The sequence below is a fragment of the Dermabacter hominis NBRC 106157 genome (assembly GCF_001570785.1).
Taxonomy (GTDB): domain Bacteria; phylum Actinomycetota; class Actinomycetes; order Actinomycetales; family Dermabacteraceae; genus Dermabacter; species Dermabacter hominis.
This window is the reverse complement of sequence record NZ_BCSI01000002.1, coordinates 230,317-287,987: the sequence shown is the minus strand read 5'-3', so window position 1 is coordinate 287,987 and position 57,671 is coordinate 230,317. Positions and strand designations below refer to the sequence as shown.

The 57,671-nt window shown below is 64.3% G+C and carries 43 protein-coding genes, 5 tRNA genes and 1 pseudogene (2 of these 49 only partly in view); 19 read left to right on the top strand and 30 right to left on the bottom strand.

The features are described from left to right. Positions 1-2,940: the 3' portion of a glycoside hydrolase family 2 TIM barrel-domain containing protein gene (locus DEHOM01_RS04010; RefSeq protein ID WP_061211606.1), read on the top strand. 243 nt of this gene lie to the left of the window's left edge; the window shows 2,940 of its 3,183 coding nt (coding positions 244-3,183); its start codon lies off the left edge, out of view; the stop codon is at positions 2,938-2,940. Positions 2,941-2,998: 58 nt separating this feature from the next. Here DEHOM01_RS04010 and nrdE read toward each other — a convergent pair whose 3' ends face one another. From nrdE to DEHOM01_RS03990, 4 genes are all read right to left on the bottom strand, one after another. Further along, positions 2,999-5,134 (bottom strand): class 1b ribonucleoside-diphosphate reductase subunit alpha, encoded by a 2,136-nt coding sequence (gene nrdE / locus DEHOM01_RS04005; protein WP_061211605.1) that lies wholly within the window; start codon positions 5,132-5,134, stop codon positions 2,999-3,001. A 5-nt stretch (positions 5,135-5,139) separates the two neighbouring features. After that, positions 5,140-5,547 (bottom strand): class Ib ribonucleoside-diphosphate reductase assembly flavoprotein NrdI, encoded by a 408-nt coding sequence (nrdI, locus tag DEHOM01_RS04000; RefSeq protein WP_016663139.1) that lies wholly within the window; start codon positions 5,545-5,547, stop codon positions 5,140-5,142. Between the two features lie 26 nt (positions 5,548-5,573). Beyond that, a complete protein-coding gene (nrdH, locus tag DEHOM01_RS03995; RefSeq protein ID WP_061211604.1) occupies positions 5,574-5,831 on the bottom strand; it encodes a glutaredoxin-like protein NrdH in 258 nt (85 codons plus the stop codon). A 393-nt stretch (positions 5,832-6,224) separates the two neighbouring features. Then, on the bottom strand, positions 6,225-7,622 hold the full coding sequence (locus tag DEHOM01_RS03990; protein ID WP_061211603.1) for a Gfo/Idh/MocA family protein: 1,398 nt from the start codon (positions 7,620-7,622) through the stop codon (positions 6,225-6,227). Between the two features lie 186 nt (positions 7,623-7,808). Between DEHOM01_RS03990 and DEHOM01_RS03985 the strand changes: the two genes are divergently transcribed. Next, positions 7,809-8,477, top strand: a complete 669-nt coding sequence (locus DEHOM01_RS03985; protein ID WP_061211602.1) for a lysophospholipid acyltransferase family protein — start codon at positions 7,809-7,811, stop codon at positions 8,475-8,477. A gap of 12 nt (positions 8,478-8,489) precedes the next feature. Further along, the gene (locus DEHOM01_RS03980) at positions 8,490-8,882 is read left to right on the top strand and encodes a universal stress protein (RefSeq protein ID WP_061211601.1); all 393 of its coding nucleotides are present in this window, start codon (positions 8,490-8,492) and stop codon (positions 8,880-8,882) included. Here the strand turns inward: DEHOM01_RS03980 and DEHOM01_RS03975 are convergent. The 3 genes from DEHOM01_RS03975 to DEHOM01_RS03965 all read right to left on the bottom strand — a co-directional run bounded on the left by DEHOM01_RS03975 (position 8,879) and on the right by DEHOM01_RS03965 (position 11,093). Further along, entirely contained in the window at positions 8,879-9,232 is a 354-nt protein-coding gene (locus DEHOM01_RS03975; RefSeq protein WP_061211600.1) for a metallopeptidase family protein, read from the bottom strand. The genes DEHOM01_RS03980 and DEHOM01_RS03975 overlap by 4 nt on opposite strands. Positions 9,233-9,326: 94 nt before the next feature. Beyond that, a complete protein-coding gene (locus tag DEHOM01_RS03970; RefSeq protein WP_061211599.1) occupies positions 9,327-10,814 on the bottom strand; it encodes a catalase in 1,488 nt (495 codons plus the stop codon). Between the two features lie 206 nt (positions 10,815-11,020). Next, positions 11,021-11,093, bottom strand: a tRNA-Glu gene (locus tag DEHOM01_RS03965). Between the two features lie 127 nt (positions 11,094-11,220). Between DEHOM01_RS03965 and DEHOM01_RS03960 the strand changes: the two genes are divergently transcribed. Beyond that, the gene (locus tag DEHOM01_RS03960) at positions 11,221-12,942 is read left to right on the top strand and encodes an alpha/beta hydrolase (RefSeq protein ID WP_061211598.1); all 1,722 of its coding nucleotides are present in this window, start codon (positions 11,221-11,223) and stop codon (positions 12,940-12,942) included. Between the two features lie 139 nt (positions 12,943-13,081). Further along, a tRNA-Thr gene (locus DEHOM01_RS03955) sits at positions 13,082-13,157 on the top strand. A gap of 497 nt (positions 13,158-13,654) precedes the next feature. Here the strand turns inward: DEHOM01_RS03955 and DEHOM01_RS03950 are convergent. Both DEHOM01_RS03950 and DEHOM01_RS03945 read right to left on the bottom strand, forming a co-directional pair. Continuing rightward, a complete protein-coding gene (locus DEHOM01_RS03950) occupies positions 13,655-14,962 on the bottom strand; it encodes a GmrSD restriction endonuclease domain-containing protein (RefSeq protein WP_061211597.1) in 1,308 nt (435 codons plus the stop codon). Positions 14,963-15,124: 162 nt separating this feature from the next. Then, positions 15,125-16,336, bottom strand: coding sequence for a winged helix DNA-binding domain-containing protein (locus DEHOM01_RS03945; protein ID WP_061211596.1), 1,212 nt, complete (start codon positions 16,334-16,336; stop codon positions 15,125-15,127). 124 nt (positions 16,337-16,460) lie between these two features. On the opposite strand from DEHOM01_RS03945, the gene DEHOM01_RS03940 reads away from it, so the two are divergent. Further along, positions 16,461-17,072: a biotin transporter BioY gene (locus DEHOM01_RS03940; RefSeq protein ID WP_061211595.1), complete on the top strand. Its 612-nt coding sequence runs from the start codon at positions 16,461-16,463 to the stop codon at positions 17,070-17,072. Between the two features lie 9 nt (positions 17,073-17,081). Here the strand turns inward: DEHOM01_RS03940 and hrpB are convergent, their stop codons facing one another. Further along, on the bottom strand, positions 17,082-19,757 hold the full coding sequence (gene hrpB, locus DEHOM01_RS03935; RefSeq protein WP_245630647.1) for an ATP-dependent helicase HrpB: 2,676 nt from the start codon (positions 19,755-19,757) through the stop codon (positions 17,082-17,084). A gap of 130 nt (positions 19,758-19,887) precedes the next feature. Here hrpB and DEHOM01_RS03930 point away from each other — a divergent pair. The 3 genes from DEHOM01_RS03930 to DEHOM01_RS03920 all read left to right on the top strand — a co-directional run bounded on the left by DEHOM01_RS03930 (position 19,888) and on the right by DEHOM01_RS03920 (position 22,087). Continuing rightward, positions 19,888-19,961: transfer RNA gene (locus DEHOM01_RS03930), tRNA-Asp, on the top strand. Positions 19,962-20,126: 165 nt separating this feature from the next. Beyond that, positions 20,127-20,199 (top strand) — tRNA-Phe (locus DEHOM01_RS03925). Positions 20,200-20,410: 211 nt separating this feature from the next. After that, positions 20,411-22,087: a formate--tetrahydrofolate ligase gene (locus tag DEHOM01_RS03920; RefSeq protein ID WP_061211594.1), complete on the top strand. Its 1,677-nt coding sequence runs from the start codon at positions 20,411-20,413 to the stop codon at positions 22,085-22,087. Positions 22,088-22,191: 104 nt separating this feature from the next. On the opposite strand, the gene DEHOM01_RS03915 is transcribed toward DEHOM01_RS03920, so the two are convergent. The 8 genes from DEHOM01_RS03915 to dcd all read right to left on the bottom strand — a co-directional run bounded on the left by DEHOM01_RS03915 (position 22,192) and on the right by dcd (position 30,163). After that, positions 22,192-22,749 carry a cation:proton antiporter gene (locus DEHOM01_RS03915; protein ID WP_061211593.1) on the bottom strand — a complete coding sequence of 186 codons (558 nt, stop codon included), beginning with the start codon at positions 22,747-22,749 and terminating at the stop codon, positions 22,192-22,194. Then, positions 22,746-23,033 (bottom strand): MrpF/PhaF family protein, encoded by a 288-nt coding sequence (locus DEHOM01_RS03910; RefSeq protein WP_061211592.1) that lies wholly within the window; start codon positions 23,031-23,033, stop codon positions 22,746-22,748. The genes DEHOM01_RS03915 and DEHOM01_RS03910 overlap by 4 nt, the downstream gene beginning before the upstream one ends. Then, positions 23,033-23,596: a Na+/H+ antiporter subunit E gene (locus tag DEHOM01_RS03905; protein ID WP_061211591.1), complete on the bottom strand. Its 564-nt coding sequence runs from the start codon at positions 23,594-23,596 to the stop codon at positions 23,033-23,035. The genes DEHOM01_RS03910 and DEHOM01_RS03905 overlap by 1 nt, the downstream gene beginning before the upstream one ends. Continuing rightward, a complete protein-coding gene (locus DEHOM01_RS03900) occupies positions 23,593-25,158 on the bottom strand; it encodes a Na+/H+ antiporter subunit D (protein WP_016663226.1) in 1,566 nt (521 codons plus the stop codon). Before DEHOM01_RS03900 ends, DEHOM01_RS03905 begins: the two co-directional genes overlap by 4 nt. Then, positions 25,155-25,736, bottom strand: a complete 582-nt coding sequence (locus DEHOM01_RS03895) for a Na(+)/H(+) antiporter subunit C (protein ID WP_061211590.1) — start codon at positions 25,734-25,736, stop codon at positions 25,155-25,157. The genes DEHOM01_RS03900 and DEHOM01_RS03895 overlap by 4 nt, the downstream gene beginning before the upstream one ends. Continuing rightward, the gene (locus DEHOM01_RS03890) at positions 25,726-28,644 is read right to left on the bottom strand and encodes a Na+/H+ antiporter subunit A (protein ID WP_061211589.1); all 2,919 of its coding nucleotides are present in this window, start codon (positions 28,642-28,644) and stop codon (positions 25,726-25,728) included. The genes DEHOM01_RS03895 and DEHOM01_RS03890 overlap by 11 nt, the downstream gene beginning before the upstream one ends. Before the next feature lie 149 nt (positions 28,645-28,793). Next, positions 28,794-29,564 carry a hypothetical protein gene (locus DEHOM01_RS03885; RefSeq protein WP_061211588.1) on the bottom strand — a complete coding sequence of 257 codons (771 nt, stop codon included), beginning with the start codon at positions 29,562-29,564 and terminating at the stop codon, positions 28,794-28,796. Beyond that, positions 29,561-30,163, bottom strand: a complete 603-nt coding sequence (gene dcd / locus DEHOM01_RS03880; RefSeq protein WP_016663230.1) for a dCTP deaminase — start codon at positions 30,161-30,163, stop codon at positions 29,561-29,563. Before dcd ends, DEHOM01_RS03885 begins: the two co-directional genes overlap by 4 nt. A gap of 82 nt (positions 30,164-30,245) precedes the next feature. Between dcd and DEHOM01_RS03875 the strand changes: the two genes are divergently transcribed. Next, positions 30,246-30,319 (top strand) — tRNA-Gly (locus DEHOM01_RS03875). 79 nt (positions 30,320-30,398) lie between these two features. Here DEHOM01_RS03875 and DEHOM01_RS03870 read toward each other — a convergent pair. Next, complete coding sequence (locus DEHOM01_RS03870; protein WP_061211587.1) at positions 30,399-31,088, bottom strand: ABC transporter ATP-binding protein; 690 nt, start codon at positions 31,086-31,088, stop codon at positions 30,399-30,401. A 52-nt stretch (positions 31,089-31,140) separates the two neighbouring features. Beyond that, positions 31,141-32,235, bottom strand: coding sequence for an ABC transporter permease (locus DEHOM01_RS03865; protein WP_061211586.1), 1,095 nt, complete (start codon positions 32,233-32,235; stop codon positions 31,141-31,143). 140 nt (positions 32,236-32,375) lie between these two features. On the opposite strand from DEHOM01_RS03865, the gene DEHOM01_RS03860 reads away from it, so the two are divergent. From DEHOM01_RS03860 to pth, 6 genes are all read left to right on the top strand, one after another. Next, on the top strand, positions 32,376-33,635 hold the full coding sequence (locus DEHOM01_RS03860) for a sensor histidine kinase (protein ID WP_061211585.1): 1,260 nt from the start codon (positions 32,376-32,378) through the stop codon (positions 33,633-33,635). Between the two features lie 88 nt (positions 33,636-33,723). Continuing rightward, positions 33,724-34,347, top strand: coding sequence for a response regulator (locus tag DEHOM01_RS03855; RefSeq protein ID WP_061211584.1), 624 nt, complete (start codon positions 33,724-33,726; stop codon positions 34,345-34,347). 1,430 nt (positions 34,348-35,777) lie between these two features. Continuing rightward, positions 35,778-36,359 carry a hypothetical protein gene (locus DEHOM01_RS03845; RefSeq protein WP_167346642.1) on the top strand — a complete coding sequence of 194 codons (582 nt, stop codon included), beginning with the start codon at positions 35,778-35,780 and terminating at the stop codon, positions 36,357-36,359. A 60-nt stretch (positions 36,360-36,419) separates the two neighbouring features. Continuing rightward, positions 36,420-37,199 carry a DUF4192 family protein gene (locus DEHOM01_RS10335; RefSeq protein WP_061211581.1) on the top strand — a complete coding sequence of 260 codons (780 nt, stop codon included), beginning with the start codon at positions 36,420-36,422 and terminating at the stop codon, positions 37,197-37,199. Beyond that, complete coding sequence (locus DEHOM01_RS09940) at positions 37,169-37,804, top strand: FtsK/SpoIIIE domain-containing protein (protein WP_156468299.1); 636 nt, start codon at positions 37,169-37,171, stop codon at positions 37,802-37,804. The genes DEHOM01_RS10335 and DEHOM01_RS09940 overlap by 31 nt, the downstream gene beginning before the upstream one ends. Beyond that, complete coding sequence (pth, locus tag DEHOM01_RS03835; RefSeq protein ID WP_311201226.1) at positions 37,696-38,316, top strand: aminoacyl-tRNA hydrolase; 621 nt, start codon at positions 37,696-37,698, stop codon at positions 38,314-38,316. Before DEHOM01_RS09940 ends, pth begins: the two co-directional genes overlap by 109 nt. 225 nt (positions 38,317-38,541) lie before the next feature. Here the strand turns inward: pth and DEHOM01_RS03830 are convergent, their stop codons facing one another. The 8 genes from DEHOM01_RS03830 to DEHOM01_RS03790 all read right to left on the bottom strand — a co-directional run bounded on the left by DEHOM01_RS03830 (position 38,542) and on the right by DEHOM01_RS03790 (position 49,284). Continuing rightward, positions 38,542-40,275, bottom strand: a complete 1,734-nt coding sequence (locus DEHOM01_RS03830) for an ABC transporter ATP-binding protein (protein ID WP_061211580.1) — start codon at positions 40,273-40,275, stop codon at positions 38,542-38,544. Further along, the gene (locus DEHOM01_RS03825; protein ID WP_061211579.1) at positions 40,272-42,050 is read right to left on the bottom strand and encodes an ABC transporter ATP-binding protein; all 1,779 of its coding nucleotides are present in this window, start codon (positions 42,048-42,050) and stop codon (positions 40,272-40,274) included. The genes DEHOM01_RS03830 and DEHOM01_RS03825 overlap by 4 nt, the downstream gene beginning before the upstream one ends. Further along, on the bottom strand, positions 42,047-42,730 hold the full coding sequence (locus DEHOM01_RS03820) for an SAM-dependent methyltransferase (protein WP_061211646.1): 684 nt from the start codon (positions 42,728-42,730) through the stop codon (positions 42,047-42,049). Before DEHOM01_RS03820 ends, DEHOM01_RS03825 begins: the two co-directional genes overlap by 4 nt. A gap of 107 nt (positions 42,731-42,837) precedes the next feature. Then, entirely contained in the window at positions 42,838-43,575 is a 738-nt protein-coding gene (locus DEHOM01_RS03815; RefSeq protein WP_061211578.1) for an ABC transporter permease, read from the bottom strand. Then, a complete protein-coding gene (locus tag DEHOM01_RS03810; RefSeq protein WP_061211577.1) occupies positions 43,572-44,324 on the bottom strand; it encodes an ABC transporter permease in 753 nt (250 codons plus the stop codon). Before DEHOM01_RS03810 ends, DEHOM01_RS03815 begins: the two co-directional genes overlap by 4 nt. Further along, positions 44,321-45,364, bottom strand: a complete 1,044-nt coding sequence (locus tag DEHOM01_RS03805; RefSeq protein WP_061211576.1) for an ABC transporter ATP-binding protein — start codon at positions 45,362-45,364, stop codon at positions 44,321-44,323. Before DEHOM01_RS03805 ends, DEHOM01_RS03810 begins: the two co-directional genes overlap by 4 nt. Positions 45,365-46,288: 924 nt before the next feature. After that, on the bottom strand, positions 46,289-48,535 hold the full coding sequence (locus tag DEHOM01_RS10365) for an ATP-binding cassette domain-containing protein (protein ID WP_217997997.1): 2,247 nt from the start codon (positions 48,533-48,535) through the stop codon (positions 46,289-46,291). Positions 48,536-48,642: 107 nt separating this feature from the next. Beyond that, entirely contained in the window at positions 48,643-49,284 is a 642-nt protein-coding gene (locus DEHOM01_RS03790; RefSeq protein WP_061211573.1) for an ECF transporter S component, read from the bottom strand. 364 nt (positions 49,285-49,648) lie between these two features. Here DEHOM01_RS03790 and DEHOM01_RS03785 point away from each other — a divergent pair. From DEHOM01_RS03785 to DEHOM01_RS03770, 3 genes and pseudogenes are all read left to right on the top strand, one after another. After that, a pseudogene (locus DEHOM01_RS03785) lies at positions 49,649-50,865 on the top strand (IS110 family RNA-guided transposase). 396 nt (positions 50,866-51,261) lie between these two features. Next, positions 51,262-51,444, top strand: coding sequence for an IS110 family transposase (locus DEHOM01_RS03780; RefSeq protein WP_217997996.1), 183 nt, complete (start codon positions 51,262-51,264; stop codon positions 51,442-51,444). Positions 51,445-51,486: 42 nt separating this feature from the next. Beyond that, a protein-coding gene (locus tag DEHOM01_RS03770) for an IS3 family transposase (protein WP_156468298.1) occupies positions 51,487-52,679 on the top strand; the annotation gives its coding sequence in 2 pieces (ribosomal slippage) (positions 51,487-51,766 and positions 51,766-52,679; 1,194 coding nt in all). Between the two features lie 525 nt (positions 52,680-53,204). Here DEHOM01_RS03770 and DEHOM01_RS03765 read toward each other — a convergent pair. Then, a complete protein-coding gene (locus DEHOM01_RS03765) occupies positions 53,205-55,793 on the bottom strand; it encodes a hypothetical protein (RefSeq protein ID WP_061211571.1) in 2,589 nt (862 codons plus the stop codon). Beyond that, positions 55,790-57,671, bottom strand: the 3' portion of a protein-coding gene (locus DEHOM01_RS03760) for a thioredoxin-like domain-containing protein (RefSeq protein WP_061211570.1). Its footprint extends 47 nt past the window's final position; 1,882 of the gene's 1,929 nt are visible here — the last part of the coding sequence; the start codon falls outside the window, past its right edge — the gene reads right to left on this strand; the stop codon is at positions 55,790-55,792. The genes DEHOM01_RS03765 and DEHOM01_RS03760 overlap by 4 nt, the downstream gene beginning before the upstream one ends.

The window sequence follows — 57,671 nt, the reverse complement described above, 5'->3', positions numbered from 1 at the left end:
TTCGGTAAGTATGGCGCCCCCGCGTACCAGAACGTGCAGTTCCCCTTCCCCGTGGATGCCCCGAACGTTCCCGACGACAACCCGACGGGCGACTACCGCACGCGTTTCACGCTGAACGCCGAGAAGTTCGAGGAGCTCGAGAAGGGCACGCGCGTGTACCTGCGTACCCTCGGCATCGAATCCCTCGCGATCATCAGCCTCAACGGTGAGCGAGCGGGCGTCGTGCGCGGCTCGCGCCTCACGCAGGAACTCGATGTCACGGACCTCCTCGTCGAAGGCGAGAACGTGCTGCACGTGCGCGTGCATCAGTGGTCCTCGAACACGTACCTCGAGGACCAGGACCAGTGGTGGCTGCCCGGCATCTACCGCGACGTTGAGCTCCTGTTCCGCCCGGCCGCCGGCATCGAGGACGCGTGGCTGCGCGCCGATTTCAACCCGAAGAACGGCCCCGCCGCTCCCGGGCCCGGCACGCTCATTCCTGAAATTCGTGCGGAAGAAGCCGCCTTCCCCGTCACGGTCGCGATCGACGAGCTTGGAATCTCCGAAACGTTCGAGAGCCCGGCAGCCGTCGGACCCATCCCCGTTCCCGAAGTGGAGCCGTGGAGTGCGGACGTGCCCCGCCTGTACACCGCGACCATCTCGAACACTGCCGAGACGCTCACGATCCGCACGGGCTTCAGGCGCGTCGAGATCGTGGGGCACGAGTGGCGCGTCAACGGCAAGAAGCTGCGCATTCGCGGCGTCAACCGCCACGAGTATGATCCGAAACTCGGCCGCGTGTGGGACCGCGAGAAGGCGCGCGAGGGGCTGCTGCTCATGAAGCGCCACAACGTGAACGCGATCCGCACCTCGCACTACCCGCCGCATCCCGAACTCTTCGACCTTGCCGATGAGCTGGGCTTTTGGGTCATGGACGAGTGCGATTACGAAGCGCACGGCTTCCTTGGCGAAAACTGGCGCGATGTTCCCGCGAACGATCCGCGCTGGCGGGACGCGCTTCTGGATCGCGTCGAGCGGTTCTTCGAGCGCGACAAGAACCACCCGTCGATCGTGTCGTGGTCGCTCGGCAACGAGGGCCACACGGGCGCGAACATGGCGCAGATGGCGAACTGGCTGCGCCGCCGCGACCCGGAGCGCCCCGTGCACTACGAGCAGGACTACGACGGGCAGTACACCGAACTCGTCTCGCGCATGTACCCGCCGATCGAGGCGATGCTCGACATGGCTGCCGGCCGCGGGAAGTTCGGCGGCACGATGCCGGGCCGCAACGCGGAGCTCGCGAAGCGCCCCATGATCCTGTGCGAGTACGTGCACGCGATGGGTAACGGCCCGGGCGCCATGGCCGAGTACGAGCACATCTTCGAGACGGTCCCGCAGTGGCACGGCGGATTCGTGTGGGAGTGGCGCGATCACGGCATCGCGGCGCGCACCGATGACGGAACCGAGTTCTACGGCTACGGCGGCGACTTCGGCGAGCAGGTTCACGACTCGTCGTTCGTGTGCGATGGCCTCGTGCTCTCCTCGGGTGAGGCAACTCCGGGGCTCGTGGAGTTCGGCGCAATCGTGAGCCCGATCAAGCTCGAGTTCGACCTCGCTATGGAAGGCGATACGGACCGGGCCCTCGATGCCGATTTCGACGCTGTCAACATCACCGCGGCATACGTCCAGGATCTCCGCCACGCCGGCGATCTCGAAGACTTCGTGTTCGAGGTCATCGATGAGGTCGACGGCCACGAGGTGCTGCGCCGCGAATGCCCCGTCGAGAAGGTTTCCGTAAACGGCTGGAACAGCTACGCCGGAGAGCTGACTCTTCCGCCCTTCGCCGAGGGCCACGAGGGTGAACTTTCGGGCGAAAAGTTCCGCACGATCCGCGCAGTTATGCGCGAGAGCACCGCTTGGGCCGACGCCGGCCACGAAGTGGCGTTCACGCAGGTCCCGGTTGAGGATACGACCAGGATTGTGGCGCCGTCGCGTCCGGCTGCGCTGTGCGCTACGGCAAGCGGCGAGACCGGTTCACAGGTCGATCAGGTGCAGGATTCCGACGCTTCATTCGCCCTCGGTGATGCCCACTTCGATCAGCGCACGGGCGACCTCGTGAAACTCGGCGACCTCGATCTCGCCGGCCCTCAGCTTCGCCTGTTCCGCGCCCCCACCGAGAACGACTCGCTGGGCGACTTCGGCTCATACATCCTCGCCGACCCCGCCGAGACGACCGGCTCGGGAACCCAGGCCCCGCCCACCGCGGCGCTGTGGCGTGAGATCGGCATCGATAAGCTCGAGCGCCGCGTCATTGGCGTGTGGCTCGACGAGCATGAGGTCCGCGCCGTGCACCGCTACAGCACGCCTGCCGGCCGCGCTTACGTCGATCTCGATATCACGTGGCGCCTCGAGGACGCTGCCGGTGAGGCGCAGGCTGGCGCCTCGCGCGTTCTTCGGTTGTATGCCGACGCTGCGCCTTCGGCGAACTGGGAGTACGTGTGGGGGCGCCTCGGCCTCGAGTTCACGGCGCCGCTTGGTGCCGGCGATGCCTCGTGGTTTGGTTCGGGCCCGCTCGAGAACTACGTCGATTCGTGCCGTGCCGCGCGCATTGGCCGTTTCTCGATGCCTGTCTCGGACCTGAATGTCGAGTATGCGGTTCCGCAGGAGTCGGGCTACCGCCCCGGGTTGCGCGAGCTTCAGCTGTCGGGCTTTGGGCTCACCGTGCGCGCGGATGCCGTCGGACCCCACCGTGAACGGCCTGGCTTCCAGGTGCGTGAGCATTCGATCGAGCAGATCACGAAGGCGCGCCACTCGCATGAGTTGGGCGAGGCGGAGCGCACGCATCTCATTTTCGATGTGGCGCAGCACGGCCTGGGGTCGCGCTCGTGCGGCCCGGACGTGAGGCCCGAGTACCAGCTGCGTCCGCGCTCGGGTTCCTGGTCGCTCGCGTTCGAGGTCTAAGCAGCAGGGCGCCCCGCCCACCATGACGGTGAGCGGGGCGCCTTCCGGGACTGCCCTGTTAGAGCATGCAGCTCACGCAGCCCTCAACTTCCGTGCCCTGGAGCGCCATCTGACGCAGGCGGATGTAGTAGAGGGTCTTGATGCCCTTACGCCACGCGTAGATCTGAGCCTTGTTCACGTCGCGGGTCGTCGCCGTGTCCGGGAAGAACAGCGTGAGCGAGAGGCCCTGATCAACGTGCTTGGTCGCCTCGGCGTACGTGTCGATGATCTTCTCGTAGCCGATTTCGTACGCATCCTCGTAGAACTCGAGGTTGTCGTTCGTCATGTACGGCGCCGGGTAGTAGACGCGGCCGATCTTGCCTTCCTTACGGATCTCGATCTTGGAGACGATCGGGTGGATCGAGCTCGTCGAGTGATTGATGTAGGAGATCGAACCGGTAGGCGGAACGGCCTGCAGGTACGCGTTGTACATGCCGTGCTCCTTGACCTCGGCAGCGAGGGCCTTCCAGTCGTCCTGCGTAGGCAGGTGGATGCTCGAGTTCTCGAAGATCTCGCGGACGCGCTGGGTCTTCGGCTCCCACACCTCGTTGATGTACTTCTCGAAATACTCGCCGCTCGCGTACTTCGAATCCTCGAAGCCCATGAACGTTTCGCCGCGCTCCTGAGCGATCTTGGTCGACGCCTTAATGCACTGGTACACAACCGAGTAGAAGTACATGTTCGTGAAGTCGAGGCCTTCCTCGCTTCCGTAGTGAATCGACTCGCGTGCGAGGAAGCCGTGGAGGTTCATCTGGCCAAGGCCGATCGCGTGGGAGGCCTTGTTCCCGTTCGCGATGGTCGGCACCGAGGAGATGTCGGAGGAATCCGACACCGCCGTGAGGGCGCGGATCGCCGTCTCGATCGTCTTTTCGAAGTCGGGCGAGTCCACGGCCTTCGCGATGTTGAGCGAGCCGAGGTTGCACGAGATGTCGCGGCCGAGCGTCTCATAGGAGAGGTCGGCGTTCATCGTGGACGGGGTCGAGATCTGGAGGATTTCCGAGCACAGGTTCGAGTGGGTGACCTTCGCGCCGCCGATGGGGTTGGCGCGGTTCACCGTGTCTTCGAACATGATGTACGGGTAGCCCGATTCGAACTGGATCTCGGCGAGCACCTGGAAGAAGTCGCGTGCACGGATCTTCTTCTTCGCAATGCGGTGGTCGTCCACCATTTCGCGATACTTTTCCGTCACGTTGATGTCGGCAAACGGCTTGCCGTACACACGCTCGACGTCGTACGGCGAGAACAGGTACATGGGCTCGTTGTTCTTCGCGAGCTCGAACGTGATGTCGGGGATCACCACGCCGAGGGAGAGGGTCTTGATGCGGATCTTCTCGTCGGCGTTCTCGCGCTTCGTGTCGAGGAAGCGGAGGATGTCGGGGTGGTGCGCGTGGAGGTACACGGCACCGGCACCCTGGCGTGCACCGAGCTGGTTCGCGTAGCTGAAGGAATCCTCGAGGAGCTTCATCACGGGGATGACGCCCGAGGACTGGTTCTCGATCTGCTTGATGGGTGCGCCGTGCTCGCGGAGGTTCGACAGCAGGAGGGCCACGCCGCCGCCGCGCTTGGAGAGTTGAAGCGCGGAGTTGATCGAACGACCGATCGACTCCATGTTGTCCTCGATACGCAGGAGGAAGCACGACACGAGCTCGCCGCGCTGCGCCTTGCCCGCGTTGAGGAAGGTCGGGGTCGCAGGCTGGAAACGCCCGTCGAGAACCTCGTCGACGATGCGCTCGGCGAGCGCCTGATCGCCGGCGGCGAGGGTCAGGGCGACCATGCACACGCGATCCTCGAAGCGCTCGAGGTAGCGCTTGCCGTCGAACGTCTTGAGCGTGTACGACGTGTAGTACTTAAATGCGCCAAGGAAGGTGGGGAAGCGGAACTTCTTCGCGTACGCGCGCTTGTACAGCGACTTGACGAACTCGAACGTGTACTGGTCGAGAACGTGCTTCTCGTAGTACTCCTTCTCGACGAGGTAGTCGAGCTTTTCCTTGAGCGAGTGGAAGAAGACCGTGTTCTGGTTGACGTGCTGGAGGAAGTATTCGCGGGCCGCCTCGCGGTCCTTGTCGAACTGGATCTTGCCGTCCGCGTCGTACAGGTTCAACATGGCGTTGAGCGCGTGGTAGTCCATCGCCTTGTTGTGCTCGTAGCCCGGCATCTCGGTTAGCTCTGCCAAAACCGTTCCAACCCTTCTTTGACTGTGGTGACGTCCCTTGATGTCCCAAGGAGCTCAAACTTGTAGAGGTGCGGCACGTTGCATTTGCGAGCGATGATGTCGCCGGCAATGCAGTATGCCTCGCCAAAGTTCGTGTTCCCTCCCGAGATCACGCCTTTGATGTGTGCGCGGTTGCGCTTGTCGTTGAGGAAGTGAATAACCTGCTTGGGGACCGCTCCCCCGGTATTGCCGCCACCGTAGGTGGGCACCATGAGCACGAAGTCTTCGTCAACGACGAGCGGCTCTTCGGTGCGCCGCAGCGGGATGCGCGCGACGCTTCCTTCGGGCAGCTCAAGCTTCTCGATGAATCGCTTGGTGTTTTCCGAAACAGACGAAAAGTAGACGAGCTTACTCATGGCGAAAGGTCACGACGCTTAAATGCTTAGAAGCCTGCAGCCTGGCGAATCTCGCTCGCCTGCGCGGTGAGCGCCTTGATTTTGTCGGGGCGGAAGCCCGACCAGGCATCGTTCACGGTGGTCACGACGGGCGCCTGCATGAAGCCCAGCGACTTGACGTGCGAGAGGGCCGCGGCATCCTCGGTGATGTCCACGAGCGTGTACTCGAGGCCAGCCTTGTTGAGGGCGCGCTTGGTGGCGTCGCACTGGACGCACATGGGCTTGGTGTAGACGGTGATCTCCATGAGAGGCCTTTCGAAATGCGGGGTGTTCTTCGTGTTCACGGGGGACGTGAAGCCCAACTGTGGGGCTGCGCGAACCAACGCCCTCAACACTACACCTAGTGGCAGATCGATGGGAACACCACAAGATGTACTGAATTACACGAATGTGATGTGGATGGTGTGTGGACACGCTGTGGCCTCATGTGAACGCGCGGTGAACAGCGATGGTGTTATCCACGAACCATGCACGTCGCAGGCGCGCTCGACGGTGGATGGAGTTGTGGACAACCTGTGTTCGTTGGTGAATTTCCGGGGTTTTCCACGACGAATTGGGGACGCCGATCCGCATCGACGTCCCCAAAAAAATTCTTGTGTGATTCCCGCCCTTCGGCGTGTCGCGCCGCGGCGTGTGGGCTACGCCCCGCTGGGCTCGTTCCCGCCTGCACCCTCCGCCTCGCTGGACTCCGCTTGCACGGGTGCGCTTTGCTCGGAAATCTCGACCTCGCCCTGCTCTGCACCTTTCGGCCTCACGGCCGCGAACTCGTCCTCGGCCGGTTCCGGCGCGGTTGCGATAGGCGTCTCCGTGAGCGGGTTCTCGGCGACGACGGTGCTCCCCTCGCGCGCCTCAGCCCCGTGACCGCGGCCTTCGTTGTCGTCTGCCTCGCCTTCGACCTCGGGAGCCTCGTTGATGTCGCGGCCGTCCACGAGCGCGAGCTCAGCAAGGATCGTTCGTGAAATCTCGAGATCCTCGAGTGCCTCGGAAAGACCGTAGGCGGGCGCCTTTCCCTTCGCGACAAAGGCGTAGAACGCCTCGTGAAGGCCGTAGGCGGGCGAGTGCTCGGAGAGGCGCTCGCTCTTCACAATCGCGCCGTCGGATTTCTGGGTGAACGTGAACGAGCCGCGCGTATCGAGATCCGCCACAGCGGGGATCTCGACCCGGCCCTGCCTGCGATTCGTCACGACACGAATCGCATCGTGGAACTCGGGCGCAAACGGCAGGTAGTGCCACACGAGGCGAACGTGCACGCCCTTCTCGAGCGCGCCGAGCACCTCGATCGAGCCGGGAATCACCTGCTCGGGCCAGTGGCGCACCCCGTGCAGCTCGGTCAACGGACCGTAGGTTGCGCGCATCAGGGCGAGCTGTGCGAGAACGCCCGTGAGCAATCCCTTCACGTAAATGTCGCGGTCGCGCTGATTCGCGCCGGGCCCCGCCCCCTTCTCGACGGCGTCCTTGAGGTTTTCGCGGCGCTCGATGCGCTGCTCCGACGGCAAATCGTAGGCGGCCGACGTCACGTGGTGCTTACCGTGCATCACGGAGCTCGCCGGCATGAGCGTCTCAAACTCGAGGGTACGCAGGTCGCGCGCCTGATTTTCCTCCACGAGCAACTTCACAGAGGAGTCGTACACAGCGCCGTAGGCGAGCATCACGAGGGGACGCCCGGCCATCCGCTCAAACTCGGCGATCGCCTGAAGTTCCTCGATGCCATACGCGACGGGCGGCTCGACGAGAACGGGGATGCCGCGCTTGATGATCTGGAGGATATCCTCCCCCTTCACGCCGTCGGCGCTGAACACAACCGCATCCAGCTCAACGTCCTTGCTGCGCGCAGCCGCCATCAGGTCCTTCACACTGCCGTAGCGGCGTTCCTCCTCAATGCCCCACTTTTCGGCGGCCTCGCGCAGTCGGCGCGGCGAGATATCCACGACCGCGGTGAGCTGGAAGCGATCGTGGCGGCGCTGAAGCATAGGCAGGTGCACCGCTTGCGCGCTCGTCCCGAGCCCCACAACGGCAACGTTAATCTTCGAGGGCATGAGCGAAATCCTTCCGGTCGTGGCGGGGTGCACCTTGCGAAAAGGGTTCCGACGCCTGCCGGGCAACCGTCGGACCCCCATCCATTAAACACGCGGGCCCGCATTAGGAACTGCACCTCCGAGCGATTACGCTGAGAAACATGCGCGAGGCGCATGTGCGAGAGAGCGAGCCGAAGGAGCAGGCCGGTGTTTTACGAAACCGCCCACACGTTCGTCGCCCCAATGATTAAGGCGTGGTGGCGGCCGAAGGTCACGGGACTCGAGAACGTGCCCGAGACCGGCCCCGTGATCATTGCCGCGAACCACCTCGCGAATGTGGATTCATTCCTCGTGCCGGTCGTGTTCAACCGCAAGGTGCGCTACATCATCAAAGCCGATTTTTGGCACAAAAGCGGGCTCACGGCCCGCATCAAACAGCGCTTTTTCGAGACAGTGGGCTCGATTCCCGTCGAGCGTGGAACGCTGAAGTCGGCGCAAAGTTCGCTCGAAAAAGCCCGCGAGGTACTCGACGAAGGGGAGGTCTTCGCGATTTACCCCGAGGGCACACGCTCAAAAACGGGCAAGCTCGGGCGTGGTCGCACGGGTGTCGCGTGGCTCGAAGAACACACGGGAGCGCCCATCATCCCCGTGGGGCTCGTGGGAACCGAGAAGCTTTTCGTGCCCGGAAAAACCCTCCCCCGCCCGCGTCGCGCGAAACTCGAGGTGCGCATCGGCACCCCCATCGACCTCAGCGACATCGATCGTTCCCTGCCTGAAAACCGCCGGCGCCGCGCGATCACGGACAGAGTGATGGACGAAATTCAAAAACTCAGCGGGCAAGAACGCGACACCCCACAGCCGAAGACGGAACACTGAAGGAGATCGACGGTGAGCATCCTCGTGGCCTACATCCCCACCCCCAAAGGCGAGGCAGCACTCGACGCCGCAATTGAACGCGCCGTGCAGTTTGGCACCTCCCTGCATCTCGTGAACGTCGTGCGCGACTCTGTCGAATCGGATCCTCGACATGCGAGCGCGGAACAGCTCGCGTTCGCGGTGCGGACGGCGCGCCGCGCGGGCGTGCGCGATGTCGACTCTCGCACCAGGCACATCGCCGACGGCGACGAGGTCGCCCACGCAATCATCACCGAGATTGAGAACACTGGCGCGGACACCCTCGTGCTCGGGGCCCGCTTTGGGGGAACGGACGACCCTCGCTACCTCGGCAACACCATTCAAACGGTGATCGCGGACTCCCCCGCCGACGTCCTGATCGTCTAGCCCCAGCCGAGCGCGTGCAGGCGCTCCTCCTCGATCCCGAAGAGGTGACCGACCTCGTGGAGCACGGTCACGCGGATTTGCTCCTCGAGCTCCTCGCGACTTGAAGCCATGCGCGTGAGCGGGCCGCGAAACACGATGATGCGGCCCGGCTCCATGAGACCGTCGAAATGACCGCGCTCCGTGAGCGGCATACCGTCAAACACTCCGAGCAGCTCCTCATCGCCCTCGGGTTCCTCCTCTACGAGGATCACCGTGTTCGAATCGGCGACCTGCCGCACCACCTCAAGTGGGAGGGAGTCGAGCGCGTCACCGACCGAAGATTCGAAGTCTTCACGACTCATGGCGTCCATGCCACAAGAATTCCAAAACGCCTTGGTGGAGGCAAGCGTCGGCCCCGCCCCCACCGAAGGTGGCAGGAACGGGGCCGAACTTCTGAGTCGTGCGTTACTGGACGCTACCGGGAACCTCGGCGTCGCCCGCGTTGGCCTTAACGGCCTTCTCGATGCGCTCGCCGATCTCCTGATCAACGTTCTTCCAGTATTCGAATGCGCGCGAGAGCACGGGTTCGATCACGCCGTCGAGGGCGCCCGCGACGGTGTTCACGAACTCCTCACGCTCCTCGTCGCTGAACACCTCGCGCACGAGGGTGCCGGCCTGGCCGAAGTCGTCGTCCTCGGCGTGGAGGGTGTACGCGGCGCGCACCATTTCGCCGTCGGACTCCCAGCCGTTGTCGACCGGGCCCTGCTCATCCTGGTAAGCGCGACCGAAGGAGTTCGGGGCATACACGGGAGCATCGCCCGAGTGGAAGAACTCCATCGCCCCTTCCTTCGAGTAGGTGTTGACGTCGTTCACCGGGCGGTTCACGGGCAGCTGGTTGTAGTTCGTGCCAAGGCGGTTACGCTGTGCATCCGGGTAGGAGAACACGCGGCCGAGAAGCATCTTGTCGGGCGAGAAACCGATGCCCGGAACAAGGTTCGAGGGGCTGAAGGCCGCCTGCTCGATCTGCGCGAAGTGGTTCACGGGGTTCTGGTTGAGCTCGAACTCGCCCACCTTGATGAGCGGGTAGTCCTTCTTCGACCAGGTCTTCGTGAGGTCGAACGGGTTGAAGCGGTAGGTCTTCGCGTCCTCGTACGGCATGATCTGCACCGAGACATCCCACTTCGGGAAATCACCGTTCTTGATCGCCTCGAAGAGGTCCTTGCGGTGCGCATCGGCATCCTCACCCGCAATGCGGGTCGCCTCCTCGTTCGAGAGGTACTCCACGCCCTGCTGGGTGTGGAAGTGATACTTGACCCACGACTTCTCGCCGGCCTCATTCACCCACATGTAGGTGTGCGAGCTGTAGCCGTTCATGTGACGCCAGGTCTTCGGAAGACCACGCGGACCCATGAGGTATGCGACCTGATGAGCGCTCTCAGGCGACAGGGTCCAGAAATCCCACTGCATCGTCGCGTCACGAAGACCCGAATCGGGAAGGCGCTTCTGCGAGTGAATGAAGTCGGGGAACTTCATGGGGTCACGGAGGAAGAAGATCGGCGTGTTGTTGCCAACGATGTCGTAGTTGCCCTCCTCCGTGTAGAACTTGAGCGCAAACCCGCGTACATCGCGCCACGTGTCGGGCGAGCCGAGCTCGCCGGCAACGGTCGAGAAGCGGGCGAGCATCGGGGTCTTCGCCCCCTTCTGGAAAAGCTTCGCCTTTGTGTACTGGGAAACATCCTCGGTCACGCGGAGTTCGCCGAAAGCGCCCGAGCCCTTCGCGTGGGGGCTACGCTCAGGAATACGCTCGCGATCGAAACGTGCAAGCTTCTCCACAAGGTTCACGTCGTGAAGAAGGAGGGGTCCATTCGCGCCAACGCTCAGTGAATGGGCATCGGATTCACGCACGGCACCAGCTTCGCCGCTGCTCGGAAGGTTCGGATCAAAAGTGCTCATTCGTCCTGTCCTTATCTCGTGGGGTAGGAGTAGGGGCGATCAATCGCCTCGGCGTCATCGAGGAGGGACCGCGTACCTCCACCCTAGCTGGCGCTCCTTGAGCACACTCACAAAGTTCGCGCGATGAAGGCGGGCAGACGTCGGACCCCGCGCACGTGCCGTTAAAACGAAACCGCCCACCAATTCTGGTGGGCGGTTTCATGCTGTACCCCGTACGGGATTCGAACCCGTGTTGCCGGCGTGAAAGGCAGGTGTCCTAGGCCGCTAGACGAACGGGGCGGGCGGAAATACTCTACCCATGTCGGTGCCGGAACGCCAACTGGGAGAGCCTGACGGTGACACACGGCACCGCGTGGTTGAATAATGGCAGCTAATTCGCCTTCCCAACGATCCGCGAGGTTTCTTCGTGACACCCACTCACCCCTCCCGCTTCGGCGTGCGCGCACGTGCCGCCGCCGCCCTCAGCGCCCTCACGCTTGCCGCGCTCTCGCTCAGTGGATGCGGAGCACTCATCCAAGCGGGGCAAAACGCCACGTCAAGCAACTCGACAGCCACCGGCAGCGGCAACTTCGAGAAGGACGCTGAAAAAGCCATCAAGGAGCTCGAGAACTCGACCTCCGAGGCCTACGGCACGGAAGGCATGGCACCCCTTAAATCGATCGCTCCCGTCATCGAATCCGCCGCCTACGATCTCGGCGCCGATCCCGCAAAGGACGAGCGCTGGAAGAAGTTCTACGACCAGCGCGCCGACTGGGGAAAATGTGAACGCGCGGAATACCAAGGCGCTGAATGCGCCACGATCGAGGTCCCACTCAAGTGGAACGACCCCGAAGGTGCCACCCTCTCGCTCCTGCTCACGCGCGTTCCCGCAACGGGCGACGACAAGAAGGGCTCACTTCTCATCAACCCCGGCGGCCCCGGCGGCTCGGGTGCGGAACACGTCGCCGCCTACGGCTCCATGACGATCAGTTCCACCGTGCGCAAACAGTACGATCTGATCGGCTTCGACCCGCGAGGGGTGAAGGATTCCGACGGTGTCCAGTGCCTCGACGATGCCGAGACCGACGAGATGCTGTCAACAGACCTTCCCGATACCGAGGAAGGTAAGAAGAAGGCGAAGGAGTGGTCCGACAAGCTCGCGAAAGCCTGCAAAGCGAAGTCCAGCGACCGCATTCAATACGTCGACACATACTCCGCAGCGCGCGACATGGACGTGATCCGCGCGGCTGTTGAATCCGAAAAGCTCGACTACCTCGGCTTCTCGTACGGCACGTACCTCGGCGCGACCTACGCCGAAATGTACCCGGAGCGCACCGGCCACCTCATCCTCGACGGCGCAATGGATCCAGCGCTCACGACAAACGAGATTGTCGCCGGGCAGGCCGCCGGTTTCGAGCAGGCGATTAAAGACTTCGTGACGTGGTGCCAGAACGAACGCGGCACCTGCCCCCTCACGGGCAGCGTCGACGAAGGTATTCAGCAGCTTCGCGACTTCATGACGAACGCCGGGAAGAACCCCATTCCCACGGCGAGCGGCCGCAAGCTCAACGAGACCCTCGCCTCAACGGCGATCCTCACCGCCCTCTACAGCAACGAGACCTGGGAATACGTCGCCCTCGGGATCGAAAGCGCCAAGGCTAACAACTCCGCCGACGTTCTCCTCATGCTCGCCGACCTCGCCAACGAACGCGAAGAAGACGGCTCATTCAAGTCGAACAGCACGTTCGCCAACGTCGCCGTGAACTGCCTCGACCACGTCGGGGTGACCGACGAAAAATGGCTCAAGGCCGAAGGCGAACGCCTCGCAAAGAAATACCCGACGTTTGGTCCGTCGCTCGGCACCGAAGAGGACGGCTGCGCGAACTGGCCCGCGAAGCCCGTGCGCTACCCCAAGGAAATCCATGCGAAGGGGTCGAGCACCATCGTCGTGATCGGCACAACCCACGACCCCGCAACCCCGTACGCGTGGGCCGAATCCCTCAACAAACAGCTCGACAACTCGGTTCTCCTTACCTGGGAGGGCTTCGGCCACACCGCCTACAGCCGCTCGGGTGGCTGCATCGAGGAGATGGTCGACGCCTACCTTCTCGAGGACAAGGTCCCGGACGATGGCGCGAAATGTGAGTAGAAACTGAGCCCGGGTCAGCGGGGCGGCATGCACGTCACCCCGCACGAGATGTGACCGGTCCATCACCGGCACAGTTTGGCACCCGGGCCGTTTCTCCCGTAAAGTTGTGGTTCGTGCGCGACGCGTGAGCGAAGCACACGCCTCCTTAGCTCAGTCGGTAGAGCGATTCACTCGTAATGAATAGGTCGCCGGTTCGATTCCGGCAGGAGGCTCCACAAAAAGCGGCCCCCACCAGGACAAACACCCGGTGGGGGTTCTCTTTACCCAAATTGAAGTGGCGGGTTGTTGCCCTTCTTGTAACCCTTCAGTTAGCCATTCGGTTAGCCATGTGCCGCTGCGCTCCCCGGTCGCGGCCCACTCAATCTCAGCTTTAGACCTGCCGCCTCGTGCCCCAACTCCGGCTTCGGCCACCCCCAGCTCCAACCTCTCCCCCGCCCTCCGCACCACCGGCACCGCCCGGCAAACTTCGAAAGTGGTGAAAAATCGCCACCAGACCGGTGATTCAGGTGCGCAGAGGCCATTTTTCACCACTTTCGCGGCGGGAAGAAGGGGGAAGGGAGGGCGAGAGGGGGGGAACGGAAGGCGGGAAAGGGGAAGGGCGGGTGAGAAAGGGCGAAGGGAGGGAGGGAGGGGAAGAGCAGTGGGGTGTGGGGAAAAGACCCCACTACCAGCTCACACCGCTGCCTTCACGCCTGAAAAGAGGCCGGGCGAACTACCGAGGATCCCTTTCACACGCGACGCCGTCGTCATCCCTATCAAGTTTCGGCGCGTAGCCGGAATCCCCCCTGTGGAGCGGGGCAGCCCCGGCTTCCCATGCGGCCTTACAGTTGCGGAATCCGCCGCCCGAAGACTTCTTTTTCGGGGCTTCTTTCTTGGGAGCCTCTTTCTTAGGAGTGTCCTTCTTGGGAGCCTCTTTCTTAGGAGTGTCCTTCTTGGGAGCCTTCTTGTGCGGCACGTCCTTCTTGGGTGCCTCCCTCTCCACTTCCCTGACGAGGGGCGCGGGCTTGTCAGCCTGCCGAGGCTTGTCAGCGCGTTTTGGCTTTTCCGCCCGTCGAGGCTTTTCGGTTGGCGCCGGTTTTGCTTCCGTGGTTGAGTCGGTGGCGGGCGGCTCGACGTTTCGGTCAAACGCTTTCATGTCGGGGCACGTCGCCAATACGCGCTCGATGGCCTCGGCCTCAGCCGGTTTCACCCAGAGTCCATACTTCGCTTTCACCGCTACTTGGCGTGCCACATACTCGCAGCGATAGGGCTTGTGCGGCGGTAGCCACGTCGCGGCATCGCCGTCGCCTTTTTGCCGGTTCAGCGTCGACTCGACGGCAAGAAGATTGAGAGGATCATTCGCGAAGGCGATCTTCTTTTGTGCATCCCAACTAGAGGCGCCACTTTGCCACGCATCGGAGAGGGCAACGACGTGGTCGATGTCCGTGTTAGTGGGGTTGCGCACGAAGTCGTAACTGGAACCGCTATACGACGAGTCGACTCGGCCCGACAGCACCACACAGCCCTGGGTGCCCGCTTTCGTGGTGATGTTCTTCAGGTCGCGCCTAAGAATGTCGTTGCGCGTATCGCAGCCGTTGCGGTCGACGTCGTCGCGCCAACCGAAGGATTCACGGTCATACCCCGTTTTCGGGGCCCTCCCTTTCACCTCGAGCGTGCGGAGCTGGGCGAGAGCGGTACCGGTGGGGGCCGCCTGCTGGCCGGCAGGGGCGACGGTCGCATTGTTCTCACCGGGCACAGAGACGGCATTCACGTCTGAGTTGAGTGCGGGCGATGCATCCGGTGTTACTGACACCGAACCAGCTTCGTGTGCATCTTCCACCGAAGAAGGTGCAGGCGTTGCGGAGGAGGCAGCGGAAGAGGACGCGACCGGAGTCGGCGACTGTTCGGTTGGAGCCGCGAGCGACCCTATAACGCCGAGAATGAGCAGGCCCACAACTCCGAGTCCCGTGCAGCCACAGCACGAGCCTGCGGCAATGCCGCCTTTTTTAATTCCATTGCGATTCTTCGCGAGTTTTCCCATGGCGCTTTTCTCCGTGAATAATCGGTGGGGGTTCTGCCAACGGCGTTGGACGCTAGATAATTAATTACCTGCGCACACTCCCCTTTTCACGGGACCTTGGTACACGTGCCGCACACTCCGCGCGGTGATCTCCGACACCCCTACGCCGAGCGCGGGCGCCACCTACTGGTCGTGATGCGGAAAAGCCGCGAAGGCATTGTCGATGTCGCGCGAGGCCGCAGCGGAGAGTTCACCAAAGGCATCAACCGCGAGCGCCCGACCCCTCTTGCGCTTGACGGTGCGCCACAGGGCAACCATGCGCCCGCCGCGCACGATTCCCCGCCGGAACACCCCGTTGTTTCCGGGCACGAGCAGCGCGTGCTCTTGTTCGGTCATGAGGGCGAGACGGTCGGGGTATCCGAGCACGAGCTCGTCGAAACCGGGCAGCAGGAAGGTGCCCCGAACGCGTGCGGCGGCAGAGCTGACCTCATCGGCAAGCCCCGCGCGGCAGAATAGCGTCTCGCCTGCGGCGTCACTGCCCCATTCCTCGATTCCGTCGCCGATCTGGAGGGCAGCCGCGCGGATCTGGCGAAGCGGGAGTTTCGTCCACCACGCGAAATCGCGCAGCGTTGCTGGCCCATGACTTGCGAGGTAGCGCTCGAGCAGTGCCGCGGTTGCCGCGACTTTGTCTCCCCCGAAACGCTCTTCGAGTCCACTCCCCTTGGGGAGCCACGTCGCGGCGTCGGCGATTCGCTGTTCCGCACCGTCGATCGGCCCGTAGATCAGGTGGCCGGATGCCATGAAGTAGGTGATGAGGTGGTAGCCGCGACCGCCGTCCGTCTCGATGCCGCCGTTTTTCCACGCCTCGAGGAGTTCGGCCCGTGTCACACCTCGCACTTTCCCCGCGAGGAATTCGAGGGTGAGGTTCAGCGCGTGCTCAACCTGGGCGTCGGATAGATTGCGCGAGCGGCGGCGCCTTGCTTCCCACTCTCCCTTCTTCGCACACAGCTCGGTCATCCACCGCGCATCGCGGGCGGCCATGGCGAAAACGGTCCCTCGCATCGGGTAACCGCGCACGATCTCGCCTGCGTCAAACGCGTGCAGTACTTCCCGCATGCGCGCGTCGCTCGGGAAAGCTTCAGAATCCGACGCTTGGGGAGCCACCGTCGGAACCTGATCCTGGCCTGGTGCTTCACCGACCTTTTCCGCATCGAGCCGAAGGGCGATCGAGGAGAGCAGGCCGGGCAGATCCTGCCCCTGCATCGCGCCCATCGCGTGCACGAGATTCCCGGCGTTGCGATGCCTCGGCAGGGCGAGTCCTTGTGCACTCAGGCGCGCATATATGAGGCGGGCGCGCTCGGTGCGAGTATCGGAGGTGCGGGATCGTGGTGGCATGATCCCACCCTATAGAGCGCCACATGCGCCTCGATTCAGGTGTAGGCGACCGCGCTCTTCTCCACGTTGAACGGGAGCGGGGCCTAGTATTAGTGCGGCCCTATTCGTGAGATGAAGGAGATCCATGACCACCGCACCCCTTGCCGGCACTCGCCCCGTGCTCGCCGATTCGCTCGTTAAACACCGCACGCTGCTCACCGATCTCTCGCTCATCGCAGCCGGTGTCGTTGTGGTAGGGCTCCTCGCACAGGTCACGATTCCGCTTCCGTATGTGCCGATCACCGGCCAGACGCTCGGCGTGATTCTCGTGGGTGCGGCGCTCGGTTCGAAGCGCGGCGCGGCATCGCTCGCCACCTACCTCGTGGCGGGTCTTGCGGGCGCCCCGATTTTCGCCGAGTTCGGCGGCGGCCCGGGCATGGTTCTCGAGCCGAGCTTCGGCTTCATCATCGGCTTTATCCCCTCGGCCTTTGTGGCGGGCTGGATGGCGGAGCGCGCGTGGGATCGCAAGTTCGCCCTCGCGCTTCTCGGCTTTATTGCCGCGAGCGCGTTGCCGTTCGTCGTGGGCGTGCCGTACATGGCGTGGGTGCTCAACTCGATCATGGGCCTCGGCCTCGACTTCGCGGGCATCATGAACGCGGGTCTCATCCCATTCATTCCGGGTGGAATCGTGAAGGCCGCAATCGCCGCCGGGCTGATTCCTCTTGCCTGGAAGGGCGTGCGGGCACTCGAGAAGTAGTCCCCGCCCCTAGTGCGGGCCGCGCCTGAGTGCGCGGTTCGTTTTCGCGGTCGCTTCGAACGCCATCGGGTCCTCGGGCCAGGGGTGTTTCGGGTAGCGGCCGCGCATTTCTTTGCGGACCTCCGCGTACGGCCCCGCCCAAAATGAGCGCAGGTCCTTCGTGATCGCGAGGGGTTTCCCGCCGGGTGAGAGCAGCTCGATGAGCACGCTCACCCTGCCCTCGACGATGCGCGGGGTCTCTTCGAGCCCGAACATTTCCTGGAGCTTGACCTTGAGCCTCACGGGCGCCTCATCCGCGCCGCTCTCATCGGCGTGCGCAATCTGCTCGGCGCTCGGGTAGTCAAGGCGAATTTTGGAGTCCGACGGCACCTGGATTCTCTCGGGCGCGAGTTCTTCGAGTCGCGCGGCTTCGGGCCATGGGAGGGCGCGCTCGAGGATGGGGCGCATATCGATTTTTGAGGGGGGAAGCGGGTTTTTTCTGCCGATGCCGGCGAGGGCGTCGAGCTCGGGGCCCGCGAGTTCCTCGAGGCGGGACAGCAGGGCCGCATCGCTCACGTCGGGCCAGGGGTCGCCGAGCTCGCGGTGAAGAAGTGCGAGGCGGGAGCGCAGGTTCGCGGCGCTCGGGCTCCACGTGAACATGCCGAGTCCGGCGCGTTGAATGCCCGCGAGAACAGCCTCTCGCGCACCTGCCCCCTCGGCTTTCGTGGGGGTCGAGGAGAGAACGATGCTGCCGAGCACTTTCACGCGGCGCGCTTTCGCGCCGCTCTCGCCGAAGTCGATCTCGGTTCTCTCGGACACGAGCGGTCCCGCACACGCGAGGGCTTCCTCTTCGGTGAGGGGTGCGGCAGAGCGGATGATCGCGCCCGTGCCGCGGGCGGCCTTCGCGTTCGATCGCTGCATCTCGGCAATCGCGATCCATTCGCCGAGACTCGTCTCGTCCGTGCCGGCGCGGGTCCCGCCGGCGCACTCGTAGATTCCCGGCTCGACGCGCCGCGCGAGGCGCTCCGGGTAAGCGAGGCCCACAACGATTCCGGCGGCGTGCGCCGGATCGTGCGGCGCCTCGAGCGTCTCCAGTCCGCCGCTCGTGTCGGGGTGTGCATCGCCTGCATGGCGGCAAGCGATGCGGGCGAAACGCTCGGTTTCTTTCGCGAGACGCTCGCGGCTCGCACGCGGACCGTCGATGCTGCGGCCGTCGAGCGGGAGTGGCGCCTCAAGGGACAGGGCGGCGACGGTGCGCGAGGCGGCGTCGGACCCTACGACCGGTGTTGAGGCGAGCAGCGCGCGGGCAAGCCGCGGGTCGGTGGGGATGGAGGCGAGTGTGCGGCCAAGTGGAGTGAGGGTTCCCTCGGCGTCGAGGGCTCCGAGGGCGTGGAGTGTCTCGTGGGCCTCGCCGAGCGCGTCCGACGGGGGCGGATCGGGAAGGCGAAGGCCTGAGCCGCCGGGCGTCCCCCATGCCGCCATGAGCAGTGCCGTATCGGTGAGGTCGGCGCTCGCAATCTCGGGGAGGGTGAAGTCTCGCGCGCCGGCGTAGGCGAGGTCGTCGAAGAGGCGAATCGCGAGGCCGGGGCCGAGTCGGCCCGCGCGACCGGCGCGCTGCGCCATGCTCGCACGCGACGCCGTGACGGTCACGAGGCCGCTCATTTTCCTTGCGGCATCGCGGCGCACTTCGCGGCTCAGCCCCGAATCTACAACGATGCTCACGCCCGGCACGGTGAGCGACGACTCGGCGAGGTTCGTGGAGAAGATGATCCTGCGCGGCTCGTCGGCTCCGCGGCCCCGCACAATCCGATCCTGTTCACGCGCATCGATGCGGCCGTGAAGCTCGCATACGTCGACCCGCGCGCCACGGCGCGCGAGCAGGTCCCGCGCCGCCGATGCCGCATTTTCAACCTCCCACGCCCCCGGCAGGAACACGAGAACGTCGCTATCCGCGAGCTCGCCCGGCTCCTCAAGCGCCTCGACCGCCACCCGCGCGGCATGCTCGAGGAACTCCCTTGAGACTCCGCGCTCGTTCATGCGCGAGGCGAAGGGCTCTCGTCGCGTCGCGACGGGAAACAGCGCCGTTGGCGAGTCAATCACCGGTACCGGGTCCGCCACGGCCTCCCCCATGAGGCCCGCGAAACGCTCGGCATCGAGGGTCGCCGAAAGCGCGAGAATCCTCAAATCTCCGCGCAGGTCGCGCACGTCGAGCGCGAAGGCAAACGCGAGATCTGACTCAAGGGAGCGCTCATGCACCTCGTCGAGCACAATCGCCGACACATCCGCGAGCTCAGGATCGGCGAGGAAGCGTCGCACGAGGACACCCGGTGTCACGAACTCCACGAGGGAGTCGCGCGTGAGCGTAGAGTCACCGCGCACCGTATAGGCGACGCGGTCGGCGAGCGCCGGGGTGGTCTGTGAAGCGAGGGCACGAAGCCTGGATGCGCCGGCACGCGCGGCGACGCGCCGCGGCTGCGTGACTATCACGCGACCCGCGCCTTGCTCGCCCACGAGAGCGTTCGCAACGATGGGCGGCACGAGCGTCGTCTTGCCCGATCCCGGAGGCGCCTGGACGACCGCGCTCGCACCGGGCGACGCGATCGCCTCGGCGAGGTCGGCAGCGACACTCGCGAAGGCGAGATTCGCGCCGATTGCCTCGAGATCGAAGACGGCTGGTGAACCGTCGGACTGTGCTCTGCTCCTCACCCCATCCATTGTGCCAAGCACGCGAAGACCAGCGGAATCACGAATGTGACGAGCCTCTCCGCTCTCAGGTGGCATTTGGTGCACAGGGTGTGTAAAGTAATTCGAGTCGAAGCGAGAGCACGACAAAAAAGGCCCTGTAGCTCAGTTGGTTAGAGTGCCGCCCTGTCACGGCGGAGGTCGCCGGTTCAAGCCCGGTCAGGGTCGCAAGAAGCGACAAACCCCCTCGAAGAATCGAGGGGGTTTTTCCATGCCCCCACACCGTTTGCACCCGCACCCGAACGAACGTGTCTTACCTCTCCCCCTCCCCCATCGATTTCGCACGCGCTCGCGCGCACTGGTAGGCTGTTCGCTGTTCCTTCTGGAACATACGGCTCTGTAGCTCAGTTGGTAGAGCGTTCGACTGAAAATCGAGAGGTCACGGGATCGACGCCCGTCGGAGCCACAGCAATCCCCCGTCGGGTCGTACCGGGCGGGGGATTTTTGTATGCCCCCTGTACACGCCATATTTCCGGAATTTCGGTCACGGGAGCGCACCGGGATGCCGCGCGAGGCGATTAAACGTTGGCATGCTCAGGGAATTTCCCGTTTGCTAGGTCACAGTAAGGGACGAACGCCCCCGCAGGAACCGAGAAGAATCAAAGGAGATTTGCCCCATGGCAACCGAAAACCCCGATCTCAAGATCGCCCAGGCACACACCCTCAAGCCGATCACCGAGATCGCCGAGGCCGCCGGTATTCCGAGCGACGCCCTCATCCCCTACGGCTGGACCAAGGCCAAGGTCGACATGAAGAAGATCGACCGCAATAGCGACAAGCCGAAGGCGAAGCTCGTGCTCGTCTCGGCCCTCTCGCCCACCCCCGCGGGCGAAGGCAAGTCCACGACGACCGTTGGCCTTTCCGATGCCTTCTCCCTCAAGGGCAAGAAGACCGTCGTCGCGCTCCGCGAACCCTCGCTCGGCCCGGTCATGGGCGTCAAGGGTGGCGCGACCGGCGGCGGCTACGCCCAGGTCGTCCCCATGGAAGACATCAACCTCCACTTCACGGGCGACTTCCACGCGATCCAGATCGCCAACAACACCCTCGCGGCCCTCATCGACAACTCGATTCACCAGGGCAACCCCCTCAACATTGATCCTCGCCGCATCCAGTGGAAGCGCGTCCTCGACGTCAACGACCGCGAACTTCGCTCGATCGTCGTCGGCCTCGGTGGCCCCGCCCAGGGCATGCCCCGCGAAGACGGCTTCGACATCGTCGTTGCCTCGGAGATCATGGCGATCCTCTGCCTCGCGACGGACCTCAAGGATCTACAGGAGCGCATCTCGCGCATCGTCGTTGGCTACACGTTCGATCGCAAGCCCGTGACCGTCGCCGACCTCAAGGTCGAAGGCGCCATCACGATGCTCCTCAAGGACGCCCTCAACCCGAACCTCGTGCAGACCCTCGGCGGAACCCCCGCCCTCGTGCACGGCGGCCCGTTCGCCAACATCGCGCACGGCTGCAACTCGATCATCGCGACGAACCTCGCCCGCGAGCTCGGTGAGATCGCCGTGACCGAGGCCGGCTTCGGCTCGGACCTCGGCGGCGAGAAGTTCCTCGACATCAAGTCGCGCTTCGGCGGATTCTCGCCCGACGCGGTCGTGCTCGTCGCAACCGTGCGCGCGCTCAAGATGCACGGCGGGGTTAAGAAGGACGAGCTCGAAACCGAGAACGTCGACGCGGCCCTCGAAGGCACCTCGAACCTCCGCAAGCACCTCGAGAACATCCGCAAGTTCGGCCTCGAACCCGTGATCGCCCTCAACCGCTTCCCGTCGGACACCGAGACCGAGCTCAAGGCGATTCTCGACTGGGCCAAGGAGAATGGTTACAAGGCAGCCCTCTCCGAGGTGTGGGCCAAGGGTGGCGAAGGCGCTCTCGACCTCGCCGACCAGGTGCTCGCCGCGATCGAAGAGGCCGGCGACTTCCACCACCTCTACGAGACCGAGGACGGCGTCGAAAACGCCATCGAGACCATCGCCAAAGAGGTCTACGGTGCTTCCGAAGTTCAGTACGTCGACGGTGCCCCCGCTGCGCTTCGCCGCCTCAAGAAGAACGGCTGGGACAAGCTTCCCGTCTGCATGGCGAAGACCCAGTACTCGTTCAGCGACGACCCGACCAAGCTCGGCGCGCCCGAGGGCCACGTGCTCCACGTTCGTGACCTCATCCCCCGCCTCGGCGCAGGGTTCGTCGTTGCCCTCACCGGTTCGGTCATGACCATGCCCGGCCTGCCGAAGGAGCCCGCGGCTCTGCGCATGGGCGTCGATGAGGACGGCAACGCGATCGGCCTCTTCTAAGGGACTATCGACTCCCACGCGTAAGGGAGCGGGGGTGGCCACCGGGCCGCCCCCGCTCCCTCGTTAACCCGGCAACCGTCGGAACCTTCACCGCCCTACTGGCGCTACTGTTTCCCGCCGTACTCTCCCGTGCGGGGGTGTGCATCGGCATCGCCCTCGTCGCCTTCGCTGGCTTCTTCCTCGTCGAAGTATTCCTTGAGGCCGGCGAGTTCAAGGCCCATCGTGTGCGTGAGAACGTTCGAGGGAAGGGCGTTCTCGGTCTCGGTATCGGGGTGGGCATCCGCCTCAGGATCGATGAAGCCGTCGTCATCGTCGTCGCCTTCGCCACCGATCGACAGTCGCGGCGTAAGTTCGTCGAAGGCGTAGTCGCTTCCAAGGAGGAAGCCGCGGCGGAATGCGGCTCGACCCAGCATCGCGCTCGAGGCTGTCATGGTCAGGAATTGAGCGGCGAGCACGAGGGCCAGCATGCCCGCAATTGCCAACGACTGCGAGGCGATTGCCGCCCCCGCAAGCACGAGCACAAGGCCGAGGGTTTGCGGTTTGGACGCCGCGTGCATGCGCGAGAGAACGTCGTTGAAGCGAATGAGGCCAACCATCGCGATCGCGGCGACGAGCACGCCGATCACGATGAGAGTCGAGCCGATGATCTCGAGGATGCTCACTGCTCGGCGTCCTTTCGCTCCGGGGCGTCGGCGCGGGCCACGAAGCGGGCGAGCGCGAGCGTGCCAATGAAGGCCGTCGCCGAGAGGGCGAGGGCGGGAATAATCGCGAAGGTCGTTGCGGTCCATGCCGAGTAGAGCGCGAGCCCTATGATGACTTGCACAACGAGCATGTCGAGCGCGACGGCGCGGTCGAGAACGGTGGGGCCCACGATCATCCGGTAGACGATCGGAATCGAGATCAGACCGAGCGCGATCGCGGCGCTCAGGAGAATCGTCTCGAACATCAGCCGTGCCTCCTTCTCGTCCCGTAGCCGGCGCTTTCGAGGATGTCGCGCGCGGCGAAGGCCCGCAGCAAGCGTTCCTCTTGGCGAAGAATGCTCTCGTGCTGCGCCTTGATCTGCTCTTTCGTGGTCACGCCGATCGCGTGGAAGAACAGGGTTCCCGTGGCCCGCTGCGCCTCAACGACAACCGAGCCGGGAATGAGTGTCGCGAGAATACCCGTGAACGACAGGAACAGGTCGCTTCGTGACCGTAGCTGCACGGCGATCACGCTCGAGCCCGGGCTACCGGAGGGGCGCAGCGCGAAGCGCGCCACCTGGATGCTGCCCTCGACGAGGTCTTTCGCGAAAACGGTGATAAACACGAGCGCGCTTACGGGGCGTAGGGTGACTTCGCGGCTCAGCGGTGGCGCGGGGAAAATAACGTAGACGAGGGCGCCGAGGAGGAGTCCGCCGAGGACACTCAGGACACTGAATTCTCCCCACAGGAGGCACCACGCGAGGGCACCTCCGAGGATGCCGAGCGTGTGCGATGGAAGGTCGCGGATTCGACCGGTGAAGCGGGTCATTCGGGCGCCACCTGCCCTCCACCGGCGTCGTCGATGTTGTACACGAGCCTATCGGCAGCGTCGTCGCCGAGCACTGCACTCACGTAGGGGGCTCGCTCAAGCAGCGAGGACGCGGCCGTTTCGCTGTACGCAATGAGGGGGCCGGCGAACACGGTGAGGGCGAGTGAGAACGCGACGAGCGCCGCGGTCGAACCGCTCATGAGCAGCGGCGTGACCGGCTTCTCCACCACGATCTGCTCGGGAGTTTCCTGCCAGAACGCGCGGTTCCACACCTTCGCGATCGCGTACATGGTCAGAAGCGAGGTGATCACACTCAGCGCAACGAGGATCCACGCGAGTGCGCTCCCGCGGTGGATGCCGCCAATGATGAGGCCAACTTTCCCGATGAACCCGCTGAGCGGCGGCACACCCGCGAGGTTCATGGCCGGCACGAAGAAGAGGATCGCGAGCCACGGCGCGGCCTTCGCGAGCCCACCGAGCTTCGCGAGATTCGTTGTTCCTCCCACGTGCTCGATGAGTCCAGCCGCGAGGAACAGCGTGGACTGCACGGTGATGTGGTGGGCAACGTAGAACACGGTTGCCGTCATGGAGATCTGCGAGGAAATCCCGATGCCGAACATCATGTAGCCCATATGGCTGACGAGCGTAAACGACAGCACACGCTTGAGGTCAGTTTGGGCGATTGCCCCGAGGATGCCGATCACAAGGCTAAAACCGGCCGCGACCAGGAGGACCGTCGAGATCTCCGACTCGGGGAACATGAGGGTTTCGAGACGGATGATCGCGTAGATCCCCACCTTGGTCAGCAGTCCCGCGAACACGGCCGTCACGGGGGCGGGCGCCGTCGGGTAGGAGTCGGGCAGCCACGCCGACAGCGGGAAGATCGCTGCTTTGAGCCCAAAGGCGATAAGCAGCACGAACTCGATGAGCAGGCGCACGTGGTGGTCCACGTGGTCCATGCGCGCGGCAATCTCCGCGAGGTTCACGGTTCCGACGGCTGCATAGCAACTGGCGATCCCCACGAGAAACAGCATGGAACTCACCATCGACACGATCACGTATGTCGTCGCGGCTCGAACCCTGCTTGCGGATCCCCCGAGCGTCAGAAGCACGAACGACGCGGCGAGCAGGATCTCGAAGCCCACGTACATGTTGAAGAGGTCGCCCGCGAGGAACGCGTTTGAGACGCCCGCGACGAGCAGGAGGTAGGAGGGGTGGAAGATCGCAATGGGGGTGGATTCGATGTGCTCAGAGATCGTTTGGGCGCTCGCGTAAATGAGCACGGCGAGGGTCACGAACGACGAGACGAGAAGCATGAGGCCCGTGAGCCTGTCGGCAACGAGCACGATGCCGAGCGTGGGGGTCCATTTGCCGATCTGGAGCACGAGGATGCTGTTCTCGTTGATCCAGTACATGAGGAGCGCCGCGATCACGAGGTTGACGCTGAGGGTGCCGATCGTGACGATGAGTTGGAGTCCAGCGCGGTGACGCGTGAGGAGAGCGACGGCGGCGCCGAGGAGCGGGAGCATCACGGGCGCGGCGAGGAGAATCTCGGGACTCATGGCGTCTCCTCCTCGTCGCTGTCGCTTTCTGTCGGGCTCTGTTCGACTTCTTCGTCGGACGTAAAGTCGTCGGAAATATCGTCTTCCGCATCCTCGCGCGCGTTCGCGCGTGCCTTTTCGGCCTCTTCCTCCAAGCGGGCGTGTTCGCGTTCCTTGCGTCGCTCGTCGGCTTCGAATCCGACCTTCTCGATGACTTCGTGGCGGTGACGTTCGACGAGCCTGCGCGAGCGGTCGGCGACGCGGAGGTCCTCGACGTCGTCGGGAACCTCGTCGTGGCCGAATAGCTGCCACGAGCGGTAGGAGAGCGCCATGCCGAAGCCCGTGAGGGCGAGAGAGATGACGATCGCGGTGAGCACCATCGCCATGGGCAGCGGGTCGCTCATGGCCTCAAGCGCGCCCGAGCCTTCGAATGGCGGCGTTCCGGGGGTCCCGATCGCGAGGAGAAACAGCAGGTTGATGCCGTTGCCCGCGAGGACCGCGCCCATGATGATGCGCGAGAGGGTGCGTTCGAGCAGCATGTAGATTCCGCTCGCGATCAGGACTGCCGCGAGAAGGAGAATGAGGAGGCTAACGTGCATCGAGTTCCGCCTCCTGATGCCGGTCGATCTGCTCGCCGAGAGTGCGCAAGACGTCGAGGGCGAGGCCCACGACGATCAGGTACACGCCGATATCGAAGATGAGTGCGCTCGCGAGTTCGATCTCGCCGAGAACGGGGAGGTGCCCGATCCACACGTAGCTTTGGAACACCGTGCCGCCGAAGAGGAGCGGTGAGATGCCCGTGAAGAGAGCGAGCACCATGCCAATGCCAAGGAGCGCCCCGGCCTGCACGGGCGCGGCTTCGTTGAGTTCGTAGCGGCCGCCCGCGAGATAGCGAAGCGTGATCGCGAGGCCCGCGACCAGGCCACCGGCGAATCCGCCACCGGGGAAGTTATGGCCGGCACACAGCAGGTAGATGCTCAGCACCATGAGCATCGGGAACGTGAGGCGCGTGATGACTTCGAGGACGACCATGCGGCGTTCGGGGGCCAGGGTGCGGCTCGCCAGCAGCCACGTGGAGCCGCGATTGCCCTCGAGGTCCCCGCTCTCGTTGTGGAACCGAAGCGTGTTTTCGGGGATGGAGGCGTCGGACGCTCGTCGCCAGATCGAGAGCTCCCCCTCGAGGTCCCCTACGCGCACGATTTGCTGCTCACGCTTTTGCACGAAGATGAGGGAGGCGATTCCTGAGGCAACGACGAGGACGACGGCGATCTCACCCATGGTGTCCCACACGCGCGCGTCGACGAGGGTGACGTTGACCGCGTTGTGTCCCTTGCCGATCTCGTAACCGGCCTCGATGAGCTCAGGGCCAACCGGGGCGGTGAGGCGTGCACCCGCCGCATACGCGAAAACGGTGACGATCACGATGGCCGTGCAGATCGCGATCGACCAGCGCGCGACTTGGTCGAAGCGGCGCGGGCGAATCGAGAAGTGCGCGGGCAGGCGTCGCAGCACGAGGATGAGCACGACGGTCATCATCGTCTCAACGAAGAGCTGGGTCGCGGCGACATCGGGGGCGCCGTACATCATGAACAGGAGCGCAGTGCCGAAGCCCGTGCCGGAAATCAGCAGCGCGGCCCTCAGCCGGCGACGGGCGCGCGCCGCGCCGAGCGCTGCGAGCGCCGCGAAGCCGACCACGGCAAACTCTGCGGGATGCACGAACAGGACGACCGTGTCCGGGAGCTTGCCGGTAAAGCCGAGTGCGCCACCGAGCATCACGACGAACACGAGGAAGATCGCGCCGAGGTGCACCGGGAGCGAGCCGCGCTGGAAAAAGGCGGTTGTGCGCACGGCGAGCGAGTCCACCTCGCGCATGGAAGCGCGGAACAGGCGCTCCGCATCGCACCATCGCCCAAGCGCTGTGCGCTGAGGGCTCACGGCCTTCTGGAAGCGCTCAAACGGGGCGTGCCAAACCGCGAGGGCAGCACCGAGAGTAAGAGCGAGCAGCGAGCAGATGAGCGGGAGCGACACGTGATCGGGAACGACGGCGAGGTGACCGACCTCCCCCACGGCGGCGCCGGGGCCGCCCGCGATGAGCGTCGCGAGCACCTCAAGCTGGGGAGTGAGCGCGAGAGCGAAAAGGCTCGCGGCCGCGACGATCGCTGGGATGAGCTGGAATCGCAGCGTGGGCTGCTTGTGCGGAGCCCCGCCCTTACCGGGAAACACGTGGAAGAAGAAGCGGCAGGAGTACGCGACTGTCAGCACGGATCCCGCGACGGTCGCCGCGAGGATCGCACGAGCCCACGGCTCACCCTCGGCGAAGGTGTAGAACACCGCTTCCTTTGCGACGAATCCAAACAGCGGCGGCATCGCCGCCATAGAGGCCGCGCTCACGAAGGCGACGATCCCGATAATCGGCAGGTCCTTGAACACTCCGCTAAGTTCGCGCAGGTCGCGAGTGCCGTAGCACTTGTCCACGACGCCGACGCCCATGAACAGCGGCGCCTTGAATAGCGCGTGCGCGAGGGTGAGCATGGCGGCGGCAAACACCGCTTCGCGCGTTGCGACGGCCGCGATCGATGCCATGAACCCGAGCTGGGACACGGTGCCGTACGCGAGCAGCAGCTTGATATCTGTTTGCCTGAGGGCTCGCCACCCACCGAGCAGCATGGTCGCGGCACCGAGCGCGGACACTGCGACCGTGAGGGGTCCGACGGTTGCCAGGAGCGGGGCGAACCTCAAGAGAACATAGATTCCCCCCTTCACCATCGCCGCGGCGTGAAGATACGCCGACACGGGCGTGGGGGCGGCCATTGCACCGGGGAGCCAGAAGTGCCCGGGGGCAAGTGCCGATTTCGTTGCCGCACCGGTGAGCACGAGCACGAGGGCCACAACGAGGTACGGGGAGACAGCGGCGAACGCGGGCGACGTGAGGATCTCGGAGATTCGCATGCTGCCGGCTTCGACACCGAGCATGAGGAGTCCCACCATGAGGGCGAGGCCGCCCGCGGTCGTAGAAATGAGCGCGTTGATCGCCGCGCGGCGCGAGGCCTGCTTCGTGACGTAGTGGCCGATGAGCAGGTAGGAGAACACGGTCGTGAGCTCCCAGAACACGAACAGCATCATCGCGTCGTCGGCGAGCACAAGCCCGAGCATCGCCCCGGAGAACGCCGTGAACACGCCCGCGAAACGCGCGAGCGACGGCTCCGTTTCCTTGAAGTACCGCGAGCAGTACAGCATGATGACCGTTCCGATACCCGAAACGATGAGGACGAACAGCCACGCGAGCGGATCGAGTGCGAAGCTCAGAGTAATGCCGAATTGGGGAATCCACGGGTGGGACTCAACGCGGGGCGCCTCGGCGAGGGCGGCAGGTGAGTGCGCGAGCAGGTACGCGGCGGTTCCCGCGGGAACGAGAGCGATCGGTAGAAATGCTTTTTGTTTCCACCACTTCACGAAAAAGGGCGCCGCAAGTGCCATCGCGAAATGCGCGGCGATGGCGATAATCATGCAGGTAGTTCCGTCCTCGTGACTACGGTGCGGGGACGCTTAACTCTATCAATCGAGCAGGGCTCGCCATACGTTCATCCCACGTCACGGGATGCACGCCTCCAGCGTCAACCAAACCCTCGCTCGCGTGAAGTGCTTGGCGAAGGCTGTTAGAAGAGCTCGTTCGGGTTCACGAGGAAATTCTCGTAGTCGAGCACGAACCCGCCGGTCTCGTCCCAAATTGCGCGCGCCACGGCACTGCACCCGAGGTAAGCCTCACGCCATTCACGAATTTGCGGCTTCTCCGGGTTTTCGGCAACGAGGCTCGAGGGATCATCGGGGCGATAGGCCACCGTGTACAGCGCCGCGCCTTCCTTGACCCATTCGACGTGCTCAATCGCGGGGATATCTTCCTCGAGCGTCGTCGCTTCGACCACGAGGTCGGCGTGCGCGAAAATCGGGGCCGAGATCATGTACGGGAAGCCCTCGGCCTCTCCCACAAGCTCCGACTCCTTCACGATTTTCTGCACGATCTCGAGCAGGTCCTTCGGCGCGAGCTCATACGCGGCAACCACGTGGAGGCTCGGCTGCATGAACTGATGCGGGGCAAGCTCGTGGCCGGTGTCGGTCACGACTTTCCCGCCGAGGCGACGCACCGCGTTGAGTGCGAACTCGAGAATCTCGCGCTCCTCACCGGCGGGGACACCGTTCGGGAAGGCCGTATCGAAGCCGAATCCATCGGGAATCTCCGAAGGTCCGCCATCGCGATGCATGGGAACCTCGATCGTTGCCTCGTTCGCCGAGGGGTTCCACACGAGCGAAGTCGTGTCACTGACCCGGATCGTTTTCTTCTTCTTCCGCGCGAGCGGGTAACGGTTGAGCGTGAGCGCGAAGAGATCATCGAGCCCGTAGCTCCGGTCAAGAACAAGGGTGTGCGTCACGGGGTCTCCTCCAAGGGTGTTGCGGGGATCTGCGTGCGGTGAAAGTTCATGTAGGAGCGGGAAGCCGTCGGACCCCTTTGGCCCCTGTACCTGTTGAGGTTCCCCTCCGAGCCGTACGGGCTTTCTGCCTCGCTACTAAGCCGGAAGAAACACAGCTGGCCGATCTTCATGCCCGGCCACAGCGCGACCGGGAGGGTTGCCATATTCGAGAGCTCGAGGGTGATGTGCCCCTCGAACCCCGGATCGATGAAGCCCGCAGTGGAGTGCGTGAGCAGCCCGAGGCGGCCGAGGCTCGACTTGCCTTCGAGGCGCGCCGCAATGTCGTTGGGAAGGCTCACCGTCTCATACGTCGACGCGAGCACGAACTCGCCAGGGTGCAGCATGTAGGGCTGGTCAGGATCGACCTCCACGAGGCGCGTGAGCTCTGCCTGCTCCTTCGCAGGGTCGATCATCGCGTACTTGTGGTTATCGAAGAGTCGAAAGAATCGATCGATCCGCACGTCCACTGACGCGGGCTGAATAAACTCGTCACCAAAGGGGGCGATGCCTATGCGGCCCGCCTCGATTTCCGCGCGAATATCACGATCACTGAGAAGCACGCCTCTATCTTAACGCGTGGTCGCTTCCCTCACGCCGGTTTGGAGGTGCGCCGCGCGGCGGCTACACTGGGGAGGCACATTCGCGGGTGTAGTTCAATGGTAGAACTTCAGCTTCCCAAGCTGACAGCGCGGGTTCGATTCCCGTCACCCGCTCCACTTTCACCGAATTGCATAGACGTTGTGGGGGTTATCCCAGCCTTCACGACCGGAATAACCCCCACAAACCCTCGGGAATTCAGTTTCGCTCGCGCGAAAGAACGCCGTCCACCATGCGATAAACAGAATCGAACTCGTCGAGCTGCTCTTGCGCGTGGGTCACAACGACGGTCGCGAGGTCGCGCTTGCGGGTCGTCTCCGCGAGCAGTTCGATGATCGCTTTGGAGCGCTCCTGGTCGAGGGCACTCGTCGGCTCATCCACGAGCAGAACCTCGGGTTGGTGGATGATCGCGCGGGCAATGTTGACCCTCTGGCGCTGCCCACCCGAAAGCGCACCCGGGCGGTGATGAGCGCGATCGAGCATCCCCACGGCGTCAAGAGCCGACTCGATTCGTTCCTGGCGCTCCTTTTTCGAGATCCCCTTGAACGTGCCCGCGCCGAGACGTGCCACAATCTCGAGCTGCTCGGCGACGGTGAGCGAAGGGATGAGGTTCGGCGACTGGAACACGATACCCACGTGGTCGCGGCGCACTTCGGTTTTCTTCTTCTGGTTGAGCGACGTCGTCTCGATACCCGCGATTGTCACGCTTCCCGAATCGGGGCTCGTGAGCGTCGCCGCAACGGTCAAAAGGCTTGACTTTCCCGAGCCGGAGGGCCCGGTCACGGCGGCGAATTCGCCCGGGTTCACCGTGAGGTTCGCGTGGTTGACCGCGGTGACGGTTGAGCCGCCGTCGGGGTAGGTGAGGGTGATGTCGGTGAGGTTCAGCATGGCTTTCGTCCTTTTCGTCAAAGTGTGAGGGGCGCGGAGTTTTCCGGAGGGGCTAGGCCGCCGACGCTTGCAGGGCCTTCGTCGGATCCACCTTCGTGATCGTGCGGACCGACACGAGCGAGCCCACGAGACCCGCGAGAAGCATGAGGATGGGGACGCCCACGAACGTCGCCACGTTCATAACAAACGGCATCGCGTTGGCGACGAGAACACCCAGGCCGGCGGTGAGCCCCACACCGATGAGCGAACCGATGCCGAGCACAATGAGGGCCTGCCACAGCGAGTCACCCGCGAGCCAGCCCGTGCGGGCGCCGATCGCCTTGAGCACGGCGATATCGCGCTGACGCTGCATCGACCACACGAGGAAGAACACGCCGATCACGAGCGTCGAGATCAGGACGAGGAGAGCGATCATCATCGCGAGCGAGCCGATTTCTGAGCGGAACGAGCCGATTGCGAGAAGCGAAGGGAGAAGCGACTTCGTGGTCGTGGACTGATCGCTATCGAGGGCCTTGACCTCGGAATCAGTGAGAGCCGGGGAAGCGTCGGACCCGCCCTTTCCCACGAGGAGTGCGGTCGCGTAATCCTGCGGCTGATGGGTGCGCTCGAGGTAGTCGTGCCACGTGGTCAGGTCAGCGAAGGCGACCGGGCGGTGTGAATGGAACTCATCCTTGAGCACGCGTGAGACGGTGAGGGTCTCACCCGAAACTTCGAGGGTGTCGCCGGCCTTCACTCCGAGGGATTCGGCAGTGGTCTCGCCAAGCACGAGCTTGCCGGCCTCGGGGACGCGGGAGTCCTTGCCGAACGGCTCGGCCATGAGGACGACCGACTCGGTCTTCTCGCCTGTATCGAGCAGCGCACTCGAAATGCCGAGCGGGGTGACGGCGTCCTTTCCGGCCGTGTCCGCCCAGGCCGTGTACTGCTCCTCGGTGATGGTCGAGTTCGCAAATTGCTCCTGCTCGCCATCGTCGACCGACAGGACGACCCTGTCGGGATTCAGCGAGAGAATCGCCGAGATGTTCTGCATCGCGAGGCCGCCGGTGAGGCCGGCCAGGAATGTGACGAGGAACGTCATGAGGGACACGACGGCGACGATGAGGGAGAAACGGCCCTTCGCGAAGCGTAGGTCGCGGATAGCAAGAAACATGAGGCGAACTCCTTATGCACGATTGATGATGTTTCTACTGTGCCGATCGGGGCCCATTCGCCGGTACCTCCCGGCGGTACCTCCTTCGTTCATCCTTTTGGAGGAACGAGCACGTGCCCGCGGGAACTAGGATCGGGTGTATGCACTCCTTAGCTCGCACCCCGTACGTCATGGGGGCAGCCGCGCTCGCGTGCGCGTTCCTCGCGATCCCCGTCGTCGAGAGCACCCTCACCTCGGCGCCGCATACGTCGAGCGTTGTGCTTTTCGGCCTGGTGGCGCTCATCATCACTCTCGTGGGCAGTGTGTGGCTCATGCGTGCAGGCGATATTCACGCCGAACCGGCAACCGTTCTCTCGTGGCGCCCCCTCGTGTACATCGCGGTTCTCGCGTCCGCGTGGGCGATGGTCATCGCAAAGACGCCCCATGCGACTTACTTCCTCTTCGCCCTCATCGGCACGTCCCAGTGGCTCCTTCCCGAACGCACCGGCGCCTTCGTCACGTTTGGTCTCACGACGTTCACGATCGCCGGGCAGGTTTTCCACCATGGCGCCTCGACGGGCACGGTCGTGGGGCCGCTCCTCATCGCCGTGCTCATGCTCGCGTTCATGCACATGTACCGCGCGATGCGCTTCGAGGCGCTTCAGAAAAATACCGTCATCGCACAACTCCGAAGCGCCCAAGACCAGCTCGTCGAGTCCGAACGCGAAAAAGCACGCATAACCGAGCGCGAGCGGCTTGGTCGCGACCTCCACGACACCACGGCCCAGTCACTCTCGAGCGTCGTCTTGCGACTCGGGCTCGCAGACGAGGCTCTCGGTTCGGGTGAGGTGCCACTTGCGCTCGATCACGTGCGTTCCGCTTCCGACGCCACCTCGGAAGCCCTGAGCGAGCTTCGAAGCGCGATCTCCCACCTCACGCCACACGAATCGGGACCCGCGCGCCTCGAAACAGCTCTCACACGTGTTGTTGACACCGCTCGGTCCAGAGTGGTCGCCGTTCCCGGTGAAGCAGCCCCGGTCATCGAATGCCACGTCTCTCACGACTTGCCGGAGCTCGACATGACGACAGCAACGAGTGTCGTGCGCATTGTCCAATCGTCGCTCGCCAACGCCCTCGACCACGCACGCGCCTCACGCATCGAGGTTCGCGCCTACGCTGACGGTGGCGAGCTGCATGTCGATATCGAAGACGACGGCTGCGGCTTCGACGTGGACGAGGCGCTGCTCAGTCGGCGCACCGACAGCGGCGGTTACGGCCTCGGTTTCGTCGTGAAGAGGTCGCGAGAGCTCGGTGGAAACGCCGCGATCATTGCCTCGCCCGGCGACGGCACGCTCATAAGCGTGACGATCCCCGTGGCGCAAGAACCGTCGGTCCTGACCGAGCCCGCTCCAGCCTCGTGAAATCCGCCCGCCGAATCCCAGCACGCTCCCCACTCCCCTCCTTCAGCCCCGCCCACTCCACCTCTGCAATCTCCCTAGGAGCGCACGAATGATTTCCATCCTCATCGCCGACGACCACCCCGTGGTGCGCGCAGGTTTGCGCGCCGTATTCGAAAGCCACGAGGAGTTCACGGTCGTTGGGGAAGCCGCGAGCGCCGAAGACGCGGTCGAGCGGGCAGGCGAGGGCGATGTCGACCTCGTGACCATGGACTTACGGTTCGCGAACGGCGGCATGAGCGGCGTGCAGGCGATTCGCGCTATTCGCGCACGAGGGGATCACCCGCGCATTCTCGTTCTCACCAATTACGACGACGATTCCGAGATTCTCGCCGCCGTCGAGGCCGGCGCCCAAGGCTACCTTTTGAAAGACTCAGCGCCAGCCGACCTCACGAGCGCAGTGCAGCGTGCCGCAAGCGGCGAGGTGGTGCTCGCGCCCGTCGTCGCGGGCAAGCTCCTGCGCGAGATGCGCAAGGACCGCATCACGCTCACGGGCCGGGAACGGGACGTGCTCAATGCGCTCGATCGCGGTTTGAGCAATCGCGAGATTAGCGAGGAACTGTTCCTCTCCCCCACCACCATCAAGACTCATCTCGCGCGGCTCTACGGAAAGCTCGGGGTGTCAAGCAGAACGGCGGCGCTCGCCCGGGCGCGTGAAGAGGGACTGCTCGACTAACCTAGCGGATTTGTCAGTATCCATGCGTGCACGCCCAACGGTCGTGCACAGTTCCCTAGACGCTGACACGCGACAGCACCAATGACACCGGCACCACAACCGGACACGAGCCCTCACCGCAACCGCTCAAAAAGAAAAAGACCTCACACACCCAGCCGGTAGCACCAAACTCGTAGAAAACGAAGCAGCTCTGGCACTCAATACGGCATACGGTAGACGGCCTCACTAATACTACCGACAGTCCAACGGTAGTCGGGAACGATAAAGGCTGCTGCTGGAGTTTCCGTTGTAGCAGTCACTGCTATTGTAGGAATCTGCGCACCGTTATGCGGCGTAACGGTTGGGACTGGATGCATCGCTTGCGCAGCTGGGATCATAGCTCTCGGTGGAGCCTACGTTGGAAAGTGCTTTGCCTAGTTGGAACGACAGGAGCCTAGATGAAAGCCTCGCAGGTCGGAGTCATTGCCGGTTGCCTGATCGCGGCCACAGCCGTAATTCTTAGCCAAACCGTCCTCAAGGATGCAGCGATCGTTCTCTGGGGCGTGGCAATTTGCGCCTTAATCCTTGGCGCGGCAATTGCGTCCGCAATCGCTCGACTATGGGCGTCGTTTCTAGCTTCGCGTAATCATGAGGGCCACTGACTTCAGCCGCAATCAACTAGTGCACTAGTTCACAAGTGTCCCGCGTGAAGTAGTTGGCAGGATTTCAGGCTTGAGAAAGTTGGGGCCGCGGGGTCAGCCAAGCCGCGGTGGACCTCAGATAGCCGGTGTCGGAGGTTCGAATCCTCTCTGGGGCACGTGAGTAGCCGGAATACCACCGCGGTACCGGCTACAGGGCCCGAGATACTCTCAGAAGTACTCTCAGGGCTCTCAACATACTCTTACCCGCTGTGGCATACCCCGCACCCGTCAAGACAGTGGGGCTAGGGCTTGGCCCACCCACAGGAAAAGGGTGAGGGGAATGGACAACAAGCGGGGAACATCGAAAAGTGTAACGGGGTTACAAGGGGCGTTACGGGGGGTGTTACATATCCGTTACAACTTATACAATCTGGTCAGAGGCTTAATTACTGTAATTTGTAACGGGTGTGACGGGCTTCCTCAAAAAGTCGGGATGTCAAAAAAGAGAGAGAATGCTACTACTACCTCTCTTTTCCTGGGGAACCCGTTACACCGTTACACTTAAGGCCAAAACATGCTCTGACCCGCTGTAACAGATTGCAACGGGTTGCGCAACGACCCCTGTTATGCTGTCGCAGACCCCGTTGCAACATGTCTGTCACTTCATCTCCCTTAACCCGCTTTCGCGTGGAAGTTTAACCCTAAAACCCGCCGCGAGCTGCGTAAACCCTTGTTTTTGAGAGGTTATTTTGCTAGGGCTTACCTATGGGCGTGCAAAATCTTATTGGTTTAGGCGATCAAATCGCGGTCATGCCCGCACACATCCATCGGCCGTGGCGGGCCACAGCGGAGGTGGCGACTGGCCGCAGCCAGGCACCAGAGCCCCATGCGCCGGTGAACGTCAACTGGATCGACCTTGAGATGAATTGCACGCGTGAGTTGATGTACGCCGTGCAAGATGTCGTGGCGGCCATGGGCGACAACGCCCCGACGCCGCCCCGCGGTACTAGCGGGGTATGTTTGGCCCGCCGGCTGGCCTATATCGCCGCTGCTGTGGCCGCGTACGCAGACGACTCCACCCGCGAGGATTTGCGTATCGTACGCGACCGCCTCGAGCACCACCATGGTTACACGACTGAGGACGACAAGAGGCAGGTCTCGCTGGCCGCGACGCGCCGAGCCGCGGGGCTACCCGCCGACCACACCGATACGGCGAGCAACATCGCCCGCCTGGCTGCAGCGTGTGGCTACAGCATCAATGCCTCGACCGTGTGGCGCTGGGGCCGCGACGGCTACATTAGCGTCATCGAGAGACGACCGGTCCACTACTATCTCAGTGAGATGCTTGAGATGCTCAGCGAGCGCGATGAGGATACAGAACTGACAGCGTGACAAAGTCACGCCGGTGAAAGGATTGAAAGTATTCGACTTCATCCTTGAAAGGTTTGAGCAATGACTGCTGCTATCTGCCGGCTTGACCCCGGCCACCTTATCGCTGAAATCCCTGGCATACTGGGCTTCTACCCCAACAACTCCGTTGTTATTGTCTGTCTCGACGTCGATGGCGACACTGTAACCCCGTGTCCTGTAATGCGTGCTGACATGGCTAATGAGGATGCTCTGCGAGGTCTTACCTCCACGCTTGATGGTTTGTTCTACGACTACGTGCTTGCTGTCATGGTTTGTGACGACCTTATGGCTGCTCCCAACCTCGCCGACTACGGTGTGGGTGCCGTGGCTACCCTCCATGTCCCTGCTGTGGAGAAGGGGGCTAGCATCACTCTGCTACACGTTGGTGAGACGGCTCCGGCGGCCCTGCCTGAGCATTGGGGGCTTAGCTACGTCTGGCCTGTGCATCAATCTGCGTCCATGCAGCGCCGCTTTGCCTGGGCCCGCCCCCCCCCGACGTGTCCACTGTCCGGGGGTCAGGCCCCCATGCACAAGCTGGGTCTCGCCTACGTCACTAAACGCGCGGACGGGGTGACCTCCTACCTCTGCCCTACTCCGCAGGGGTGGGGTGTGACAGGTGACGGTCGCGCTTACCTGTCAGTGAAAACCCCGCCGACTGTTGGGTTCGACGTTTGGAACCGGACTGTTGAAAAGCTGCGCGGTGTCGTGAAATGCGACGTTGAACTGCGCCGTTTGGCCGCTGACCGAGTGGCAATCGTCACCCCGCCGAGGGCTGCCCGCATGACCCCTGGGTGCCTGGCGCAGACGAGCAACTCCATGTAACTGGCACCGACTCGTTGGAAGAGTTTTGCGCGTCATCTGTTGCCGCGTATCCGCGCCTGGCGTGGGTGCAGGGCCGCACGGCGGACGGCGAAGTGCTGTCGGCTGCTATGGCGCGCTCACCGCACGCACTGGTCGGCGGCGGCACTGGTAGCGGTAAGTCGTTTTGGGCCTCATGGCTGCTGACTAGCTGCGTGCTCGCGGGTGCCGATGCAATGATTGCCGACGGTAAAGGTAGCTCGGACTACGTTCCCCTGGTGCAGCACCTACCCAATGTGGTGATGTACACGTCAACCGACGCGGAGCATGTCAGCCTTATCCAGTGGGTGCATGCGGAGATGGAACACCGCTACGCGCAGCAGAAAGCCGCAGCTATCTCGGGCGAGGTGTACGAGCCGCGGCTCCTTGTAGTTTTGTTTGACGAGTACGGGGCGTTTTCAAAGTCAATCAACGTGAAGAGTCACCCGCAGAAAAATCATAAGACCGTGCACGGTGTGCCATGGTTGAACTCATGGACGCCTCCACCACGCCTCTGCTTGTCGTGGGGCTCGGCAACCCTGGGCCCAAATATGAACTCACCCGCCATAACGTCGGACATCTGGTGCTAGATGAACTAGCCAGCCGGACTTCTCCGATGCCTTCGTCGTTTAGCGTGCACAAGAAATCGAATGCTGAGATTGTGCAGACTCGGTTTAAAACCTCCGATGGTGGCGAGCGACAGGTGATTCTGGCTAAGCCCCGGACGTACATGAATCTATCGGGTGGGCCGGTCGCGGCGCTGGCGAAGTTCTTCAATGTCGCACCTACCGACGTCGTGGTGGTCCACGATGAGCTGGACCTAGACCCGGGTGTGGTGCGCCTTAAGCGCGGCGGGGGCGAGAATGGCCACAATGGCCTGCGTTCGACATCGAAGTCATTGGGCACGAAGGACTACATGCGCGTGCGCATTGGCATTGGTCGTCCTCCGGGCCGCCAGGATCCAGCTGATTATGTGCTGCGCAACTTCAATGCCAAGGAGCGCGAGGAACTCGCTTTCACCCTGCCCACCGCGGCGGAGGCAGTGGGGCTAATCGCCAGCCACGGGCTGGAAATTGCTCAAAACCAGGTGCACGGGCGGTAGTAGCTAGCGGCAAGGCAGCAAAGAGCCCCCTTCCCTCCCAGCTTTCACGGAGATGAGGAAGAGGGCTATTTTCGCTTTCTAGGAAGCTTCAGCCTTACAGCTCGTCGGTGTTCGTGCTGCTCGGCGTTTTCGTCGGCGGTTTCGCTCTGCCCACCGAGCGCCTGGCGGTGGGATTCGGGAAGCTGCGGCAGGGCGCCCGTGAGGGCATCGACCAGGTGATGAGGATCAGGCGCCCGAGGAGCTCCCCGTCCGACACGCCCACGACTCGGCGTAGCGGCCGCCCTTCGCCAGCAATTCATCGTGCGTGCCCCGTTCTGCGACCGTCCCGTCCTCCGAAAGCACGACGATGAGGTCGGCATCGCGGACGGTGTGCAGGCGATGGGCGACGACGATCACGGTGCGATCGCCGCGCAACGCCTCCATCGTGCCGACGATCGCCCGCTCAGTGGCCGCATCCAGCGAGGACGTCGGCTCGTCGAGAAGCACCACCGGGGAATCCTTCAGAAGCGCCCGGGCGATGGCGAGGCGCTGCCGCTCGCCTCCCGACAGCAGCGTCCCCTCCTCCCCCACCGGGGTATCCCACCCGGAAGGCAGCAGCTCCACGATGCGGTCCACCCCGGAACGCCGAGCGGCCTCGCGCAAGCGGTCCCCGTCACCGAGCCCGGAACCGAATTCGGGGTCGGCGAAGACCACGTTGTCCCGCACGGACGCGTCGAAAAGGAACGTCTCCTGGAACACCGGGGTCACCAGCGAGTTCACGCCGTCGGTGCCGATCCGAGGCAAGGGCACCCCGCCGATGAGGATCTCCCCCGAGTCCGGATCATGAAAACGCGACAGCAGCCGCATGACCGTCGTCTTGCCCGCCCCCGACGGTCCCACTACAGCAACCAGCGCTCCCTGAGGCGCACGGAAGCTGACGTCGTCGAGAACCTTCTTATCCCCGTACCCGAAGCTCACGCCGCGGAACTCCACGTCATGCCCGTTGGGCAGCTCCGGTGCGGTCGGTTCGGGAAGGGCGGGGATCGCCCGCAGGTCACGCAACGCAGCCAACGTGTTGCGGCCCGCACCGAAACCGCCGGACAACGCTCCCGCCGTGGTGATCGGTCCGGTGAACTGGACGACCACGATGAGCATTGGCGCCAACTGCGCCGGCGCCATCCCGCCCGTCGCGGCGACTGCTACGGCGACGATTACCGCCGCCGTGAACACCGCATGGACGACCGAACTCAACCGTCCGATGGCCGCCCCCTGCGTCGACGTCGCCTTCGCGAACGTATCGTGTTGGGCCCGGATCGCCTCATCCACCATCGCGTCCGCCGCCGAACCGTCGCTCGCGGCGCGAATCGCCTGCTGGCAGCGGGTGAACTCGATCAGCCTGCCGGAGACGGCAGCGACGGCGTCAGCATGCGCTTCGTCCGACTCCCCGCCGACCCGGCCAATGGCCCGGTAGGCGAAGAAGAGCACCGGCGCCGACGCGACGAGAACCAAACCGACGCGCCAATCCACCGCCAGAATTCCGAAGGCGATGACGGTCGGCGCAACCACCGCGGCGATGACGGGCCGCAGGATCACGTGCGGCACGGACGCCGCGAACGCGATACCCGACGACGCCATCTCCGAAAAGCGGCCGGCCGTGGACTTGGTGACGTACCCGAGTGGCAACGTCAGCACGCGTTCGCCCAGGGAACGCAGCAGGGACGACAGCACCGCTGCGGAATTCGCCCTGCCGACCGTCCCCGCGGCGAGGGACAGCACCGCATGGGCGACCGCGAGGCCGGCGATGACGCCGGTGAAACGCCACGCCGTCGCATCATCTCCCTCGGCCAGAGCCGACAGCAGCGGCAGCAGCGCGACGAACGCCGCTCCCTGGGCCAGCGAGGCAAGCGCGGCCAACGCAATGAGCCACGCCAGCGTCATTCTCGAGCGCCGATCCGTCATCAACCACAAGTCCCGAATCATCGGTTCCCCGCCTTTTCATCGTCTGATTCAGTGCCCCGCGGAGCGGATGGTTCGTCGTCGAGCGCGAACGCGCGCCACAAATCCCGGTAGCGGCCACCGCGCGCAAGCAACTCGTCGTGGGTACCCGCCTCCGCGACCGCTCCCCCATCGAGAACGAGGATGCGGTCGGCGTTGCGGATCGTGCTCAACCTGTGCGCGATCACAATCACCGTCCGCGAACGGGCCAAACGCTCGATTGCGGACTGGATGAGGGCCTCGGAAGCCGGATCCGCATAAGCGGTTGCCTCATCGAAGATGAGCACCGGCGCGTCCGTGACGATCGACCTCGCGATGGCCACGCGCTGCGCCTCACCGCCGGAAAAGGTCACGTCGACGTTGACCACCGAATCCAGACGCTTCGGCAGCGCCGCGATGACCGCATCGAGGTTCGCGAGCTTCGCGGCCGCCATGATTTCGCCGTCGGTGGCGTCTCTCCTGGCCAGCCGGATGTTCTCCCGCAACGGCAGCGTGAGCAACTGCGGATCTTGGAACACCACCGACACCGAGCGGTGCACGTCGCGCACGGCGATGTCGCGAAGATCGGCGCCGCCCAGCAGCACCGAGCCTTCAACGGGGTCGTGGAAACGCGCCAACAGCCGGGCGACGGTGGACTTTCCGGAACCGGAGGACCCCACCAGCGCAGTGAGGGTCCCCGGTTCGAACGTCGCGGACATCCCGTCGAGGACCCGCGGCCCATCGCCGTAGGAGAAGACCAGGTTCCGGACCTCGAGCGCGCCTCCGCGCACGGGCACCGGATCGGCGGGCTCGGCGATTGGCGGCGTGCCCAGCACCTCCGCGATGGACTTCAGGGCGGCAATCCCCGCGATGATGGATTCGGAGTTCATGGCCACCCGCACGATCGCCGCGGAGAGTCCAAGGCTGAGAACCAGCCCGGCGACGAGACCCTCCGGTATGCCGCCCGCGGCGTCCCTCAGAGCGAGGCCGGCCCAGCACACCACTGCGAGGACTGTGATCGGGGACGTCACCACGTCGATGAACCCGAGATAGATGTTCGACTGCCGGGACCAGGCGGACCACGCGCGGACGAACGACAACGCCGCGGCATCGTAGCGACCCGCGCCCTGGTTGGCGCGTCCGAAGGACTTCATCACCGGGATACCGCGCACCAACTCGATGACCGCGGCCGTCACTCCTTCGGAGGCTCGCTCGTAGTCGCGCTGAAGACCGGCTCCGCGCGAAATCATCACGCCCATCAGGGCGAAGGTGACCAGCACCGGGACGACCGCCACCGCCGCGATCCGCCAATCCACCGCGACGAGCGCGATGAGGGAAAGCAGGGGAACCAGCACCGCCACCACGGTCTCACCGACGGTGTGGCCCATGAGCTGGTGGACAGCCGCGACGTCCTTCTCAACCGACCCGATGATTCCCGACGAGCGCCGGGCGTCCAGCCAGCCCAGCGGCAACTTCCGGATTTGGGCGACCAGCCGGCGCCGGAGGTGGAGCTGCAGGTCGTTATCCGCCCGGTGCGAGAGCATGCCGGCGGCGCCGTCCGCGGCCATGCGCACCGTTGCGGCGACGACGATGACAGCCACGGCCAACCACGTCCGATGCTCCGGGGCCTCCGGGTACGTCATCGCGATGTCGATGATGCCGACCAGCGAAGCGACGGTAGCCACCGACGACAGGACGGATAACGCGACCACCGCACGCATCCGCGTCCGGATCGGGGCGAGCAGCGACCACGGGCCTACGGTCCCGTCCACGGCGCTCACTTGCCCGCCTCCCCGATCGCGCTTTTCTTCGTGAGAGTGCAGAAGTACACCATGCCGGCGTGTGAGGCTCTGCCCAGCTTCAGCCCGTTGGCTTCGGCGAGGTCCTCGAGCTCGCTGCCCCGGAACACCCGGTGGCCCATCTTCGCCATGACGGCCATGTCGACCCGCTCGTTCACGTCGGGATCCTCGGCGAACGTCTGCACGTAAGCGATGCCGCCGTCGGCGAGCAGACCGGCGACCCTGCCGAGCGCGGCACCCGCATCCTTCATTTGGTGGAGCGCGCCGCACACCCAGATTTCATCGGTCCTGCCGGGCTCTCCCGCGAGCGGCGCGAGGACGTCGGCGACGTGGAATTCCGTCCGGGCCCCGAGCCTTTCGACGGCGGCGCGTTCGCGGGCGATGCGGATCGCATTGGGCGACAGGTCGTAGCCGACGATGTTCGCCCTGCGATAGCGAGGCTCGGCGGCGAGCATGCGGGCGAGCCACCCGGTTCCGCAACCGAGGTCGAGAACCCCGGCCGGCGCATCCGGCCCGGGATCCAGCGCACGGAGCTTCCGATGCACGGCGGCGGCGTCCATCGGTTCACGCGCATAGCGGCTGAGGAACCTCGGCTGGACCTTGTCCTCGTAGGCCGCGAGGAGCCTGCGGTTGTTCTGGACGATCTGGGCAATCGACTTCATCTGGTTCTGTCTCCGGGGTGTGTGGTCCGCGTCCACGCGGCGGTTTCGGGTTAGGTGCTCGGGTTCGCGGGCCGTCGTCGGCGGCGCCGCCCCCGTGGACGTGCCCGTCATGCAGACTCCCCCGGCCTCGTTTTCACGGCGATGCCCCACGCCGCGAGCACGGCGATGCCTAAGAACCAGGCCGCGCAGACCACCAGACCCGCAGCCCCGGTGCCGTTGACGGCCTCGCCGGCCGCGGATACGGGGGTGTGCCCGGCGATTCCGCGCAGGAGGGGACGGAAGTGGTCGGCGGGCATGAGCACCGTGTTGACGAACATCGCAACGATGATTAACGGGATGAGGGCCACGGAACCCTGGGGGCTGGTGATGGAGAACGCGATGTACGTGCCGGTGCATGCGGCCGCCGCGGCAACCATCGCCCCGGTCACCGCGATCCTCCACCACCAGGACACCTCCGGGGGGCCGTCGGAAAGCAAGGCGACCACCGCCGCGACGACGGCCGTCATCGCCATGATCCGGATGAACTCGGCAATGATCCGTGCGGCCGGCACGGCCGCGTACGGTGACGGCATGGTGATTAACCGCTCGTGGAAGCCATTGCTGCGTTCAACGAACACGGTGGACGATCCCGTGATGGCCAGGATGAACGCCCACGCCGTCACGACCAGGATGACCGCGTTCCGGAGTTCGAACTCTCCGGTGAGCTGCCTGACCAGGCCACCGAACATGCGGTTGACGATGAACAGGTACACGAGCGGAGCAATGAACGTCATGAACCAGAAGTCGGGGCGCCGCAGCCAAATGTGGGCGATGCGCCGCAGATGCACGAAGATGGCGCCGATCATGATTCGCTCCTCGAGGTGAACCGGCGGATGAACAGGACGATTCCGGCGACCACCGCGACACCGAGCCACAGGGCTGCCTCTTCCCCGGCGCTATCCGGGAAGGCGTCCGGGGACGCCGCCCTGATCACCTCGATCATCGGCGAAAACGGCATGTGACGTACGACGTCGCGCAGGGAGCCGTCCAAAGCGGTCGCCGGAATGAACGCGGTGGAGAACATGAGCAGCAGCATTTCCAGCGCCTGGATCGATGAGGCCGTCGACACCGGGGCGGGCACCATCAGGATCACCCCGTCCGTGATCAGGGACAGGACCGCCGCGGCGAGCAGCGACCACAGGACAGTCCACGCGACGTCACCGACAGCCATGTCGAGGCCGCAGGCCCACGCGACGACCAGCAGCGCCGCGATCGACGCGGACATCCGCATCACATCGGTGGCGAGCCTGCCGGCGACATAGCCGCCTGTGGCCCCGGGCAACACGCGCACGCGGTCAACGAGCCCGGATTCGACGTCCTGTCCCACCGCCATCGCCGACGCCGCGGCGGTGAACATCGCCGCCTGGAACAGGCAGCCGCCGAGCACGAAACGCAGGTACCCGAAGCCGGATTGCCCCGCCGAGTATCCAAACACCGCGTACAGGCACAGCAGGAAGAGGGGCGGAACTACGAACATGGAGATCAGCGACGCGGTGTTGCGTCGCAACAGCAGCAGATCCCGACGGAGAAACGCCGCGACCGACGTCGCACTCATCGCGCCGCACCCCCCGCGTTCATCGATATGAACACCTCGTTGAGGGTGGGTGACGACACGCTCAGCGAATCCGGCGACGCTTCCGAGGCCTCCATCGCCTGCGCCGCCGCCTCGAGGACCCGCGGTCCGAGGTCGACGTCGAGGGACACCGACTTCCCCGCGACGCGGGCGCCGTCTAGGCACGTTCCCCCGAGGCAGGAGGCGAACGCCTCCGCCTCGGCGGCGGTGGCGAAGGACACGCGGAGCACGTGCGACCCGAAGTCGCGGCGCAATTCCTCCGGCGTTCCGCTGGCGACGATGCGGCGATCCTTGAGCAGATGGACGTGGTCGGCCAGCGCCTCCGCCTCTTCCAGGTACTGGGTGGTCAGCACCAGGGTCATTCCGTCGTCGCGCAGTTGCCGGATGAAGCCCCACAGCTCTTCGCGGCTGACAGGGTCCAGCCCCGTTGTGGGTTCGTCGAGGAACAGCAGCCTGGGCACGACGCACAGCGACGCGGCGATGTCGAGACGGCGCCGCATGCCACCCGAATAGGCCGACGCCAGCGTCGAGGCACTGTCCGCGAGCGAGAATTGCGCGAGCAGTTCCGTCGCGCGGGCGGCCGCGGCGGCGCGGTCGAGTCCGCGCAGCCGCCCGAAGAACTCCAGGTTCTCCCGGCCTGTGAGGTTCTCGTCGATCGCCGCGAATTGGCCGGTGGTGGCAATGTCGGCGCGCACGCCCGCCGGGTCCTCTTTCACATCGCGCGAGAAGATGCTCACCTCGCCGGAGTCGGCGGTGATGAGCGTCGACAGGATTCGGATGAGGGTGGTCTTGCCTGCACCGTTGTGGCCGAGGAACGACACGATGGCCCCGGCGGGCACGGTAAAACTCACGCCGTCGAGCACATGCTTGCGCATCCGGGCGCCGCGCTTTCCCTTGCGCCCGCTGTCCGGCGGGGCACCTGCCCCGCCTTCGGGCGGGGTGCCCGCATTGCCCGCAATCGGGTAGCTCTTCGTGAGGTCGCGGACGACGATCGCCGCACCTCGTTCAGCTTGATCCGTCATCGTTTCCCCTTTTCTTTGGTAACGCAGTGGGCCGCTGTCGGCAGCGGCCCCGTGGTCGGGTTGTCATGCGGCACCTCGATATGGATGCCCGCATCGCGGGCGAAGGCGAGGACCGGTTCGAGGAGCCGGGGGTGGCCGACGAGATCCCGGCACCCCGGCGCGACCGGCTTCCCCGCGACCGCCACAACGGTGGCGGCAGCAATCGACCTCGCACCGGGAACGCGGGGACCGCCCCGGCGCCATCCCCGGAATCCACGTCCCCCGCCTGAGAGAAGTCCAATTCAGCATCACCCGGCATCGCCGCACCCGGTTCCGCGGTAGCGTCATTGACGATGGACACGTCGAGCAGCCGGTCCTCGCCCACGACCACGGCACCGTTTGCGCCGGTGAGCAGCGTGTGACTGCGTTCGTCGACCAGGATCGGGGCCCCGGGCATCATGTCCGAGAGCGTCCGCACCCTGTCGACGTCAACCGGGCCCGACACCGGCGGCGCAAGCGCCGGAACCGCGCCGGCGTAGACGCAGCCCCAGAACGCCCGGATGAGCCCGCGGTTCTCCGAAACTTGGAAGATCACGCGATCGCCGGGGCCGATGCCGGCTTCAGCCAACCGAGTCGCAGCCGCCACCGCCTCCGCGTGGAACCGGCCATACGGGACGAAGACGTCCCGCCGATTCTCGAGGAAGGTGATCCCCTTTTCGTCTCATCGGCCTTGTCCCGAAGCACGTCGCTGATGGTCCGGATCGTGTTCATTGGTACCTCTTTCGGTTGTCGGCGCCATGCCGGTGCCGGGCGGACTGGGCCCGCATGGCGTGACCCGGAGGATGTGTCTGAAGGGTTGAAAGGGTGAAGCAACTGGGTGGGGCGCGTCTCCGCATAAGCTCGGAAACGCTCGCGGGCCCGGGACCCGCCGGTTCCGGGTGCCCGTCAAGTCACTGCGGACACCAGGGCGGCGACGAAGGCCGCGGCGGACGCTGCGGCCACGAACCCGTCACGCACTCGCCAGGGGTGATCGGTGCGGAAGGTGCGCCGCGGATGACGGCCGAAGTTGCGCATCGCCAGGGTCAGGGACAGCTTTTCGGCGCAGCGCACGGCGCTAACGAACAAGGGAAAGGCGATGCACGCGGGCGTCGTCGCGCGAATGAAGCCGGAGCGGAAAGACTGCCCCGGTCGCATCGAGCGCAATCTAATCGCCCATGTCAGATGGGGGATTTCGCTGCGCAGGAACGCCGCGATGCTCACCCCGGAAATCGCTATGGTGCACCATGTGTAGGGAACCCGGAGGCGTTGCACCATGGCGTCGAAAAGCTCCTCGACGCGCATGCACGCGGAGACCAGGACCGTCCCCGCGAACACGGCTGTCAGCAGCAGTCCGTGATGGATGCCGTGGCGGACGGCCTCCGCCGGATCCCCACCGCCGTAGAACTCGGAGCGCCACCCGAGCAGGCCGAAGAACACCCCGATCAACAGGACGAGGAGGACCTTCCCCGCCGTCGCCCGAACGTCGCGTTCCGCGATCGCAGCGAGTGCGAGGAACGCAACCCCAGTCAGCGCGAGAACGGCGTCTCCGCCGGAGAGCAGCCCGGCGACGAGGACGAGCATCACCGCCGCGACGATCGTGATGGCGTTCAACCCCGCGCGCCTCCGAGCGTCGGATTCACCGGTCCAGGGACTTTCGTCCCCGGACGTCCGTGCGCCGGCCGCGGGCAGTGCGCGATCCCGCCGGGACGACTCCGGGGCAGCCGGCACGTCGGTCGCGGGACCGGACCAGGCGACCTTCCCTTCGGCGACGATGCTCGCCCGATCCGCCCACGTTCGCGCGACACGGCGGTCGTGGCACGTGAACACAACGGTTCCGCCGGCCCCGGCGTATTCCGCCAGCGCATCCAGCACGATGCGCGAGCTCGGCGAATCCAGGTGCGCCAACGGCTCGTCGAGAAGCAGCAAACGGCGATTGGCCGCCACCGCCAGGAAGATGCCCAACCGTCTTTTCTGTCCGCCCGACAGGACGAACGGCGAGACGGGGTCAAGTGCCCGGGGGCACAGGGCTTCCCGCAGTTTCCGCAGCTCATCGGCGCCGAGTGGCCCGTGCGGGTCCGTGCCGGCCAGCGCGGAGTCGATTTCCGCGGCGACGGTCGCGCGGGTGAACTGGTGCTCGGGGTTCTGGAACGCCCACGACGCGAAGGCGTCGGGGACGCGCCGGGCTGGCTCGCCGTCGATCCGGAGGTCCGCTCCCGCCTTCATCTGGCCCGACAGCACCGCCAGCAAGGTGGACTTACCGGCTCCGTTGGTGCCGACCAGGGCATGGATCTCGCCCCGTTCCAGTGTCAGATCGGCCCCATTCAGGATCCGCTCCCTGCCCCGGGCCACATGGGCTCCGGTCAAGGCCAGCAGTGGAACGGCGTCCGCCTCCAATTCCGGATCGGCGCCATCCCCGGCTCCCCGGGGCCTTCGCCGCCGGTCCGGACTGAGACGGTCCGGTGCCCCCGTGCCCGGCGTACTGGCGTCCGGCGCTCCGGCGGTCGCGGCCGACGTCGCAATGCCCTTCACCGCGATGCCCTCCGGCGCTCCGTGCGCGGCGACGCTCCCGTCCGCATCGAGGATTGTCACTGTGTCGACCCACCCGTCGAACGGGCGGAGGTCATGCTCGATGAGCAGGATGACGCGACCCGGAGCCCGCAAATCACGGATGGCGGCGAACAGCGACCGGCGACCGTCCTCGTCGACGTGGGCCGCGGGCTCGTCGAAGATCATGACCTCCGGCGCCCTGGCCACCGCACCGGCGATGGCCATCCGCTGGCGTTGCCCACCCGACAAAGCCCACGGATCCTTCTCCGCGAGCTCTGACAGCCCGAGCTCCGATAGGGCCTCGGCTGATCGCTTGGCGACGATGCCGGCTTCCACGAGGGAAAACTCGAGGGCCATGGACACGTCATCGACGACTCGGAGCGTGAGCACCTGCGTCGCCGGGTCTTGCCCGACGAAGGTGACCCGGTCCCCGTCCACGGGGCGTTCGGTGCCGTCGGCATCGACGATGTGCACGAATCCGGCATGGTCGATGGGGATGTGCGAGGGGATCAGTCCAGCGATAAGGTGGGCCAGGCTCGTCTTTCCGCATCCCACGGGTCCCGTGATGGCGTTGATCGTGCCGAAATCGAAGGAGAGATCCACCATGTCGGGCGCCCATCGCCCATCGGCATGCCGCACGCCCGCGCCACTAACCCGTAACCGGGCCGGGGCCGTCCCGCGTGTCGCACCGGCGCACGCGGGTGCTCCGGCGGTCACCGGGTGACCCCGCGGCTGCGAAGCCCCTTTGCGACGGCAAAGCCCAGGACCAAAAACACCAGACTCGATGCCAAGGCTACGGCGAAGCTGATCAGGGCCATGGGCGTGGTCAGCGAGTCGACGCCGACTGCGCGCGGGGCCATCGTTCCCATCAGCGCGGAGAACAACATCGCCGACGCCACAAACTGGGGACGCGTCCACCGCCGGTACAGGGTGACCATGAACGGAAGCTCGATGAGCAATCCTTCCACAATCAGCGCCCCGATTGCGGCGACGCCGAATGGGGTGGTCGCCGCGGACACGACGCCCATGGCAAGGCATGCGATGAGGCTCGCGCCAGGCTTGCGGACGACGATAAGGGGAACAACGCACTGCAGGAACCACAACCCGAGCGTCGCCGCGACGAGATAAACGTGGGCGATGCCGGCGAACACCTGCAGGTAAGTCAGGGGCACGATGATGAGAGACCCCGCGACGCCAATCGCGGCGGCGACGAGCATGTCGCGGGTGGATGGTCGGCCACCCGCTGCGACCGGTGCGACGTGCACCAACCGCCCGTCATCCGTCTGCGACGCCACCGCGTCCCCGGCTCCCCCTCCGGAGAGGGGTTCTCCGGTCGATCGACGTTTTCCGTTCATCGTCGCCGCCTCGCTTCCGTTGCCGATTCCCGATCGGGAACACCACCTGAACCAGTATTAGTTTAGGCAATCCTTATCTATTAGTTTAGGCAATCCTTATCGCATTACGCCAGGCTCAATTTACTGACCTTACCCCCCCTCACCCCGTTACCGTGATGGTGCCCCTCACGGGGCGCGGTCACCGGGCCCGGTATGGCTTATCTGCGTGAACATTTCCATAATCCGGGGGTGTTGCCACCGGACACCGGGGACAACCGCTGACAGCTAATAGGGACACGGACCAAACAGAGGTCTCGTCGTAACGTGGGTACCTGCAACGGATGTCCAAGACACCGGCGACCAGCCGCAACAGAAGGACACCACCATGGAACCGTCCACAACACCCGAAATCATCATCGGCCTCGACGTCGGCAAAACCGGCCACCATGCCTGCGCGCTGACCAACACCGGCGAGAGAATTTACGACAAACCGCTACCCCAAGACGAAGCCGCACGGCGCGAAATCTTCGCGTCCATGCAAGCCCACGGCAGCGTTCTCATGGTCATCGATCAACCCAACACGATCGGCGCCCTGCCCATCGCCGTGGCCCGCGACTGCGGTTGCACGGTCGGAGACCTCCCCGACCTAGCCATGCGAAAAGCAGCCGATCTCTACCCTGGACGATCAAAAACCGCCGCCGGAATGCATTCATCATCGCCGACACCGCCCGCACCATGCCGCACACACTGCGGGCAGTCGACCGCGACGACGAGACACTAGCAGCGCTGAAGATGCTCGCCGGATTCCACGACGACATCGCCAAAGACGCCACCCGAACGAAAAACCGCCTTCGCAGCGCGCTCACACAGATTCACCCCGCACTCGAGCGCGTCTTGGCAGGCGAGATTCTCTCGCGCACGCTGGTGCTGGACTCGCTCATCCACTACGAAGGTCCGACAAAACTGGCCGCCGCAGGTCGAGGCCGGGTCCTGAAGTGGATGCGCAACCGCGCCAAGAAGGATCCTGCTTCCCTGGTTGACGCAATTTTCGCCGCCCTTGCCGAGCAAACTGTCACGGTACCCGGCACTGCGGCAGCAGAATTGGTCATTCCCCAGCTGGCGGCGAACATCAAAGCGCTTCTAGCACAGCGCGACACGATCGCCGGACAAGTCGAGGAGATGCTCGAATCGTTCTCTCTTGCCCAGGTCTTGATGTCGATGCCCGGCGTAGGCATCGAGACCGCCTCTAGCATCTTGTTGTCCATCGGCGATTGCCAGGACTTCGCCGACGCCGCGCACTTGGCCGCTTACGCCGGCATCGCGCCGACCACCCGGCAGTCGGGTACGTCGGTCCGCGGCGAGTTTCCCACCAGGGCCGGCAATAAACAGTTGAAAAACGCGATGTTTCGAACGGCGTGGATCGCGTCGAACTGCCATCCCGCATCGCGCGACTACTACCTGCGTAAACGGGCTGAAGGACAGAAACACAATGCCGCGGTGATGTGGCTTGCCCGGAGCCGCTGCAACGTCATCTATGCCCTGTTGACTCGGCGTGAGTTCTTCCGAGAAATCCCTGCTAGAACCATCGCCACGGCTGCGTAGGCCGCTGCGCTGATCACCGCCGGCCCGCACGTTGCGGCCCGGCGATCAGTCATGGCTACCCATTACGTTCTAAGTAGTTCCACCGGAGGGCTCCGAGGATTCATTACGTAGTCCCCTAATCGGGGCGGGTTATGTTTACTCCGTTCCCTCATTCCCTTCGGGACTGGAGGAACTAGTCGCTGGCTTCGGCATGGCGCTTATTCGCCCTGTTAAGAAAATGATCCGGGGGGTGATGCCGCCGAAGGCAGTGACCTACTCCAACAGCTCAATAGGAACCTGATCCACGCCACTAGTTGGTGTGAGATCTCAAAGTAATGTGGACGCCAGCACGAAGTATGTCCGACCAACCCCAGCGACGAAGCAGATTACCGCTTTTCTATCGCTAGGAGTACCACCATGACATACCGCTATGTCATCGGCATGGACGTCGGCAAATACTTCCACCACGCCTGCGTCCTGGATGAACACGGCACCCAGGTCCTGTCCAAGCAAGTCAACCAACACGAAACATCTCTACGGGACCGCTTTGCCTCATTCATCGGCAAAGTTGGACCTGACCCCTGTTTGGTGGACACCTGATATCCAGCCCAGTCGGGCTGGGAAGAAAGGTAATCTACCACCATGTCCAGGTACTCCGAACAGTTCAAACGCGATGCTGTGGCCCTCTATGAAAACAATGAGGACCTCTCGCTGAACGCAGCATCAGCAGAGCTCGGTATCAACCGTGCCTCGCTGCATTCTTGGGTCAAGAAGTACGGCACTGGCAAACGTGCCCGCATTAAAGCCGTGCATGATAAAGCCCAAGCGGCGACTGATTCTGAGCGAATCCGCCAGCTGGAAAAAGAAAACGCGAAGCTGCGCGAAGAACGCGATATTCTACGTAAAGCTGCTAAATATTTTGCCGAAGAGACACGCTGGTGATCCGCTTCCAGTTTGTCTATGACTACCGAACCGAGTACTCGGTTAAGCGAATGTGCGATGTGTTAAAGCTGAATCGTTCCTCGTTCTATATATGGGTCCAAACCCGTGAAAAGCGCAGGTTAAAGATGTGTTCCGATGCCCTTATTGGTGCGAGAATTACAACCATCTTCGATGACGAGTACGGGCTTTATGATGCTAAACGCATCGCTGCAAGCCTCAACAGTGATACGGATTTCGGCCCGATAAATCACAAGAAGGTCGCACGCATCATGAAATCCATGGGACTTAAAGGCTTTACCAAGCGCCGCCGATGTGTCACTACCAGGCGCAAGCCTGGCCACCGGGTCATGCCGGACTTAGAAGGCCGTAAATTCACATCCAACGAGCCGAACCGCGTTTATGTTGGCGACATTACCTACCTGTCCTGTAAGGGTGGCAAGAACATGTATTTGGCCACAGTCATTGACACGTATTCACGGAAACTTGCAGGTTATGCGCTCGCAGACCACATGCGAGTGTCACTGGTCGTCGATGCAATAGCCCACGCGCACGGTGTGCGTGGCAGTCTTGACGGGGCTGCATTCCATTCCGATCACGGCAGTGTGTACACCTCACAAGCCTTTAGGAGCTATTGCTCGTCGTTGGGTGTGCGCCAATCCATGGGCGCGGTAGGAACGAGTGCGGATAACGCCCTAGCAGAATCTTTTAACGCCACCTTAAAGCGGGAAGTCTTGCGTGATAGGAAAGTCTTTGACAATCCCATTATCTGCCGGCAGGAAGTCTTCCGGTGGTGCATGCGCTACAACACGCGCCGGCGACACTCGTGGTGCAACCTTCTAGCTCCCGATGACTTCGAAGCACTCACATCAGCTACACTGACCAAAGCAGCATAGCTAACCCCCGACGTGTCCACTGTCCGGGGGTCAGGCCCAGCTCGGCCCGGTAGGCATCGTCCTCGAGGATCAGGCGATGAGCTTGACGCCGCCCAGCATGGCTTCAGCCTCACCAGGGCCAGTTCGACCCCGGCCATCACGTTGTGCTGGCTCTGGTTCGGACCGGTCGGTGGGTTGGCGAACGCGGCCTTACGCTGCCTGACCAAAACCCTCGGAACGACAACGTCTGGAACGACAACGACCGACCGGGTACCAATGCGAGCGCCAGAGACTCGGCACTCTGAAAGCCGAAGGAAGGAAGATTCAGCACGAAACGGGGCACCGACGCTGACGTGAATGAGCAAGTACGCGAAACTCGCGGTCGCGTAAGCGAGTATTAAAACGTGTACTCGCAAATTCCAAAAGCTGATAAGAATCGGCCTCGAGGTGGATAAAATCCAAGTTAGACCGAACCCAAGTTGGCGCGAATAAGAGTTGACACGAAAAACGAGTCGACACGAAGATTAGTCAGCGCGAGTGCGTGCCTTACTTTCGCTTGCGCCCACGCTTCTTCTTCGAGACTTCAGGTTCACCGAAAATGTCGTCGACAAGGTCGCCGGATTCGAGCAAATTTTCCTCGCGGGCATCCGAGTTTCGCTTGGATTGCGCCGCCGGCTTCTTCGATTGCGCCTGCACACTCGCGGCCTTCCCGCGCGTCGTGTTCAAGACACGGGAAGGCTGATCACCATCGGCAGTTTCTCGCAGATTGTCGGCGAGATCGACCTGCTCGAGGCCCCGCGACAGCACGATCGGGACGACGAGCACCATGAGGGCCGCGACCACGATGATGACCCGCACGAGAGGATGCGTCCCCTCATCTCCCGTGAGGGACACGACTGCGGGTGCGGCCGCGAGTGTCATGAGCACCGCGATGACACCGAAGCCTGACGCGCCGGCAAGCGAAGACGTGAGCGCCACTCGAGCCCGGGCCTCCGATACTTCGGTGAGCACAGACGAGTAGGCAAGCGACGCGGTGCCGCCGGCCACCCCTGACTCAACCCGCGCGAGGGCCGCCTCGCTCGATGCCACGCGCGCGAACGCGACAGACGCCGCGCAACCGGATGCGACGAGAACCCCGACGGCGAAGGCGGGCAGCGATGCCGCTCCGATCCCGAAGCCACATACGGCCGGCGCGAGCAACGCACACATCACCACGATCGCTGACGTGCGCCGAAGCGCGCTCTCGAGCCCCTCAAAGAGCACCTCGTCGCCACAATCATCGGGGCCGTCGGATGAACCTCGAGCTCTCGACCGTTCGGCGAGCGCAATGCGCGCCTCGGTCACGGCATTGGCAAGAACAGCGCGCGTGGGCGTCGCGATGAACGCGACCACGGCCAGAACGGCCACAACACCGAACGCGAAACCAAGAACGACCGTTGGCGAATCAACGCTCAATGCGCGTAGCTGCCTGTCGGCCCACAGCGCACCCTGCTGCGGCGCCGCGCGCATCGCTCCCGCAATCGGTGCCACGAGCGGGAGGGCAGCAACACTCGACAGCAGCGCGAGAAGAGAGCCCGCGAGCGCCTCGTGAGAGGACTGCTCCGCGGCGTCACCGTCGCGCACCGAAACGGCGGTTTCGCGAGAATACTCGGCGCCCGCGATCGCCGAGAAGCCGCCCCACACAGCCGCGGCTCCCGCCGCCGCGAGCGCGAGAAGGTAGTAGCCGAGGTAGGCGATACCTGCGGCGGCAGTCGCGAGGCCCCACGCCGCTGCGATACCGAGCAGAGCGGCAATGGCGAGCAGCGCGAGTGCGCGACTGGAGCCGAGACCCACCGACGACGGGCTGATGCGCCCGAAGCGAGCGGCGACCATCCCGCGGGAGGGGCCTGCTCCCATGGCGGTCTCGGTCCGCACGTGCGGCCACACGATCGCAAGGCCCGCAAGGAGGGCGAGTGCACCTCCAATGACGAGCGCGAGGCCCGTCACGAACGAGGGGTTGATCGCGTGCAGCATGATCGTGTCGGCAACGCTTTGCGCTTCGGGGGCGTCGCCCACGTTTGCGTAGAAGCCGGAGAACTGCGCAGCGATTTTCTCGATCAGAGGTTCGACCTCATCGCGCGCGACGGACGCGGGTGCCTGCTGGGTATCCGAGTCGACGAAGAGCGACACGAGCAACGGGTCGTTAAAGTTTCCGAGCCCCACTTCGGCCATGCGGAGATTCGCGTAGCGAGTGGGCAGCCACAGGGAGAGAACAGAGCCGACGAGAGCGAGCGGAATGATCCCCGTGAGCCCGGCGCCCACGAAGCGCGAGGAGCGCGTCGATCCGGCGGGCACGAAAGCCGAGCCAATCAGTGCGACGAGCGCACCGCACGCCAGCACAATTGCGGAAACGAGACCGGCGAGCCCCACGATGGGTGCACCGAGCGTCATGACGGCGCCCGCGAGGAGAGCCGCGAGCGCAGCGGAATCGACCGCGCGCAGCGGGCCGCGCGCGAGCGGCGGGGACAGGGACTCGAGTGAGAGATCGTCCCGGCCTCGAGACTGCTCAAGCGTGCCAACGTCAATCCGTGCACCGGTCTCCCCCAGTGAGGAGAGCGCCACGCCCGAGCGCAACGACGCCCCACCGATCGCGAGGCCGAGCGCGACGAGGAGGAGGAGCGGCCCCGCATCGGCATGCTTCACCACGATGAGGGCAATGAGCATGAGCGTTGCGGCGCCCACGCCGATTCCACGCACGCTCCCGGGCAGAGCTCTCGCCGCAGAAAGGCGTGGCTTTCGCGGTTTATCAGTGGCGTCCGGATCGAGGCCATCGACATTCGCCCGTGCGACGAGCAGCGCGCCGAGGGCCGCTACGGCGACCGCAAGGATGCTGCCAAAGAAAACGGAGCCGCCGCGCAACACCCGATCACCGGCATCGCCGGGGGCAAGGGCCACGAGAATTCCCGCGCCGAGCCCGCCCCACAGAGCCGAATGCGAGGCTGCCGTCACGAGCGTGCCGATCCGCGGCGCGCGATCATCGACGCCGGCTCTACCGCGCGCGATCCAGAACCACGGGTGGGCGAGGGCTACGAGCGAGAGGACCCCGGCCGCAACGAGCATCCAGGCGGTGTCGGCCCCCAAAGCGAAGGCGTTCATGCGAGAAGCGAGAGGACGAGCGCGCGCGTGCCCTCCTCGGTCAGCGTGATCGGCACGCCCCAGTCTTGCTGGTGCATGTGGCACGCGGGGAACTCTACGCTTGGGTCGGCGTCGCACGAGGCAGCGCGCGCACTGACGTGAATGACGCCTTCGCTGTAGTTCGGGTCGAGCTCAATCTCGCGCTCGAGTTCGCTCGAGGTTCCGCCTCCGCTCACGAGCATCGCCGGCGGTGTCGTCGAGACGCTCACCTGGACTGCCGGGCCGAAGGAGTCGTCGAGCTTGTGCCCCTCGGGCGGCGTGAACGCGACGGTGACCGTGAGCGGACCGGCGTTCGAGACCGCTGTCGCGGGGCGTTCGGTCTGCTGCGGGCCCTCGTCGATTATCTGCTCGGCAGCGGGCGAAATGGACACCCACGTGAGCTTGTGCGCGCCGGATTCAACGACGATGAGCTGCGCGAGCCCATCGATCGGGTCGACGACGATGAGGTCGCTCGGCTCCGAAAGTCCGGTCGCAACGGTGACGACCGAGTCGTGAATCGGGTCGATGATCCGAACCGCGCCGTTATAGGTATCGGCGACCGCGAGGCGGCCATCGGCGAGGACCGTGATGCCAAGGGGGTGCTGCAGGCGGGCCTTGTCGAGAGGGCCGTCGACGTGACCAAAATCGAAGAGGCCCTCTCCCACGAGAGTCGTGACCTCGCTGCGATCCGCGGCAATCACGCGCACCGCACTCGTTTCGGCGTCGGCAACGAACACGGTCCCGTTGGCGTCGACCGTGACGCCCGAGGGCTGTGCCCACCACGAGCGCACGAGAGCGCCGTCTACGAGGCCCTCCTGGGTCGTTCCCGCGAGAACCGCGAGCGCGCCTTCGTCAACGAACTCGCCGTCGTCGTTGAGAGCCGCCGGCCGGTAGGTCCACATCTGGTGGATTCCCGCCATCGTGATGATGATCTGCCCGGATACGTCATCCCATTCGACATCCCACGGTGTCGAGAGGGCGAACTGGATCGGAGTGCCCACCCCCGTGGGAAGGCTCTGGCCCTGCATCCACTGCTCGCCGTTCCCGGCGAGGGTGAACACGTGGCTTTCGATCCGGGAGCGCAGGAGCCGACGCCTGCCGAGCTGCACACCGCGCAGTCGGTGATTGCCGGTATCCGCGATCACGAGGTCGTAGCCCACCTGGTCGGCGACTTCAGGTGGAAGGACGGCGATGCCATTCGGCTGCGAGAACTGTGCCTCGCCCGCGTCGCCGTCGGCCCAGCCGCGCACGCCCGTGCCGACCACCTCGTCGACGCTCACGCCGTCGGCTTCGAACACGACGATACGGTTTTGCCCCGCGTCGCTCACGACGATGCGACCGTCGGGCAAAAGCCCGCCTTTCGAGGGGAAACGCAGTGTATGGAGTTCGGATTGCTCGAGAACAGTAGGGGCATCGCCGCGCACGAGGGTGCCGTCGGACTCCCCCTCGCTCACGAGCCTCGCGATGGTCGAGTCGAGATTCGCCGCGTGGCCTTCGCCCGACATCGACGCGGCGATGCGGCCGTGCGTGTCGAGGACCATGAGGGTCGGCCAGGCCTTCGCGCCGTACTCGCTCCACGTGCGTAGGTCGGGGTCGTCGAGCACGGGATGTTCGACTCCGTAGCGCTCGATGTTGGCGACGAGGGCGTCGTGGTCGCGCTCGAAGGAGAATTTCGGCGAGTGCACACCGATCACGACAATCTCTTGCGACCACTTCTGCTCAAGCGGTCGCAGCTCGTCGAGCACGTGCAGGCAGTTCACGCAACAAAACGTCCAAAAATCGAGGACCACGATCTTGCCGCGAAGATCCTCGAGGCTTAGCTCGACCCCGCCGGTGTTAAGCCAAGAACGGCCGAGCAAC

Bases quoted from the DNA above. Each gene is read 5' to 3' on its own strand.
- nrdE (WP_061211605.1), bottom strand. From the start codon at position 5,134: ATGCCGGGCTACGAGCACAACAAGGCGATGGACTACCACGCGCTCAAC.
- nrdI (WP_016663139.1), bottom strand. From the start codon at position 5,547: ATGAGTAAGCTCGTCTACTTTTCGTCTGTTTCGGAAAACACCAAGCGA.
- nrdH (WP_061211604.1), bottom strand. From the start codon at position 5,831: ATGGAGATCACCGTCTACACCAAGCCCATGTGCGTCCAGTGCGACGCC.
- DEHOM01_RS03990 (WP_061211603.1), bottom strand. From the start codon at position 7,622: ATGCCCTCGAAGATTAACGTTGCCGTTGTGGGGCTCGGGACGAGCGCG.
- DEHOM01_RS03975 (WP_061211600.1), bottom strand. From the start codon at position 9,232: ATGGACGCCATGAGTCGTGAAGACTTCGAATCTTCGGTCGGTGACGCG.
- DEHOM01_RS03970 (WP_061211599.1), bottom strand. From the start codon at position 10,814: ATGAGCACTTTTGATCCGAACCTTCCGAGCAGCGGCGAAGCTGGTGCC.
- DEHOM01_RS03950 (WP_061211597.1), bottom strand. From the start codon at position 14,962: ATGGGAAAACTCGCGAAGAATCGCAATGGAATTAAAAAAGGCGGCATT.
- DEHOM01_RS03945 (WP_061211596.1), bottom strand. From the start codon at position 16,336: ATGCCACCACGATCCCGCACCTCCGATACTCGCACCGAGCGCGCCCGC.
- DEHOM01_RS03940 (WP_061211595.1), top strand. From the start codon at position 16,461: ATGACCACCGCACCCCTTGCCGGCACTCGCCCCGTGCTCGCCGATTCG.
- DEHOM01_RS03920 (WP_061211594.1), top strand. From the start codon at position 20,411: ATGGCAACCGAAAACCCCGATCTCAAGATCGCCCAGGCACACACCCTC.
- DEHOM01_RS03910 (WP_061211592.1), bottom strand. From the start codon at position 23,033: ATGTTCGAGACGATTCTCCTGAGCGCCGCGATCGCGCTCGGTCTGATC.
- DEHOM01_RS03905 (WP_061211591.1), bottom strand. From the start codon at position 23,596: ATGACCCGCTTCACCGGTCGAATCCGCGACCTTCCATCGCACACGCTC.
- DEHOM01_RS03900 (WP_016663226.1), bottom strand. From the start codon at position 25,158: ATGAGTCCCGAGATTCTCCTCGCCGCGCCCGTGATGCTCCCGCTCCTC.
- DEHOM01_RS03895 (WP_061211590.1), bottom strand. From the start codon at position 25,736: ATGCACGTTAGCCTCCTCATTCTCCTTCTCGCGGCAGTCCTGATCGCG.
- DEHOM01_RS03890 (WP_061211589.1), bottom strand. From the start codon at position 28,644: ATGATTATCGCCATCGCCGCGCATTTCGCGATGGCACTTGCGGCGCCC.
- DEHOM01_RS03870 (WP_061211587.1), bottom strand. From the start codon at position 31,088: ATGCTGAACCTCACCGACATCACCCTCACCTACCCCGACGGCGGCTCA.
- DEHOM01_RS03865 (WP_061211586.1), bottom strand. From the start codon at position 32,235: ATGTTTCTTGCTATCCGCGACCTACGCTTCGCGAAGGGCCGTTTCTCC.
- DEHOM01_RS03860 (WP_061211585.1), top strand. From the start codon at position 32,376: ATGCACTCCTTAGCTCGCACCCCGTACGTCATGGGGGCAGCCGCGCTC.
- DEHOM01_RS03855 (WP_061211584.1), top strand. From the start codon at position 33,724: ATGATTTCCATCCTCATCGCCGACGACCACCCCGTGGTGCGCGCAGGT.
- DEHOM01_RS03845 (WP_167346642.1), top strand. From the start codon at position 35,778: ATGCCCGCACACATCCATCGGCCGTGGCGGGCCACAGCGGAGGTGGCG.
- DEHOM01_RS10335 (WP_061211581.1), top strand. From the start codon at position 36,420: ATGACTGCTGCTATCTGCCGGCTTGACCCCGGCCACCTTATCGCTGAA.
- pth (WP_311201226.1), top strand. From the start codon at position 37,696: ATGGTTGAACTCATGGACGCCTCCACCACGCCTCTGCTTGTCGTGGGG.
- DEHOM01_RS03830 (WP_061211580.1), bottom strand. From the start codon at position 40,275: ATGATTCGGGACTTGTGGTTGATGACGGATCGGCGCTCGAGAATGACG.
- DEHOM01_RS03820 (WP_061211646.1), bottom strand. From the start codon at position 42,730: ATGAAGTCGATTGCCCAGATCGTCCAGAACAACCGCAGGCTCCTCGCG.
- DEHOM01_RS03815 (WP_061211578.1), bottom strand. From the start codon at position 43,575: ATGATCGGCGCCATCTTCGTGCATCTGCGGCGCATCGCCCACATTTGG.
- DEHOM01_RS03810 (WP_061211577.1), bottom strand. From the start codon at position 44,324: ATGAGTGCGACGTCGGTCGCGGCGTTTCTCCGTCGGGATCTGCTGCTG.
- DEHOM01_RS03805 (WP_061211576.1), bottom strand. From the start codon at position 45,364: ATGACGGATCAAGCTGAACGAGGTGCGGCGATCGTCGTCCGCGACCTC.
- DEHOM01_RS10365 (WP_217997997.1), bottom strand. From the start codon at position 48,535: ATGGTGGATCTCTCCTTCGATTTCGGCACGATCAACGCCATCACGGGA.
- DEHOM01_RS03790 (WP_061211573.1), bottom strand. From the start codon at position 49,284: ATGAACGGAAAACGTCGATCGACCGGAGAACCCCTCTCCGGAGGGGGA.
- DEHOM01_RS03780 (WP_217997996.1), top strand. From the start codon at position 51,262: ATGACATACCGCTATGTCATCGGCATGGACGTCGGCAAATACTTCCAC.
- DEHOM01_RS03765 (WP_061211571.1), bottom strand. From the start codon at position 55,793: ATGAACGCCTTCGCTTTGGGGGCCGACACCGCCTGGATGCTCGTTGCG.